This is a genomic window from Acinetobacter sp. RUH 2624, assembly GCF_000162375.2.
GTDB lineage: Bacteria > Pseudomonadota > Gammaproteobacteria > Pseudomonadales > Moraxellaceae > Acinetobacter > Acinetobacter nosocomialis.
The window spans coordinates 2095055-2152725 of sequence record NZ_KI391939.1 but is presented as its reverse complement, the minus strand read 5'-3'; the positions used below and the strand labels follow the sequence as shown (position 1 = coordinate 2152725).

Here is a 57671-nt window from a genome sequence, read left to right as displayed (position 1 = left end):
ATATTGAAAGTTATGACCGCATTCGTGACTCCATTGCCGATGTGTTTGATGAGTTCCATGACTTTAATTTACGTGTTTATAAACCGGGCGGTTTCCACCTAGAGCATCCTGCTAATCAGCACATCTGGAATACCAAGAGTGGTAAAGCGCAATTTCTGATTACGCCACTTGAAGAAGTCTACGCGGATAAAGAAAACCAGTACGCTGCCGCATATACCGAAAGTAAGGTTTATACCTTAATGACTACTCGTTCTCATGACCAATACAACACCACTTTATATGGTCTGGATGACCGTTACCGTGGGGTGTTTGGTCAGCGCCGTGTGTTGTTTATGAACCAAGCCGATATTGATGAAGCGGGCTTTGAAGCAAATCAGTGGGTCGATATTGAAAGTGTTTTCTCGGATGGTGTGAAGCGCATTGTGCACAGTTTCCGTATTGTGCCCTACAACATTCCACGAGGCAGCTTGGCGGCTTACTATCCGGAAACCAATCCTTTGGTGGCCTTAAGCAGTCATGACAAATATGCCAAGATTCCGGCTTCTAAAAGTGTTCCTGTGATTTTACATCCCGGAAATGCACCAGAGCACTTTAACTTGGCAACAGCCGTTGACCCTGAAGATGCCAATAAGAAAGTCAGCAGCATCTAAGTGAACCTGTTTTTTAAAATGAAATCTAAGCAAATGGCGCTCTAAACAAGCGCCATTTTTGAAATAAAGGAAATAATTTTGACACCACATGCTTATGGGGTTGAAACATTACAAGTACAGCGGTTTAACAAAACCGAATCTGAAAATGTTTTAGATCATATTGTGCAAGAGTACCCAATTGCTTTGGTATATAACGGTATTTCACATGCGGTGATGATGGCAACACCGACCGATGTCGAATTATTTGCCAAAGGTTTTAGTCTCTCTGAAGGCATTTTGACCAGTTTAAAAGAGCTATATGTTCTTGATGTGCATCAAAATGAGTTGGGCATTACGGTTGAAATGACCATTTCATCGAGAGCATTTGCTGCATTAAAAGAGCATCGTCGCATGATGGTTGGTCGTACAGGCTGTGGTTTATGTGGCATTGAAAGTTTGGAGCAGTTTCAGTTAGATGTTCCCAAAATTACAACGCATGCATCAAAGCTATGGCTTGAGCAAATTCCGACTGCCATTTCCCATTTAAAAGCCCAGCAAGAAATTACCGCTTTAACAGGTGGGGCACATGCCGCGGCGTGGGTGGTTGATGGTCAAATCGTGGCTTTATTCGAAGATGTTGGCCGCCATAATGCTTTAGACAAATTAATTGGTTATATAGCGCAAGAAAACTACGACACCAGTTTAGGTTTTGTTGTCATGACCAGTCGGGCAAGTTATGAACTGATACGAAAATGTGCTCAGCTGAATATTAGCTTGCTTGCTTCAATTTCTGCACCGACCAGTATGGCCATTCAGTTAGCCAAACAATCTGGCCTGACATTGGCAAGTTTTTGTAGGGGAGACCGGTTTGTTTTATATACGGAAATTTAAAATATATCGTTCAATATGATGGGCTTAAAACCAAGCTCATCTAACATCTCTGTTGCTTTTAAGCTATGGATAGATTTTATAGATTATTATAAAACTCAAAAGGTTCAGAGTCTGTCCAAATGTCTTGGTTACAATCACTAAAAGAATGGGCAAAACGTCTAAAAAAACAAATTATTATGCTTTGGTTTGCCTCAAGGCATCCTCAAATGCCGTGGTTACCCAAAATTATTGCGGTAGTGGCTGTGGCTTATGCTTTTAGTCCTATCGACCTAATTCCAGACTTTATTCCTATATTAGGCTTTATTGATGATGCCATCATTTTACCCATACTCATTTGGTTAGCGCTTCGTTTTACGCCTCAGCAAGTCATTTTCGATGCAGAACAACAAGCCAAAGAATGGTTAGATGAACATGAGAAAGGGCCACGAAATTATTTGGTTGCTGTACTGATTATTTTAATTTGGCTCACACTTGCCGTGATGGCTTACTTTTATTTTGGTGGTGGTTTGTAGTTGAACTGAGTCTTAAAACCTGTGCGAATTTAATACCCTTAACATTGTGCTTTGCTACAACTCAAAGGATAATAACGTTTTTATAAACTATGGGTTGCAGACCATGAAAATCGTCGCAGATGAAAATTTGGCGTTTACCGATTACTTTTTTTCAGAATTTGGCGATATTCAACATCATGCAGGACGCACCTTAACGTACGCAGATGTGAAAGATGCTGAAGCTTTATTGGTCCGCTCAGTTACTGTTGTAAATGAAAGTTTAATTCAAAACACCGCTTTAAAATATGTAGGTAGTGCCACAATTGGTACTGATCATTTAGATATTCAAGCCCTAGAAAAACATAATATTACATGGGCCAATGCCGCAGGTTGTAATGCACAGGCAGTTGCTGAATATGTGATTACCGCTTTACTTCATTTAGATGGTAGCCTTTTAGAACAACAAGAAAAATTTACGCTAGGCATTGTGGGGCTTGGAAACGTGGGGAAACGTTTAGCTTATATGGCTCGGTTGCTTGGCTGGAACGTAATTGGCTTTGACCCATATGTAAAGTTAGATTCAATTGAAAATGTGAACTTTAAAGCCCTATTACAACAAGCGAATGCTATTTCAATTCATGTGCCGCTTACGAAAAACGGTGAACATGCGACATATCATCTTTTCAATGAAGAAACTTTTGCAGCGCTTCAACCAGATACGATTTTAATTAATAGCGCTCGTGGTCCGGTTGTGAAAGAAGCTGCTTTAATCGAAGACATTCAACGTACCAAACGTAAAGTTGTACTTGATGTATTTGAACATGAGCCAGTGATATCAGATGAGCTTTTAAATATGTTGGCTTTGGCGACACCGCATATTGCAGGTTATAGCTTGGAAGGAAAAGCTCGTGGTACACAAATGATTTATGAAGCGTTTTGCCAAAAATTTGGCTACGACATTAATAAGCGTTTCGAAACGCAGTTGCCTGCATGTGAAGATTATTTTTCAGGACATGACTTAAAAGCAGTGTTAAAGCAAAAAATATCTCATATTTATGATATTGCTCAAGATGATGCCAATATTCGTGCCTGTGTTAAAGATGGCAAAGTAGAGCAAAAAGCATTTGATTTATTACGTAAGAATTATCCACTGCGCCGTGAATGGGCAGCACACGGGGGACCGCAAGCATGAGTTTAAGTTATCAACCTACGTGTTCAATTGATGCTTTAAATGCTCGTGCCAAGCTTTATACCCAAATCCGTCAGTTCTTTGCAGAACGTGGGGTCATGGAAGTTGAAACACCCGTAGTTTCACAAGCAGGCGTTACCGATGTACATTTAGCCTCGGTTCAGGCTTTACGCCATATCAATGGCAAATTACAGACTCAGTATTTACAGACTTCTCCTGAGTTTGCCATGAAACGTTTGCTAGCAAGTGGTAGCGGACCGATTTATCAAATATGCAAGGTTTTTCGTGACGATGAACACGGGCGTAAACACAACAGTGAATTTACCATGCTCGAATGGTATCGTCCGGGTTTAGACTTAAAAGCATTAATGCATGAAACAGCCGATTTATTGCAAACCTGTTTACAGCATCGTTTTGGCGAAGTTCGTCCATTTATTTTAAGTTATAAGCATGCCTTTCAGGACCGTTTAGATATTAACCCGTTACAAGCAACTTTAAAGCAACTCAAAGATACTGCAAATCGTGTTGGTTTAAATCTTGATTTAGGTGATGACCGCTTAGCTTATATGGACTTGTTGTTTTCTCATTTTGTTGAGCCAAGTTTAGGTTTTGATGCACCTGTCTTTTTAACTGACTTTCCGCCAGAAATGGCGTCTTTGGCAAAAGTGAAAGTAGATGAAGATGGGGAAGAGGTCGCAGCGCGTTTTGAGGTTTATATCGAAGGTCTGGAACTTGCCAATGCTTACGATGAATTGCTTGATGCAGACGTGTTACGTTCACGCTTTGAAGCAGATAATGCAGAACGGGCTAAGCAAGGGCTTCATGTTGTGCCATTAGATGAGTATTTGTTAGCAGCTTTGCCTCATATGCCAGAATGTTCAGGAATTGCTTTAGGCATAGACCGATTACTCATGGTTGCAACCGAACAACTTAAAATTGAAAAAGTCATCGCATTTCCAGCCGAAATTGCCTGAGTGCGAGCAAATAAAAAAGCCACATATTGTGGCTTTTTTATTTGGAGCTTATTTAAATTAAGCTTGTTGAATCCCTGCAACCACCCAGTCTTGCTGAGAGCCAACAGGTTTTACAAAGTGCCAGATTTCTGTAAATGGCTGTGGCAAGCTATTTAAATCTTCACTTACTGTACCTGTGAAGCGTACGCTCACAATGTATTGACCATTTTCAGTCGCACTGTCTACAACCATTGCATTTAAGTTACTAAACTCAGCAACGTCCTGATCTTGATTCTCCATGATGTCGTTATACATAGAGTTATAAAGTTCAGGTGTTAAGTAGCGACGAATTTCTTCGATGTTACTTGCACTGTTGATTGACTGAATGTGGTTAAAACGCTGACGGGCAACACGTAAGAAAGAAGCAGGTTCACTACCATCTGGTAACTGGTTGCCATTACTTGTTGTTGCACCACCAAACGGTGCTTGAGTTGCTGTACCACCACCAACAGACTGACCAAAAATATTGGTATTGTCGTTTGAGTTAGTTGGTGCAGCTGAACGGCCAAATGTGTTTTGACCGTTGCTGTTTGGAGCGTAAGGATTATTTGCTGCTAATTTTTTTTTCCCGCCCAATTTGCGGAATACAAAAAAGGCAACAGCAGCAGCAAGTAATACCCATAACCAGCCTGGGATACCACCTTTCTTCTCTTGTTGCTGTTGAGCTTGAACCGCTTGTTGCTCGTTATCTGGCTGGGTTACACGTTGTTCAGTTGATGTTGGTTTGTCATCAGCTAAAGCATGTGCTGCAACAGCACCTACGGCAGCACCAGCTACACCAGCTGCAACCATTGAACCAACACCCGGACCAGATCTTTGAGGTGCTGTAGCAGGTTGTTGAACTGGAGTCACTTGACGAGGTTGTTGATATGACTGGCTTGAAGTGGTAGAGCGTGCCATGCCGTGGCTTTTACCACCACCTGCACGTTTTGCTTCAGCAAGAGGAGAAATTGCCAAAGCAGCCATTAAAATACCGGTTATCAAGCCGCGCTGGTGTACTTCCATAGGAAATTCCTGTTTAAAATTAATTTGTAATTGTATTTATGCAGTCATTTACACTAAATTTCAACTATAAAAATATGTTTTTTTATGTCAATTCATCGCTGAGCTGCATCGCTTCGGTAAGGGCTTCATGTAAGCGCGCCACAGCAATTACTTGTACTCCCGGAATCGCTTTTTGTGGTGCGTTGCCTCTAGGTAAAATGACATATTTAAAGCCGTGTTTTGCTGCTTCTTTTAAGCGCTCTTGACCATTCGGTACAGGTCGAATTTCACCTGAAAGACCAACTTCACCAAAAACTGCAAGTTGCTGAGGCAATGCCTTGGTACGTAAACTTGATGCACAAGCTAGTAAAACAGCCAAGTCAGAACCTGTTTCAGTAATTTTTAAACCACCGACAATGTTGACATAAACGTCTTGCCCTGTAGTTTGTACACCACCATGACGGTGCATTACAGCAAGCAACATGTTTAAACGGTTTTGTTCAAGACCAAGAGCGACACGTCTAGGTTGTCCTTGAGCATCATCAACTAAAGCTTGAACTTCAACTAAGAGTGGGCGAGTTCCTTCACGGCTAATCATGACAATTGAACCGGGAATGGCTTCGTCATAACGACTTAAGAAAATAGCAGAAGGGTTAGCCACTTCACGTAAGCCTTTATCGGTCATGCCAAATACACCAAGTTCATTGACTGCACCAAAACGGTTTTTCACCGCACGAATCATACGATAGCGTGAGTCTGATTGGCCTTCAAAATAAAGTACACAGTCCACCATATGTTCTAAAACGCGTGGGCCTGCTAGTGCACCTTCTTTGGTCACGTGACCAACAATAAATAACGCCGTGCCACTATTTTTTGCATAGCGGGTTAATAACGCAGCAGATTCACGAATTTGTGAAACCCCACCAGGTGCAGATTGAAGCGTTTCTGTGTAAAGCGTTTGAATCGAGTCCAAAATTGCTACCACAGGACGTTCTTGCTCTAAAACTTCACAAATGCGTTCGACACAGGTTTCAGCCATGACTTTTAACTGGTCTGTAGGCAAGTCAAGGCGCTGTGCACGCAAGGCCACCTGAGACAATGATTCTTCACCCGTAATATAAAGTGCAGAACTTTTTGCACTTGCCATGTGGGTTGCTGTTTGTAAAAGAATGGTCGATTTACCAATACCCGGGTCACCACCAATCAGGACTACTGAGCCTGTGACCAAGCCACCGCCAAGTACGCGGTCAAACTCGCTAATACCTGTAGGTAAGCGGGTTTCATGAGAAACTGAGACTTTATTTAGTGTTGTTATATTGGCAACTTGGCCTGCGTAGCCCCCAATTTTAGGACGAGCGCGATGGGCTGTAGTAGGTTCGAGTTTAACTTCAGTCAGAGAATTCCATTCACCACACTCTGAACATTGACCAGCCCATTTAGGATGATCCGCACCACATTGTTCGCAACGGTAAACAGTTTTGACTTTGCTCATATTCGACTTCGGTTTGTTAACTTCATAATCAGTAAAAACAGAGTATAGCAAAACGACACCCTGAACGTAGGCAGAACCCGATCATTTTTCAAAGGCTTATTTTTCACGCGTTGTCCAAAAATATTGGAATGTATTTTGCTTTAGCTAAGGTGGGAAATTTTTAGGATATTTACCTATGTCTAATCTTCAGCATCATGATCATGCTGGCGACTTACAGCGTAAGCTGACCAATCGCCATTTACAATTGATCGCTATTGGAGGGGCCATTGGAACAGGCCTGTTTATGGGGTCGGGCAAAACTATTTCATTGGCGGGGCCATCAATTTTATTTATCTATTTAATTATCGGCACCATGATTTTCTTTCTTATGCGTGCTTTGGGAGAGGTTTTACTTTCAAACCTAAATTATAAATCGTTTGTCGATATGGCTTATGACCTGATTGGGCCTTGGGCTGGTTTTTATGTCGGGTGGACCTACTGGGTAAGTTGGGTGCTCGTAGGTATGGCAGATTTAACTGCGGTGACGAGCTATCTGAGCTTTTGGCTCCCCAATGGAGTTAGTTTTAGCCCAATAGAACAGGCAATGATTAGTGCAGGCTGTGTTCTCTTTCTATTGATTTTAAACTTATTGACGGTTCGTTTATTTGGCGAAGTCGAATTTTGGTTTGCGATTATTAAAATTGTTGCCATTATTGCTCTAGTTCTTGCCGGCATCTATATGGTAGTGACCAAGTTCCAATCACCATCTGGCTCTGTTGCGGCTATTTCTAATATTTGGAATCATGGCGGTATGTTTCCTCATGGGGTAAATGGTTTCCTTGCCGGCTTCCAGATTGCGATCTTTGCTTTTATTGGGGTAGAACTGGTCGGGACTACAGCTGCTGAAACTAAAGACCCTCATAAACATTTGCCTAAAGCAATTAACGCAATTCCGATTCGCGTCATTTTATTCTATGTATTGGCATTAATGGTGGTGATGTCTGTAACGCCTTGGGATCAGGTAAAAGCAGACCGTAGTCCATTCGTTGAACTATTCTTAATGGCAGGTATTCCAACTGCTGCAATTATTATGAATCTAGTGGTGTTGTCATCGGTCATGTCATCGATGAATAGCGGTATTTTTTCAACTAGCCGAATGATGTATGGCTTATCGCGTGATGGTCAAGCACCTGAAACATTAGGTCAGTTGACTAAAAGTGCAGTTCCAGCAAATGGTTTAATTTTTTCCTGTGCCTGTATTATGGGTGGTGCTTTATTACAATATTTTGTGCCCAATACGATTGAAGCATTTACCTTGGCAACAACGTTATGCACTATTTTATTTTTAACGGTATGGATTTTGATTTTGATGTGTTATATCCGCTACCGTAAGTTATCTCCTGAACTGCATGAAAAATCGAACTTTAAAATGCCGGGTGGGGTAGCGATGAGTTATGTCGTTATTGTTTTCTTCTTATTTACGATTGCGATTTTAAGCCTTGAAGCAGACACAGCTAAGTCGCTTATGGTCAGTCCAATTTGGTTCCTCGTTCTTGCAATTGGTTACTTTGGTTTTTACAAGTCAAAAATAAAACGTAATTTTGCCCAAGAATAAATAACTTAGAAGCAAAATATAAAAAGGCAATCGATCTGATTGCCTTTTTTAATTGAAAAATCAAAGTGGTTCAAGTCTTAATTTTAGACTGGAAGGTGCGTTGTATTGCTATGTTCTTGTGCGTATTATCGGATTTAATTGTATGTATCTTGAAATTATCAGCCATACAGACAAAAATTGGTTAGCTGAAAAGTTGTCAAAAAATATACATTTAAAAGATACCTGCAAATGGTGCGATATCGTCTTTTTGATTTGAATTTAGCTAACGGACTAAAAAAATTACTGGAGTGTATTCATAAAATGTCGAATCAAAATCTGAGTGATCCTCATGAACAAGGTGAGCTCCATCGTAGTCTTTCCAATCGGCATTTACAGCTGATTGCAATTGGTGGTGCCATTGGTACTGGTTTATTCATGGGGTCAGGTAAAACAATTAGTCTTGCCGGCCCATCTATCTTATTCATTTATTTGATTATTGGTGTAATGGTGTTTTTTGTCATGCGTGCGCTTGGCGAATTACTCCTGTCAAATTTAACCTATAAATCATTTATTGATTTCACCACAGATTTAATTGGCCCATGGGCAGGTTATTTTGTGGGATGGACCTATTGGTTGTGTTGGATCACGATTGGTATTGCCGATCTGTCTGCAATTATCTATTACTTACAATTTTTCAATAACGGCCAGCCTTTCTCACCAGTTGAAGGGGCAATGATTAGTGTGGCTGCTATTGTATTTATTATGGGTTTGAACCTGTTAACTGTACGCCTATTTGGTGAATTAGAGTTCTGGTTTGCGCTTATTAAGATCCTTGCGATTATTATTTTAATTGCAGTGGGTCTATGGATGATCTTTACTGGCTTTACTTCTAGTACGGGCGAGGTGGCTTCATTTACTCATTTATGGGCAAATGGCGGTTTCTTCCCAACAGGGGTGCATGGCTTCTTGGCTGGCTTCCAGATCGCGATCTTTGCTTTCGTGGGTGTAGAACTTGTGGGAACAACAGCTGCTGAAACCAAAGATCCTGAGCGTAACTTACCTAAAGCGATTAACTCAATTCCAGTTCGTATCATTATTTTCTACGTCTTGGCATTGCTTATCGTGATGTCGGTAACTCCGTGGAATAGAATTGATCCGGCGATCAGCCCATTTGTAAACTTGTTTAGCCAAGCTGGTATTGCGGCAGCAGCGATCTTGATGAACTTAGTAGTATTGTCATCAGTTATGTCTTCGATGAACAGCGGTGTATTCTCAACAAGCCGTATGTTGTTTGGTTTATCTCGTGAAGATCAAGGTCCAAAAGCTTTTGGTAAATTGAACAGACGTGCAGTACCTGCAAATGCATTGTATTTTTCTGCTGCATGTTTATTGTTAGGTGCGGCATTACAGTATTTTGTACCAAATACAGTTGAAGCATTCACTCTTGCAACAACGCTTTCAACTATTTTGTTCATTTGCGTGTGGTTACTGATTATCTGGAGTTATATCCGTTACTACACGACACGCCCTGAACTGCATGCTAAATCAACATTTAAATTGCCGGGCGGCCTATTTACCTGTTGGATCACGATTATTTTCTTTGTTGGCATGATTTATGTGCTGTCTTTAGAGCCAGATACTTTTAAAGCACTGAAAGTCAGCCCAATCTGGTTTGTTATCCTGATCATTGGTTATTTCTTCTTCTATAAACCACGTCATAAAAAGTAATGAAATTGATTTACTTATGGCTAAACGCCAGCTGAAAAGCTGGCGTTTTTTATGCATATTGTTTTTCTATTCAAGTTTACTCTTTAGCCGCTTGCATGATCACGGTATACTGCATCGAATTGTTTAAATCAGGTGCTCAGATGCTTCGTGTCATTTGCCTCATCAGTTTATTGAGCAGCAGTATTTTGCTTACAGCTTGCGGTCAGTCAGGAGCATTACAGCTACCTTCTGATCCAAATTATGACCACCGTGCAAAATACTTGCTCTATCGTAATAAAGAATCAAAACAAGTTGTGCAAAAAGATGAAAAGGCTGAACAGCCAGTCGAGTCATCATCAGCTCCAACCCAAACAACTTCACCTTAAGCTTTGAAATAAGGACACATTCATGAGTTTCACCCGCATTAATGGAGTATTGCATGCAGAGCAATGTTCTCTAGAGCAGCTTGCGCAGCAATTTGGCACACCGTTATATGTTTATTCAAAAACAGCTTTTGAAAAACATTATTTAGATATGGACCGTGCCTTTGACTTTATTGATCATCAAATCTGTTTTGCGGTGAAGTCTAACTCAAACTTGGCTGTTCTTAGTGTTTTGGCAAAACTTGGTGCGGGTTTTGATATTGTCTCTGGTGGTGAGTTGGCTCGTGTTTTAAAAGCGGGTGGGGATGCTTCTAAAATCGTATTTTCAGGTTTAGGTAAAACTGAAGTCGATATTGAAACCTCACTCAATGTAGGCATTGCTTGTTTTAATGTTGAGTCTTATGCAGAGCTAGACCGCATTCAAAAAGTAGCTGCTCGCTTAGGTAAAAAAGCGCCTATTTCTTTGCGTGTAAATCCTGATGTCGATGCAAAAACACATCCTTATATTTCAACTGGTTTAAAAGAAAATAAATTTGGTATTCCAAGTGATGCTGTTTATGAAACTTATCAATACGCAGCTTCTTTACCTAACCTTGAAATTGTAGGTATTGACTGTCACATTGGTTCACAGCTCACTGAAACTAAACCATTTGTTGATGCTTTAGACCGTGTCATTGTGATGATTGATGAGTTGAAGAAACTAGGCATCAATCTTAAGCATATCGATATAGGTGGTGGTTTAGGGGTTTGTTATAAAGATGAGACGCCACCAAGTGTTGAAGAATATGCAAACTCTATGAAACCTGCTTTAGAAAAGTTAGGTCTTAAGGTTTATATGGAGCCGGGCCGTAGCATCAGTGCAAATGCGGGCGTACTTTTAACTAAAGTTGATTTGCTTAAACCAACTACACATCGTAACTTCGCTATTATTGATGCAGCAATGAATGATTTAATCCGTCCTGCTTTATATGAAGCTTGGATGGATATTCAGCCTGTTGTGCCACGTACCGATACTGAAGAAAAAGTATGGGACCTCGTTGGTGCGATTTGTGAGACAGGTGACTTTATTGGTAAAGACCGCTCACTTGCATTACAAGAAAATGACTTGTTGGCTGTACTCGGTGCAGGGGCTTATGGCTTTGTGATGAGTTCAAATTACAACACGCGTGGTCGTGCTGCAGAAGTCATGGTATCAGGTGAAAACAGCTATTTAATTCGTGAACGTGAAACGGTTGAGTCGCTTTGGGAAAAAGAACGTTTATTGCCTGAGGAGTAAATGAGATGTTATTAGAATTTACCAAAATGCATGGTTTGGGCAATGATTTCATGGTGGTTGACCTAATTAGCCAAAGAGCTTATTTAGATACTGCAACCATTCAACGTTTGGCAGATCGACACTTTGGTGTTGGCTTTGACCAGCTTTTAATTGTTGAACCACCAGATGTACCAGAAGCTGACTTTAAATACCGTATTTTCAACGCAGATGGTTCTGAGGTTGAACAATGTGGTAATGGCGTACGTTGTTTCGCTCGTTTTGTGCATGAACGTCATTTAACCAATAAAACCAACATTACCGTACAAACCAAAGCAGGTATTGTTAAGCCTGAGCTTGGGCAAAATGGTTGGGTACGCGTAAATATGGGCTACCCAAAGTTTCTACCAAATGAAATTCCATTTGTTGCGGAAGAGCCAGAAGCCTTATATACCCTTGAGCTGGCAAATGACCAAAACATTAGTATTGACGTAGTCAACATGGGGAATCCTCATGCAGTCACTATTGTTCCAGACGTACTCACTGCTGATGTAGCAGGTATTGGTCCACAAGTTGAATCACATAAACGTTTCCCTGAGCGTGTTAATGCCGGCTTTATGCAAGTAATTGATGAAAAACATGTTCGCTTACGTGTATTTGAACGTGGTGTTGGTGAAACATTAGCTTGTGGTACAGGGGCATGTGCTGCTGCGGTAAGTGGTATGCGCCGTGGTTTGCTTGCGAACTCAGTTGAAGTTGAACTTGCTGGTGGTAAGTTGCAAATTGAATGGCAAGAAGGTGACGTGGTCTGGATGACTGGTCCAACAACCCATGTATATGATGGGCGTTTGGATTTACGTTATTTCCAAGGTTAATCGCGTAGCCTAAATAGAAGCCTCTTTTCATCAGTTAAAGCGATAAAAGAGGCTTTCTTTTATATGTACAATAATTTTTTAATTTCATTACCTTATAAAAAAATGAATAATTTAATTTTCTTACCCGGTGCGTCAGGCAGTACTGCATTTTTGTATCCCTTAATTGAAAAATTACCTCAGCAATACCATACAAAAATTATTGGTTACCCCGGTTTCGGTGATACACCAGAATCTCTTGAAGTAAAAAGTTTTGAAGACCTAACAAATTATGTGGTCGACCAAATTAATGAAGAATCTATCATTGTTGCCCAATCTATGGGTGGGATTTTTGCCGTTGCCGCAGCGCTACAAAAACCTCATTTGGTGAAAGGGTTGGTCTTAATTGCAACTTCTGGTGGAATTAACCTTAAACGATTTAATGTGCAAGACTGGCGTGAAGCATATCGCCAAACATTTTTAAAATATCCAGATTGGTTTGTTACCACTAATGCTAACTATGAAGAGTTTTTGTCAGATATAAATGTTGAAACTTTATTAATCTGGGGTGATAAAGATCCGGTAAGTCCAGTTTCGGTGGGCCAATATTTAAATCGAAAGTTTGAAAAGTCGACTTTATATGTTGTGAAAGATGGGGACCATCAATTAGCAGAAAAACATGCCGATGAAGTAGCAGTCAAAATAGAAAGCTATTTAAGAAACCTAATGTAAATCTTTAACTATTATTTAGCGTGCTATGGGTTAGCACGCTTTTTAAAATTTATCTTTTACTTAAAGCTAATTTCAATGCGAACAGAACAAAAATACTGCCCGTAATTCGGTCCATATATTTCACAAATTTAGGTTGTTTTAAATAACGTGAAAGTGGTTGCATAGCCATAATTAATAGACTTGACCATAATACGCCAATCACGACATGAATCATTACAAGTCCCATCACCCAAGTGATAGCAGATGCTTGGGCTGGAATGAATTGTGGAAGAAATGAAATATAAAAAATACCAACTTTGGGATTGAGTAAATTGCCAAAGAAACCTTTAACAAACCAATTCTCTGATGTAGAGCGATTTGGATTATTTTCTTGTATGTCTGCAAGTTGGCTACGTGGTTTTAAAATCATATTTAAACCCAGCCATGCTAAATAAGCTGCACCCATCCATTTCAATAGATTAAAAGCTAAGTCAGATGCCATCAGTAGGGCACCTAGACCGCATGCCACGACAATTCCCCAAGCAATACAGCCAAGACTAATTCCAAGAGCTGCTTGAAATGCTTTAGATTTACCTTCAAGTGTGGCAGTGCGAATAATTAAAGTTGTATCTAAGCCGGGAGTAAGCGTAAGTAGAGTAATTGCAATTAAATAAGGTATGAGTATGGTGGTCATGGCAGTAAGGTCCAATGAATACTTGGTATAAATTGTAATATATAAGTTAGATTCATTATGCTGTGCGATATGAAATTTTTATGTTCAAATAGTTTTTGGTACACTCAAAAAAATGGGCAAATAATGGAGAGCAATTTGGATTTTGCATTACAACTGCTCTCAATGTGGTTAAAAGAAAGAAAAATTCAGAACCAGTCTGAGCATACAATCACGGCTTATGAGCGAGATGTGAAAAGCTTTCTTGAATTCTGTGACTCAAAAAAAATTAATTTAAAAAATGTTGAAGCTTCAGATTTACGTGAATATCTGGCTCAGCGTGTTGAGCAAGACCAGTTAAGCGCAAGTAGCATGCAGCGTCATCTCACTTCTATACGCCAGTTTATGAAGTGGGCTGAACAGGGCAAATACCTAGAAATTAATCCTACTGACGATTTTAAATTGAAACGTCAGCCTAGACCTTTACCGGGCATGATCGACATAGAAACGGTTAATCAAATTTTAGATCAACCCATGCCGGAAAAACCAATTGATCAGCAATTGTGGTTGCGAGATAAAGCCATGTTGGAACTACTGTATTCAAGTGGTTTACGACTCGCTGAACTACAAGGCCTCACAATTAAAGATATCGATTTTAATCGTCATCTTGTTCGTATTACGGGTAAAGGAAATAAAACCCGTATTGTCCCGTTTGGGAAAAAGGCAAAAGAAAGTCTATTGAACTGGCTCAAAGTTTATAAAATCTGGAAAGGGCATTTTGATCAAAATGCTTTTGTTTTTATTTCACAGCATGGTGGTGTGCTCACTCCACGACAAATTGAAAAACGAGTAAAACTTCAGGCACAACGAGCAGGTGTAAATGTCGACTTACATCCACATTTACTTCGACATTGTTTTGCTAGCCATATGTTATCAAGTAGTGGTGATTTGCGTTCAGTCCAAGAAATGTTAGGCCATAGCAACTTATCGACTACCCAAATTTATACGCATATCGATTTTGATCATTTGGCTCAAGTATATGATCAGGCCCATCCACGAGCGACTAAGCATTAAGACATTTAAGATAAATTATCCATCAATAAGCAACTTTGATTGCATTGAATAAGATGAATGTAGAGATCATTTGTACTTTTTTACAAATTTGTTTAAAAGAAATATGTGAAATTACCCAATTGACCATTTTGAACTTTGCACATTTTGTCGGCATATATGGCCTAAAAACGATAAAATTTGACTCATTTATAAGGCGTTTATGTTTCTGGCTGATAAGGTGAATAAGATAAAAAAATAATAAAAATCAATGTATAAAATAGACTTTAAAAAGAATAAAATAAGGGTGAGTCAGGTGTGAAATTTTTTTTATGAACTGATGATTTCATTTTTTTTGTACTGTTCCAGAAAATTGTGACTTGACCGAAATGCCAAACACATTGCAAGATAGGGTACCTAAAAAATTTGAATTGAAGAGTTAATATACTTTTCTCAACATTTACTTTTGCTAGAACAGCCGAGGATTACATGAAGGCTCTTGTTGCTGTAAAACGTGTGGTTGATGCCAACGTTAAAGTTCGTGTTAAGCCGGACAATAGTGGGGTTGACCTTACCAACGTTAAAATGTCAATTAACCCATTTTGTGAAATCGCAGTGGAAGAAGCGGTTCGCTTAAAAGAAAAAGGAACAGTATCAGAAATCGTTGTTGTTTCTATTGGTCCTAAAGAAGCTCAAGAACAAATCCGTTCTGCAATGGCTTTGGGTGCAGACCGCGGTATTTTAGTTGAAACCACTGATGAAATTGGCGCTCTAGAAGTTGCTAAAATCTTAAAAGGTGTTGTTGATGCTGAGAAACCAGAACTTATCCTTCTTGGTAAACAAGCAATTGATGATGACTCAAACCAAGTAGGTCAAATGCTTGGCGCATTATTAGGTGCTGGACAAGGTACGTTTGCTTCTGAAGTGAAAGTGGATGGCGGTAAAGTACAAGTGACTCGTGAAATCGACGGTGGTTTACAAACTGTTGAACTTGCGCTTCCTGCAATTATTACAACTGACTTGCGTTTAAACGAGCCACGTTATGCTGCATTGCCTAACATTATGAAAGCTCGTAAAAAACCGCTTGATACTAAATCTCCTGCTGATTACGGTGTTACAGCTGGTACTAAGCTTAAAACTGTTAAAGTTGAAGCGCCTGCAGAACGTAAAGCTGGCGTACAAGTGAAATCTGTAGATGAGCTTGTTGAAAAATTGAAAAATGAAGCGAAAGTGATCTAATACGGAAGGATAAAATCATGAGTATTTTAGTTATCGCTGATCACAACAACCAGACACTTAACGGTGCTACTTTAAACGTTGTTGCTGCAGCTCAAAAAATCGGTGGTGATATTACTGTATTAGTTGCTGGTTCAGGCGCTCAAGCAGTTGCTGACGCTGCTGCTAAAGTTGCTGGTGTAAGCAAAGTATTACTTGCTGACAACGCTGCTTATGCAAACCAATTAGCTGAAAATGTAGCTGGCTTAGTTGCTGACTTGGCTAAAGGTTACAAATACGTTTTAGCTGCTTCTACAACGACTGGTAAGAACATTCTTCCACGTGTTGCTGCGCTTCTTGATGTAAGCATGATCACAGACATTATTTCTGTTGAATCTGCGAACACATTCAAGCGTCCAATCTACGCTGGTAACGCGATTGCAACTGTTCAATCTGACGAAGCAATCATTGTTGGTACTGTTCGTGGTACAGCATTTGATCCAGTTGCTGCGGAAGGTGGTTCGGCTGCGATTGAGACTGTTGGCGAAGTAAAAGACGCTGGCATTTCTAAATTCGTATCTGAAGAAATCGTTAAACTTGATCGTCCAGAATTAACGGCTGCTCGTATTGTTGTATCTGGTGGTCGTGGTGTAGGTTCTGGTGAGAACTACCACAAAGTACTTGATCCATTAGCTGACAAGCTTGGTGCAGCACAAGGTGCTTCACGTGCAGCAGTTGATGCAGGTTTCGTACCTAACGATTTCCAAGTTGGTCAAACTGGTAAAATCGTTGCACCTGAGCTTTACATTGCTGTAGGTATTTCTGGTGCGATTCAGCACTTGGCTGGTATGAAAGATTCTAAAGTTATTGTTGCAATCAACAAAGACGAAGAAGCGCCAATCAACAGCGTTGCTGACTACTGGTTAGTTGGTGATTTAAATGCTGTAGTACCAGAGTTGGTAAGCAAGTTGTAATTTACAGCTTAATACTTATTCGAAAAACGCCCTTGTGCTATAACTAGCCAAGGGTGTTTTTTATTTCGATCATTATTATGAATATTAACTATTCTGCTTCCATAAAAGCTCATCAATTGCATCAGTCATTGGTGAGATTGGCACGGGCAGATATGGCACGAGATTATTTATGTATTCGATCTAAAAATCAGCATGGACTAGCCAATATTAAAGTTAACCAGTTGCACATGGGATTTATTTTATATGGGCAACAACAATTAAATCTTCAAAAAAAACAATTCAATTTTAATGCCGGTGATCTATACATTATAAAACCCGATACGGTTATCGATGCAGTTAATTTGCCTGACCCTATAACGGGTGAATACCTCACTATTCTTGTGCCTATGTGTGATGAAGTTATTCAAGCTGCACAAATGATTTGGGCAAAGCCAGTTGTAGACAGAACCGACGCAATATTAATGTTTTCAATCGATGATTTCGCTACATCATTAACCGAGTGGCAAAGGGCTTTGTTTAATGATGATGTAGTGAAAGCACGTTTATGTATTACCGCTATACTTGTACAGTTATGCCAACGGCATTGTTCAGATGTATTAATTGTACCGCCACCTAAATTGACAAAAATCATTCACGATTGGGTAATAGAGAATCCACAGCACCATTGGCAGTCTAGTGAGTTTGAAATGCGACTAGGTTTGAGCAGCGCAACACTTCGCCGCAAACTTAGCCATGAAGATACAACCTTAAGAGAAACGATTACGCATGCACGTCTTACATATGCGCTTGAGTTGTTGTATTCGAAAAAGTTACCTATGAAAACGATTGCAGCAAAATCTGGATACCAGTCTGTTGCTATTTTTCGTGATCGCTTTGTAGAGCGTTATGGGGTAGATCCAGCTGTTCTAGCTGCAGAATAAGTCAATTTGAGCGTTTCTTATCGCTTATTGAGCGATTTAAATAGATAAAAACCAATAGAGTTAAAGTATGAAAATACCAAGGACTCTATGATGAAATCATTAAAATCACTTACGATATTATTGCTGCTGAGTGCCAGTACAGTTATACATGCAGAACAAAAGCCAAGTGTACATCAGGTTGATGGATACTTTTTACAACAAGTAGGAAACCTTAAAGTAACGGCTTTATTTGATGGAGAGTTAGGATTGCCTCGTAGTGATTTACTGGGTATTTCTGCTGAAAAAGCCAATCGACTTTTTGCAGAAAACTTTGTTCCTATAGATGAGCATAATCAGATTGTCACGGATTTCTCTGCCTATCTTGTACAAACACCGACTCAAAATATTTTAATTGATGCAGGGACTGCAAAATGTTTTGGTCCTACCTTGGGGCATGTGCCTGAAAATTTAAAGAAAGCAGGTGTACAACCTGAACAAATAGATACGATTTTAATTACACATGCCCATCCTGATCACTTATGCGGTATTACATTCGATGGCAAAATGGTTTATCCAAATGCGAAGGTTTATCTAGCTAAAGAAGATGTAGATTTTTGGACATCATCTGCAAATGAAGCAAAAGCCACTGATTTTTTTAAACCAATATTTAAAATGACGCGTGATGCATTACAGCCATACCAAAAGGCAGGGCAGTTAGTTGCGTTTACCAAATCCTCTTTTAACGTACCGAATGTTCAACTCATCGTGACTCATGGTCATACGGAAGGTCATTCTTCATACTTAGTAGATGGAAAAAACGGACAAAAGTTCTTAGGTCTAGGTGATGTTGTGCACTATGGTGCGGTACAGTTTCCTTATCCTGAAGCAAGCTATAAGCCCGATACTGACTCGAAACTAGCCATAGCTGTCCGTAAAGATATCTTTGAGCAAGCCTATAAAAACCATTGGTGGATAGGGGCGGCACATATCGCTTTTCCTGGCATTGGACACATTGGTAAAAGCTCAACAGGATACCAATGGATACCGGCTCAATATCGCCCTGTAAATTGATTCTTCAAAAAGTGTAATTAGCTTTAAAAATGAACTCGGAATCTTTAACTCAAATATCGCTAAGTTGAGCTAAGACGAAAAGTTAGATTCTTTAAATAGATGAAATGTGTTCTAAAAAGAGCACTTTCATGCTGTTTATATTTTGGTCGAATAATTGAGTTTTAATGAATACATTTAAAAGTAGAAACCTATAATTTTAACTTATTAATTCTAATAGAATTTTTATTGTAAAAAAATGCTATTTTCAGATCGCTAAACTCCCAGTTATCGAGCAATTTATGCTATAGTATACAGCTATATTTTTTTCGATTTTAGTTCACTTTCCGGAACTAAATTTTTTGCAAGATCAAGACATATAAACGGATAGAAATATCTATCTGTAAGAAGGAGTATGCATGAGCGTATCGGAAATCCGACCGATTGCCATTGAGGACGAACTCAAGCATTCATATTTAGATTACGCAATGAGTGTAATCGTATCTCGTGCATTGCCGGATGTGAGAGACGGTCTTAAACCTGTTCACCGTCGTGTGCTTTATGCCATGCACGAATTGGGCAATGACTATAACAAAGCCTACAAGAAATCTGCTCGTGTCGTTGGGGACGTAATCGGTAAATATCACCCGCATGGTGACTCAGCTGTTTATGAAACCATTGTTCGTATGGCTCAAGACTTTAGCTTACGTTATTTATTGGTTGATGGTCAGGGTAACTTCGGTTCGATCGATGGCGATAGCGCCGCGGCGATGCGTTATACCGAAGTCCGTATGACTAAGCTGGCACATGAGCTTCTTGCAGATTTAGAAAAAGACACAGTTGACTGGGAAGATAACTACGACGGTTCGGAACGTATTCCTGAAGTACTTCCGACACGTGTTCCAAACTTGTTAATTAACGGTGCTGCGGGTATTGCTGTAGGTATGGCTACCAACATGGCACCACATAACATGACTGAAGTTGTGAATGCATGTTTGGCTTATGCTGACAATCCGAATATCTCGATTGAAGGATTGATGGAATATATTACCGGTCCTGACTTCCCTACAGGCGGTATTATTTACGGTAAATCAGGTATTGTTGATGCCTACCGTACCGGTAAAGGTCGTTTGCACATTCGTGGTAAATACCATTTCGAAGAAGATGAAAAGACAGGTCGTACAACCATCGTCTTTACTGAAATTCCATATCAAGTAAACAAAGCAAGAGTGATTGAACGTATTGCCGAGTTAGTAAAAGAGAAAAAACTTGAAGGTATTTCAGAACTTCGTGATGAGTCTGACAAAGAAGGTATGCGTATTGCAATTGACTTGAAACGCGGTGAAAACGCAGAAGTCGTTGTAAATAACTTATTCTTAAATACCCAGCTTGAAAACTCATTCAGCATCAACATGGTTTGTCTAGACAATGGACAACCAAAATTGATGAATCTGAAAGATATTATTGCGGCATTTATTCGTCATCGCCAAGAAGTTGTGACACGCCGTACCATGTTCGAATTACGCAAAGCGCGTGAACGTGGTCATATCTTGGAAGGTTTGACAGTTGCCTTAGCTAATATTGATGAAATTATTGAAACCATCAAAACTTCTGCTAACCCTGCTGAAGCGCGTGAGCGTTTACTTGCTGGTGAGTGGGCAGGTGGTGGTGTTGTTTCATTACTTGAAAAAGCAGGTGCTATTTCTGTTCGCCCAGATGAAATTGAAGGTGAAGATCCAAATCGTCCATTTGGTCTAAGCGATTCAATTTACCGCTTATCTCCGACACAAGTAGGCGCAATTTTAGAATTACGTTTACACCGTTTAACAGGTCTGGAACAAGACAAGTTACACGCAGAATATACTGAAATTTTAGGTCAAATTGCTGAACTTACAGCAATTTTAAACGACTTCAACTTGTTGATGGGCGTTATTCGTGAAGAGTTAGCACAAGTATTACAACAATATGGCGATGCACGTCGTACTGAAATTGTTGAATCTCGTGTTGATTTCTGCCGTGAAGATTTGATTCCGGAAGAGCAAGTTGTATTAACTGTTTCACAAACGGGTTATGCAAAAACTCAACCACTTTCAGACTATCAGGCACAGCGTCGCGGTGGACGTGGTAAGTCTGCAACCTCAATGAAAGATGATGACTTTATTCAACATCTGATTGTGGCATCGAATCACGCGACTGTACTTTGCTTTACCAATGTAGGTAAAGTGTACCGTCTAAAAGTATTTGAGGTTCCTCAAGCATCACGTGGGGCAAAAGGTCGTCCAATCGTGAACTTGTTACCTCTAGATGCAACAGAAACAGTAACTGCAATCTTGCCGTTAACAGAGTTCCCAGAAAACCACTATGTGTTTATGGCTACAGCTTCTGGTACGGTTAAGCGTGTTGAGTTAGAACAATTTGCAAACATTCGTTCAAATGGTCTACGTGCTATTGAGCTTAATGAAGAAGATACCTTAATTGGTGTTGCGATTACTGATGGTAATCAGCAAATCATGTTGTTCTCTAACGAAGGTAAAGCAATTCGTTTTGCTGAAACTGACGTACGTGCAATGGGCCGTACAGCGAAAGGTGTACGTGGTATGCGCGTGAGCTTTGCAAGCAGTACTTTAAGCGAAGAAGATGCCGAAGTTGAAAACGATGAATCAGATGATAATGATGATTCAGCAGATTCAAGTCTAGTAAGCCGTATCGTGTCGCTTGTAGTTGTACCTGAGACTGGTGAAGTACTGTGTGCGAGTGCCAACGGTTACGGTAAACGTACTCCTGTAAATGACTTCCCAACCAAGAAACGTGGTGGTAAGGGCGTTATTGCAATTAAGACAAGTGAACGTAATGGTGAGCTAGTTGGTGCAGTTTCTATTGATGAAACTAAAGAATTATTGTTGATTTCTGATGGTGGTACGCTTGTTCGTACACGTGCAGCAGAAGTTGCAATGACAGGCCGTAATGCTCAAGGTGTTCGTCTCATCCGTTTAAGTGAAGAAGAAACCCTCGTTGGTGTAGTTTCAATTGAAGCTGTAGAAGACGAAGAAGAACTTCTTGAAGGCGAAGTAGATACGACTGAAACTGATAGCGAAGAAGTTGTATCTAATAATGAAGATACTTCTGAAGAGTAAAACGTTTTAAAATAAAAAAAAGGAAGCCTAGGCTTCCTTTTTTATTTCTCGTCTATTTATTTTGCTGGATGGAAAATAAATACATCATAGTTTCGGTAATGTAGAGTTTTTACCGATGGGTCTTTAGTCGAAAAATTATTTGGTTGACTTACCACGATTAGATCTTGCTTTTGAGATAAAGCATCTTTGAGCTGCTGTTCGCTCCACAAATACTTTTTAAGTTGGGGCTCAAATAACAAGCCATCTTTAATTTCTAAAGAAGCACTATCGGAATGGACACTATCCCATTCATTTACAATATAGACAGGCTGTTTAAGCTTTAAAAGGAATGGCACATCATAAAAATAGTAATTGTAGAAAACTATTTTTGTAGATGGAGTAATGTACTCAGCAAAATCTGTTTGGCCAACATTATTTTTGGTATCTAAAATACGAACGGCAAAAGGAACAGAGCTACATAAAACAATTAAACTTATAAAAATATAGTTTAAATAGCTCACTTTTTGCTTTTTGTATAACCACACTAAAACCAGTGGGAGCACAATTAACAGCGCACCAATGGTATAAATAAATACAGCTTCGTGTTGGAAAAAAGGTTGATTTGCACGAATAAAACGAGGTGTAGCAGCAATACCAATTCCAAGAAGTATAATAAATACAGGAGTACCCCAAATCTGTAATTTGGTTTTATAACTGCTTTCAAGAACCTTATTCATCACAAGTGCTAAGAAAATAGCAAGAGGTGGCACAGCAGGTAAAATATAGCCTGCTAGCTTGGAAGGCGGAATAGAGAAGAAAACCGTAACAGAAATAAACCACCATACAAGCAGGGCAAATACACCTGATTGCTTATAGTCTTTAAAGATGGTCTTAATAGATTCAAATCTACTCGCAAAAAACCATGGTAAGCAGCTGACAAATAAAATAAGCAGATAGAAACACCATGGTTGTTTATTATTAAATTCTTTTGAACTAAATCGACTAAATTGTTGGTCAATAAAGAAGTAATGTAAAAATTGAGGATATTTACTTTGTACTGCGTAGAGCCATGGACTAATGATGAGCAAAAATAGCAAGATCGCCAATGGATTAAGAAGCGAAGGTATTTTCTTCCATTGTTTTGTGTAGAGTATCCACGGCAACAGGATCATACCTGGAATGAGAACGCCAATGAGACCTTTACTTAGAAAAGCAGCTGCACCAGCGATGTAACCTAAAAATAAAATAGGTTTACGTGCAGAAATGGTGAAATCAGCAAAGCATAAAACACTAATCGTAATCCATGAGGCTACTAGTAAATCATGGTTAATATATTGACTACTGCCAAAAAAAAGCAGGTTGGTCGCTAAAATGATAACCGTAAGCTGTGCTACGCCTTCCGAAATATACTTTTTTACAAATAAGAATAGTCCCACTAACATGAGGGTACCAGCTAAAACTGGTACTAACCGTAACACCCATACATGTACGCCAAAAAGCTCCATAAAAATAGAACTTAACCAGTGTAGTAGAGGGGGTTTATGCATGAATGGCAAACCATCGATTCGTGGAGTTAACCAATCTCCAGACTCGACCATAGCTCGGCTAATATCTCCATAGCGTCCTTCATCAGGTACAGATAGAGGTCTTATCCAAGAAAGAAGAAGTAACCAACACGGTAAAAAAAATAATAAAAATTTGGAATTACGAAGCCATTGCTGCATACACAATCCTTAATGTTGAAATGCAAAAAAACGGTTAAGCAAGAAAGTCACGACAGAAGTCAGAACAATTGCAATACACACTAAGGTTGAAACAGGGACGTTAAAATAGAGGTTCGAGAGTAGAAGAAAACTTTCATTAAATAAAAAACCTAAGCCTGCAACCAATGTGAATTTTGGTAGAGTCTGACGATGATCAAGATGCTGTGCTTTAAAAGTAAAAATACGATGCCCGAAATAGCTCACCCAATAGGCAACTAAAAATGCGAGTAAATTGGCATATTGCAGTGCAACATGCTTCTTAAACAGAAGCATGGCGACACTGTAGTGAGTAAGTGCTGCTGCGGCTCCGGTAGTAGCAAACCGCGTGAGCTGAAGAATATGAGCAAACATGTTAGAAACTAGAGAAAGTATTTTCCGGCTTTGTGATAGATTTTTCTTGTTTAATACGAGAATGTTCGGATGCAACAATATATTTTGGTCTATTTTTTACTTCAGCATAAATACGACTAATATATTCACCAACAATACCTAGGAATAACAGCTGTATACCGCCAAGTAAAGTCATACCTGCTGCAAGTGTTGCCCAACCTGGGACAGAAATTCCTTCGATCAACGTTTTAATGATGATCCATACGCCGTAGCCCATAGCACCTAAAGCCAGAATTGCGCCTAAATAAATACAGATGCGTAAAGGTAAATCTGAAAAACCAGTTAAACCTGACATAGCCAAGTTAAATAGAGATTTTACGTTAAAACTAGAACGGCCGTGCTGACGTTCCTGTTCAGAAAAATTAACGCCTATACTTTTAAAACCAACCCAAGCATATAGGCCTTTCATATAGCGATTTTTTTCTGGCAATTGTTTAATTGCTTCAACAACTTTTGCGTCTAATAGACGAAAGTCTCCAGCACTTTCTGGAATATCGATCGGTGAGCTTAAGTTTAATATACGATAGTAACCTTGAGTTAAAACACGTTTAAGCCAAGATTCAGTGGAGCGATTACGAATGCCATACACCATGTCATAACCATTTTTCCAAAGGTTGATCATGGTTGGAATTGCTTCAAATGGGTGTTGAAAATCCGCATCAATTAGTAAAGTAACTTCGCCTGTCACATGATCTAAACCAGCACTTAAAGCTGCTTCTTTACCAAAGTTGCGTGAAAGTTCAAGCACAACTAAGGGATAGTCATCAATCATTGTTTGCAAAATTGGAATAGTATCGTCTTTACTCCCATCATCGACCACAATAATTTCAAAGCTAAGATTTTGCTGTTTTAGACTATTTGCTAAAGCAGGAATAAAAGTTTTTAAATTTTCTGCTTCGTTATAAGCTGGAACAACGCAGGATAAAAATGGTTTTGTGTTCATTGCATTGCCCCTAGTCTAGTGAGCTGGATACCATATTGCTGACAATCAATTTGAAACTGATCCGAACTAAAATATTCATATTCTTGTATTCGGGCGTGCTGAATCGGATCTTGATCATTTGATTCTGCAAGTGCTGGATGGCACATTATCAGTAAATGATCTTTTGCATGTGCAAGCCAGTATTGATTGAGTTCGCCATAATCAGTTTGCTTAAAATCATAAATACCAGCAAATTGGTCATTCTGATTAAATTGATATGTTTGACATGCTTTTGCCAAAGAGTTAGAACCAAGTGCAGAGAGCACACGAGTCTTAAAACGATAGTGAGGTAAATCAATCGGATGTTGTAAATTTCGAATCCAGCCCGTAAATTTCTTCTCTTTTAACAATTGCAGCAAAATATCGCGTATAAACGGAAATTGATGAATATGTTGATGTCCATCAATAAAGTCTGGCTGTTTTCCCATGACTGAAACAAATAAGTCCCATTGCTCTTCAATACATTTCGTAATTAATTCACGATTCAGGCTTGAAGACCATGCACGTAAAATAAGCATAGGTAAGGAAAAAACAGTATTACCTGAAGCGAATTGATGGGTAAGATTTAAATGCAAACCGATATCAATTTGATCGCTAAAAGGTTTTAATTTGGCAGCAGAAGTTTCCCACAATTCAGATTGGGTCATACATGAGGTTGCCTGTAGGGCACCTTGTTCAATGAGTTGAATAATTGCGTCTGATATTTCTGCATTCATTGCAAAGTCATCTGCGCAATAACACACTTTTGCCATATCCAGATTCCGTCATAGGCAGGATTACAGAATACTCTGCGTAGCTGCTGAAAAACTATACTAATTACTATGGAGAAAATTTCTTAATTTCAACTTAAAGTTTTCTTAAGGTTTCATGACAATTGATACAAATTAATACTTTGAATTTATTTGTTTTTTTAGAATTTTTTGGTCAATTATTTAAGAAATAAGCTTTAACTATAAGATTTTATAGTAAATAAAAATATAATTTATGCACATTTATGAGCCCTTAAATTTATTTGGAATTTTTTAAACGTGAATGAGCAATAATTAAAAAAATGATTCCAATTGTTGCAAGAAAAATCAATTTAGGAATCACCACATTTAAAGGAACACCCATTTGATTAAGCTGTACAAACATTTGTACACCGTGTGTAGAAGGTAAGCACCAAGCAAACCATTCTAGCCATTCAGGCATGGCATGGTGGGGCCATGCGGTACCAGTTAATAAGAAAAGAGGAACTGAACTAAATACGATAATATGTCCGGCACGTTCAGGCATATCTAAAAGTGAACCAACTAACATGCCTAATCCAATCACACAACTAATAAAAATAGGAACCGCGACGAGTAAACCAATAAAGTTTCCACCGTGTGGGTAGTCGTTGAACCACAAGGTAAAACCAAAAAGGTAAAAACTGCTTAAACAACCAGTCGTAAAGAGGCTGGCAAAAATTCCAGCAAAGCGAATGGAGGTAATTTTTTCATGCTTTTCGCGGTAGCTTGCAATCAGCATGGCTAAGCCTAATACAATCGTTTGATGAATAATGAGTGTTGCAACTGCTGGAAAAATATAGCTTCCATAACCTGAAAGAGGGTTAAATAAAGGAACCTGATGAATAGAAAGGGCTGGTTGGAAATGTGTACGCTCTCCAAATTTTTCAACATATTCTTTTAATGTGGCCTCAATAGATGTAGCAAGACCTAACCCAATTTCTTTAGTTTTTAAAAAGTTGGTTGTACTTAAGTATAAGCCAATTCCACCAGTTTCTCCGCGGCGTAGGCTCTGTGTTAAGTTGTTGGGTAAAAGCAAAATACCATCTGCTTTTTGCTCGCGAACCATTTGCTCAGCTTGGAGAAAATTAGCAGTCACATTAACAATTTTAACGTGCGGACTATTGCTTGCTTGTCCAATAATTTGAGAGCTTAAAAGACTCTGTTCTTCATCAACCACGACAATTGGAATTGATTCGGCACGTTCAGCTTTATAAGCAGTTGGATAAAAAAAGCTATAAAGAATGACTGATAAAATCAGTGTCGTGAAAACCGAACTGTTACCAACAATATCTTTAAACGTTTGGGCATAAGCCTTTAAGAACTCTTTCATTGCGCTGCCCCCCGAACTAGTTTTTTAAGCAGCAAGGAACTCAAAATAAAATAAATAAGGCAGTAGCCAATCAGTATTAAAAAGGGCGTCATTGAAATAAAAAGTGGACTTCCAATCACCCATTGTTCGGTTTGGAGCTTTGCATAAGGTGTATATGGAATAATTAAAGACCAAAATTTAGTGAAAATCGGTGCGTTATTTAAAGGTAGGGTAACCCCTGCAAAACTTAAAGAAGACCCGCCGTATACTGCAATAAAACCAAAAGTTTTACTTAAATTTTTGGTAGCTAAAATAACAGTACTACTAATGAGTGCATAAGAAAAATAAAGCAAAAACTGGGCAGCTAATAAAAGACTAAGAGAACCTGCTACAAACCAACCGCGAATCTCAACGAGCCAAAACATCCATAACCAAGTCCAGAGACAAAAAATAAAGCTATAAAGTAAATTTTTAGCCAGTAAGCCGCGAATAAAATTTTCACGGTTGACCCACTGGGTTAATGTGCCGCGTTTAAGCTCTTGTCCAATAGCAAAAGCCACACAACAACAGAGTAATAGATGCAAAACAGCAGGAACCATGAAAGGTTCTAAATAAAATTCATAGCTCATACTTGGGTTATAGAGTGTTGAAATTTTAACGTGCGCTGTAGGGACATCTAAATAAGGAATATTATTTGCAAGATAACTCTGGCCTGCATAGTCTGCTAAAGCATTGAGTGTACTGACTAGCATTGCTGAGGAAATCGTATTTCCTACGCTAAAAAATGACTGATTAAAAGCAATACTGATTTGTGCGTCTTGAGCTTTTACAAAACGTTTTTCAGCGCCGTCAGGAATAAAAACATAGCCCCAAATTTTGGTTTCATTGAGTAGTTTTTCAGCTTCGGTCGAGCTTGTAGTAATTGTTTTAACATCTACTGTATGATTTAACGAAAGATACTTTTCAATATTGCGGCTCAGCTCACTTTGATCCTGATCAATAACCGCGATAGGTAAATGTTCAGCCTTACCTGCATAAAACATGCTGCTAAACAAAAAAATGATAAAAGCAGGGATAAGTGTCACCATACACAAATCCCATTTATTGCTTCTTAGATAGTTTAGTTCACGTAATATACTGGCAAACATGCTTTATTTTTCTTCTTTAATTTTAAATAGAACACTCATGCCAACTTTTAAATCTTTGACAGGACGCTCAGGTACCAAATGCAATTTAAAGCTACGGATATCATAACCGCCGGTTTGACGTGTGGTTTTAATGGTGGCAAATTCACCTTCGGCATCAATATTTTTCACTTTAAACATTACGGTTTGATTCAGCGCAGGAATGAATCCCTCTAGCGTTTTGTTTTTATAAACAGAAGCGTACTGATTTTCACCGACATTTAAACTCACCCACAAATCATCATCTTCTAAAATGCTGACAACCGGTACACCCATCGCAACGAGTTCAGAAGGTTTGCCATAAGTTTTTGAAACTGTACCTGAAATAGGAGCGAGTAGGCGGGTTTCTGCCTCAAGTGCTTGAGCTTCACTGACTGCTGCTTTGGCAATATCAACTTGTGCATCTGCTGTAGATTTCTGCTGACTGGTACTTCCGCGCTTTGCTCGAGCATATTGTTGATAAGCTGCTTCACTTAACTCTTGAGCAGAGGTTTGTGCAGCTAACATCTCATCTCGTCTTTGACGAGAAATAACACCTTGTCTATATAAATTTTCACCACGTTGATAAGTGGTTTTTGCAAGGTTCGCTTGAGCTTTCATACTTTGCCAGTTGGCATAAAGTGTATCAATATTTTCCTGTTGCGAACCACGGTCTACAGTAGACTGAAAAGCTAAAGCTGATTGTAGTGTAGCTAAAGCTTGCTGCTTTTTAGCTTCAATTTCTGGGCTGACTAAACGAACCAGAGGTTGTCCTTTAGAGACTTTTTGGCCTTCTTGCACATAAATTTCTTCAATACGACTTGGAACTTTAGTACTGACGTGAATCGTTTCAGCCTCAACTCTGCCTTGTAACTCAATAGGCTTAGGTTGATAACTTTTCCATAAACCGAAAATGATTAGCCCTAATAGAGCAATAGTGACCACCGCAATAATTAGTTTAATTTTTGAACTTTTAGGCTGTTGAGAACTTTTACTCGTTTTTACTTCTTGCGCATTGTCGGTTTGAATATTTTGTTGATCTTGACCTGTATGCTCTGTATCCGTAACAGGTGAATCTTGCTGAGAAGAAGATGTTTCTTGATTCATGTTATGCCCCCATTAGCGGATATAGTCGGTGTGTGGTTGAGTCACATAAGCTTTAAACTGATCCATAGAACCATGGCTTTGCAATAGCGTTGCGAGCGACATGACATATTTATAAGCATTTAAAGCCATTTCTGTTTTTAAAGCACTTAACGCATTTTGCGCGTCAATGACTTGTGTGGCTGTTCCCATACCTTCACGGAAAGAAAGCTCCTGAATACGTAAGTTTTCTTGAGCTGCATTGATATTTCTTTGAAGTAAGGTATGACTTTGCTGCGCTGAATTGAGCTCGTTATAAGACTTATTCAATAAAGCTTCAATCTCTTGTTTAGTTCGTTCAGTCATGAGTTCTGAGGCATAACGTTTTAACTCGGCAGCATGAATATTCTTATTTTTATCTACGCCAGAAAACAGATTGTATTTTGCCATGACACCTACAATCCAGTTTTCATTTTCATCGAGTGAATATTCACCAAAAGCAAAGAGGCTTGGCTTTTTAGCTGCTTGTTGAGCCTGAATATTCGCATTAGCCAATTGAGTGTCTAACTGCATTTTTTGCACCAGGCTCGATTTTTGAGAATAACTACTTAAAAGAGATTCTAACGATTGGCTACGAACTGTATTTACAAAAAGAGGAGTACTCAAATCAGGATTACTTTGCTGATGAAGAAGATTGTTTAAACTGAATTGGCTGGCATTCAGATTTGCTTGAGCATTTTGTAAAGTTCGTTCGGCATTGTTACGGGCAACTTCAAATTGCATGCGTTGTCCTTTACTAATAAAACCTTGCTGTTCGAGCTTTAGCGCGTTGCTGTAATGCTTTTGCATTGCATTAAAGTTAAATAAGCTACTCGCGACCAGTTGTTGTTGTAATTGCACATTAAAGTAACTTTGTACGACTTCGAAGCGCTGTATATCTTGCTGTTGTTGGCTTGAAAGCTCGGAACGTTGAGCTTGAATATTAGCTATTTTCTTTGCACTAGTCGTCAAGCCTCCTGTATAGATTGGCATCACAACTGAAATAGAGGGGCGGACTACTTGGTCTTCTACAGTCAAATTAGCGTAGTTAGGAAAACGATTGATTCCATCATGGATGATTTGGTTTGAACCTTCTTGAACTTGTCCTAAAACATCTGATGGAATGACATTGTTCCACTGAGACAATTTGTCGTTTAATCCTTGGCTTAAATCATTCTCAAGTTTTTGCTTAAAACCACTAAGTGGCACATCTGTTTCACTATGAAACGCGTATGCTCTAACGTTTAAATCAACTCTGGGTAAGCCTAAACCTTTTACTGCTTCGGCTTCTAATTGAGAGGCTTGTTGTAAAGCTTGGTTGGCTTGAGTGCTATACGAGCTTTTTAAAGCTTGTTGTTCTGCTTCAGCATAACTTAAGCTTTGTGCATAAATAGGCGTTGCAATAAATACTCCCAATACCAACGCAAGGTAATTGGGTTTAAAGAAAAAAGGGCGTATTGACTGTCGATACTGATGTGTTGGCATTTTATATAACAATTTTTGATCATCCCTTATAGTTTAAATTTCTTGTTATTAAATTCAATTATCATTTTGTTTATTATACAATTGTATAAAAGCACAAAATGATTTTGAGTTTATTTTGCTTGACGGAAAATCATACAGCAAACTTTATATATTCCTCACAGTATGGGGAACTCGATTAACAAGTCAAGTTGAACTTTATTTAATAAAACTTATAAAAAAATAAGTGAAAGCAAAGAAATAAATAAAATAGTTATTGAAAAAATAAACCTAAATACGCCCTAGCATTGAAATATTTACTAGAGAAGCTGCTGCAAGCTTAAGCAATCTGTGGTTAAATGCCTTTTTTTATTGTGTTTCACTTTACAAGGGAAAAATCATGCGCGCGTACAATTTCTGTGCTGGTCCTGCTGCATTACCTACTGCCGTTTTAGAAAAAGCTCAAAAAGAGTTGTTGGATTGGCAAGGTAAAGGTCTATCCATCATGGAAATGAGTCACCGTAGTGCTGACTATGTTGCCGTAGCTGAAAAAGCTGAAGCAGATTTGCGTAAGCTTATGAATATTCCTGAAAACTATAAAGTACTGTTTTTACAAGGCGGCGCGTCATTACAATTTTCAGCAATTCCTTTAAACCTGCTTGGTAAAAATAACAAAGCAGATTATATCCATACAGGAATTTGGTCTGAAAAAGCGTTAAAAGAAGCAAAACGCTATGGTGATATTAATACTGTAGAAGCAGGTATTAAAGTAGATGGTAAGTTCGCCATCTCTGATCAAAGCGAATGGAACTTGTCTGACGATGCAGCATATGTTCATTATGCAGATAACGAAACAATTGGCGGATTACAGTTTGCAGGTATTCCTGATGTTAAAGCGCCACTTGTATGCGACTATTCATCAAGTATTTTATCGGCTCCATTAGATGTGACCAAGTTTGGTTTAATTTATGCTGGCGCACAAAAAAATATTGGTCCTGCTGGTTTAACAATCGTTATTGTTCGTGATGATTTACTTGACCAAGCTAAGCCAGAAATTCCAAGCATTTTAAAATATGGTGACCAAGCGAAAAATGGTTCTATGGTAAATACTCCTTCAACTTATGCTTGGTACTTGTCTGGTTTAGTATTCGAATGGTTACTAGAGCAGGGTGGGGTAGACGCTATTCATAAAGTTAACCTTGAAAAAGCTCAGTTACTTTATGGTTATATCGATTCAAGCGATTTTTATAATAACCCGATTGCTATTCCAAACCGTTCAATTATGAATGTACCATTCACTTTGGCAGATGAAGCTTTAGAAAAGCAATTCTTGAAAGAAGCTGAAGAAAATCATTTATTGAACTTGGCCGGTCACCGCTCAGTTGGGGGTATGCGTGCAAGTATTTATAACGCTGTGCCATTAGAAGGCGTGCAAGCACTTATTCGCTTTATGGATGATTTTGCTAAACGTAATGGTTAAGTAAATCAAAAAAATAAAGCCCTCAAAAAGAGGGCTTTATTTTTATATAATTTATTAATTAAAAAGGCATAAAACCAAATTGATGTATCATCATCGCGGCTAAGAACATACCTAAAACGAAAAAGCAAAACGCACCAGTATCGACCCTTATACGTGGGTTACTAGTTTGAATGAGGCTGGTGGTTTGTTCAGGTATAATCTTCATTCAATAGCCTAATTTTTAAAATATTAGTGAAATTCAATTAGTTTCACTATTTTTAGCATAAATATTCGCCTGAATCCAGATATTACCGCGAATATATTCACCAATATTAAAGTTTTTGTACAAATCATTTTGGGTCGCGATGCGCACTAATATGGCAGGAAGATTGTCTTCTAAAACTAAAGTGACATCGTAAAGGGTATATTCTGCACCCATAAATGTCATTGAAGTTTTACCGACAATATTACCTTGGAACCATGCTTCGTCTTCTTGACCAAGATTTTCCCCATATAAATATGCAACCATTTTTGAAAAATCAACCGTCACAGGTTGTTGATCTTCCTCAGTTTTCGGTTGCCATTCATTAATGAGTTCTTGTAGGTTTTCAGGTGCAATACCATTATTTTCAGTTAAAATTGCATTTAACGCACGGTGATGCTTAATTGATGCCGGATCATCTACAACAATTGTTTCGCCGGCAGGGACGGACTCTAATTCATAAGCCCATGCATTAAATTGAACTTGGTAAGTTTGGGTTTTGTCATATTGACAACGATTAACACTAAATAAATTATCAAATGCATAAACAGTCGTATTTTTATTTAATCTTAAACTTAATACTGCCTGAGTTGCTGAATCACAAGTAATGATGCGTTCAATTTGTGCATTATATTGATACGGGCTTTCAAAACTAGGAAATGCTGTTTTTAAAGCACGAGGCTTTTGATTTTCAACTGCAATAATTTGGTTAATGGTGACATTTTGCCCTTGAGGACCTTGAATCAGCCAAAAAGATTGATCCATTTCATCTTCACTTTGGCATAAACCCATTGGCATTACAGGAGCATCAAGCGCCAGTCCAAGCCATTTTGGTACATCTGTCTCTGGATGGGCGGTCAGTAGATTCCAATGCTCGCCATGACTACCAAAATTTTGGTCGTTTACCGTAATAACTTCTGGACTGTTTTGATTTTTCATAAGTACGATTGATGTTGGGTTTATCTCACTTGTTATATTAAATCGAGGGTAATTGCTATTTTTCAAGTCAACATATGTAAATTCTCTTGCAAAAGCACATATTTACTTATTAAAAAGCCTTTCAATAGGCAAAACACGTGCTTTTAAGAGTGAATATAGTCGACTTTTAAGAGATTGTTAAAATTAAATTTAGAAAACAAGTTTTATATTTAGCGCTATTCTCTAATGAAATGCATCTGTTAGACTTATATTTTTAGTGGAAATAGAGAATAACGTGCTGCCATTTAAGTTATGGGTAGACGCAGATGCATTACCTAAAATTCTGCGTGAAGTCATTTTGCGAGCTTCAGATCGTTATCAGTTAGAAGTGATTTTTGTAGCCAATCAAAATGTCGGCATTACCCCATCGGTACGCATTAAATCAATACAGGTTTTAAGTGGGGCTGATCAGGCCGATCAGGAAATTGTTGATCGTATGTCTGAAAATGACATTGTCATTACACAAGATATTCCGCTTGCTGCTCAAGTTATTGAAAAAGGTGGTATCGCGATTCATCCACGTGGTGAGATTTATACCACTGCAAATGTTAAGGCACGATTGCACTTACGTGACTTTATGGACACGCTGCGTGGTGCTGGAGTCCAGACAGGTGGTCCTCCTCCAATTTCAGAACGTGATAAGCGTGAATTTTCCAGTGCACTCGACCAAACAATTTTAAAGCAAAAACGTAAAACTGCTTAGTGAGCTTCTTATGCCATCCCAGACCAACTTGGCTTCAACTTATGTCTTGCTTGTATTTATTTGGGCAACGACACCTTTAGCCATTGTATGGAGCGTGTCTGACTTACATGTCATGTGGGCCTTACTATTACGTTTTTATATTGCTTTACCTCTTTCAGTTATTGTTTTACTTATTCTAAAAACTTCTTTTCCCACTCATAAGCAAGCTCTCCATAGTTATTTTGCAGGGTCTTTTAGTTTAATTGGCTCTCAAATTTTTACTTATGCTGCAACTCAATATTTAAGTTCAGGCATGATCGCACTCATGTTTGGTCTGGCGCCTATCATGGCTGGATTAATTGGCCGTTTTGCTTTTGGTCAGCATCTTTATAAATTGCAGTGGTTTGGTATGGCGATTGCCGTTTGTGGTCTAGCAATCATTTGTTTGAATGGATCTGGTCAGCACGTGCATCCATTTGGCATTGTTTTAATGTTGATCAGTGTTTTTGTTTATTCATTTTCTATTTTTTGGGTAAAAAAAGTGAATGCCCAAATTCAACCTATGGCTCAGGCAACAGGTTCAATCTTGGTCTCATCGCTTTTGGCGAGCTGTCTTATTCCATTTATTTGGCAATATGCTCCGACCCATTTGCCGCAAGCTAAATCCTTATTTGCTCTAATTTATACAGTTCTTATGGCTTCACTCGTTGCTATGTTCTGTTATTTCAAACTTGTACAAAATATCAAAGCAACTACTTTATCGCTTACAACCGTTATTACGCCTATGTTAGCTATGATGATTGGTGCTGTTTTAAACCATGAACATCTTTCAATGATGGTTTTTGTGGGGGCATTTATTATCTTGTTTGGTCTATTCCTGTATTTCTATAAAGACATTCAAGCAAACCGTAATTTTGCCCAACATATTAAATCTAAATAGGAGAAGATGAGGGTAATTTGTTGAGCTTATTCATTAAATTGTTCTAATTCGTAGCTAAATGCATGATCAAATTGATCTCATATCTTAAGTAGTAGAAAATAGCGCAGCAATATAATATTAGGATTGTTAAGGGTAGGTCAGAACTTACTGATTTTTAAACCTTAATACAGCATCTAACGATATGGCTAAATAAGAAGTGTGGATCGCACTTCTCTATTTTCCATCAATGACCTTGGATTTAGAAGGTATGTTTAAACCAATCTCACTGTATATAGGGTTGAGATATACTCGCGCACGACGCAGTAATCATTTTATTTCTTTTATTGCATTGGTTTCGATGGTCGGTTTGACACTTGGTGTCGCTGTACTGATCACGGTACTTTCTGTAATGAACGGTTTTGACCGCGAATTGAAAAATCGTGTTTTGGGAATGGTACCGCAAGCGACAGTTTCTTCAACGCAAATTCTTACGGATTGGCCTGAGCTGATTAAACGAGTTGAAAATCATCCCCATGTGACTGGAGTTGCACCTTTTACTCAATTACAAGGTATGTTAACTGCTCAAGGGCAAGTGGCTGGTATCATGGTGACGGGTATTGATCCGAAATATGAAAAGAATGTGTCTATCATTCAAAATCATATTGTTGCCGGTAGCCTCGACTCACTTAAAAAGGGTGAGTTCGGTATTGTGCTTGGTAAAGACATGGCCGATTCACTTGGTTTACGTCTAAATGACAGTGTGACATTAGTATTACCAGAAGCAACGCCATCTCCAGCAGGTGTTGTGCCTCGTTTTAAGCGCTTTAAAGTGGTGGGTATTTTCAGCGTAGGTGCTGAAGTGGACTCAATGGTCGGATACATTGCTTTATATGATGCATCGACTTTATTGCGTTTACCTGATGGTGCTCAAGGCGTCCGTTTAAAAATGGATGATATTTTTGCAGCACCTCAAGTTGCCGATGATATTGTGAAAAACTTGCCAAGCAATTTCTACGCAACGAACTGGACCTATACACACGGTAATTTGTTTAATGCCATTCAAATGGAAAAAACATTAGTTGGTTTATTACTTGTACTGATTATTGTGGTTGCTGCATTTAACATTGTTTCGTCTTTGGTCATGGTGGTAACTGACAAAAAATCGGACATTGCAATTTTACGTACTTTAGGTGCGTCACCATCCATGATTACTAAAATCTTTATGGTGCAAGGTACAGTGATTGGTGTGATTGGTACAGTTGCGGGCACGGTTTTAGGTGTAATTTTGGCACTTACGATCAGTGATATTATTTCTTGGTTTAATAATGTTCTTGGACTTAATTTGTTCGATGCCTATTTTGTACATTACTTACCTTCGTACTTAAGATGGCAAGACGTGACAATTATCGTGATTGTTTCTTTACTCTTAAGTTTCTTGGCAACTATTTATCCGGCGCTTCGTGCAGCCAAAGTTCAACCTGCCGAGGCATTGCGTTATGAGTAAAGTCGTTCTAGAAGCAAAAGATATTTATAAGCATTTTGATGATGGTAAATCTAAGGTTGAAGTCATTAAAGGTCTTTCTTTACAAGTTGAAGCAGGGCAGTTTGTATCTATTGTTGGTGCAAGTGGTTCAGGTAAAAGTACTTTGTTACATGTACTCGGTGGCTTAGATCAACCAACCCAAGGCCAAGTCTTTTTAAATGGTCAGCGCTTTGATAACTTGGGTGAAGCAGAACGTGGTTTTCAACGTAATCAGTATTTAGGTTTCGTTTACCAGTTTCACCATTTATTGCCTGAATTTAGTGCGCTTGAAAATGTGGCAATGCCTTTGATGCTTCGAGCGGACAGTCAATATAAGTCGGTTAAGGCCCAGGCTGAATATTTGTTAGATCGAGTTGGGTTATCTCATCGTATGGACCATAAACCAGGTGAACTTTCAGGTGGTGAGCGTCAACGTGTTGCGCTTGCTCGTGCATTAGTGACTAAGCCTGCGGTAGTACTAGCTGATGAGCCTACGGGTAACCTAGATCGTAAAACAGCAGTAGGTATTTTCGAGTTGCTCACCGATCTTAAGAAAGAACTAAACATGGCCATGTTAATTGTGACCCATGATGAGCAATTAGCTCAGGCAGCAGATTCAATCTTGCATATGGAAGATGGGCTGTGGGTAAACGGTTCTTAAAAAAATTGTCATTAAATCACATTGTTAAAGCCCACTGAGTTGGGCTTTAATTTTGCCCCTAAAATGATAATGACTAGATTTTTAAATGTTTAAGATTATTCTATTGGGGTGGGTTGGCGGTATTGCATTGATGGGAATAGATTTCCCTTTAATCATGCAATATGAAAAAGTGGGCGAGGCTCTACTGTTACTTGCCTTTATTTTTTATCTTTATAAACGCTCAGTATTCGTTAGCCGACCATTTTTAAAGGCAATGTATTCTTTGTTATGTGCAGCCAGCCTTTTTGTTGTGGGGTATCAATATGCCGAGAATGCGTTGGTCGAACGCTTACAACAAAGAGAAATGGATTCAAAAAATCTCGATATTATTGTTTATATAAATCAACTAAGTGAAGAAAAAGACAATAAAGTTCAACAAAATGCTCAAGTATTAAACCTATCTAAAGATCCGGTAAATTGGCTACTGTATTTAAAAAATGATAATCAAAGTATGTTGAAGAGCAATCAAGAACTTCAATTAGGCCATTACTATCGACTATCTGGAAAAACAAAACCTGCTCATAGTTACGCCACAGCAGGAGCTTTTGATCAGGAAAAGTGGTTTATTCAGCGAAATATAATGTCTGGTTTTATTGTTCAGTATATTGAGCCTTTAAGCCTTGATGAAATTTATCGATTGGGATATCAACAGCATTCAAGAGAACAGCAGTCCTTTTTTAATAGATTTCAAATAAATATAGAAAAGCTGCGCTTAAATTTTAGGCATCTATTGCAAAATTCTTCACTACAACAAAAAGGGCTAATTTTAGCTTTGCTGACTGGTGATGAAAGCCTTTTATCAGATGAGACCCAAATACAATTTAAACAATTGGGAATTGCTCACTTGTTAGCGATTTCAGGGCCACATGTACTTATTTTTGCCATCATGTTGTCTTGGTCCTGTCATCAAGTCATCTGCCGTTATTATCCTCAAATTTACTTATGGAAACTCAAACAAGTTTTGATGGCTATACCATGCTGTTTCGGTGTTTTAATTTATACAGCTTTTGTGGGGTTCGAAATTCCTGCACTACGGACATTGTTGTCAGTCTTTATATTTATTTCTTTTATAGTATTAAAACAACCTCTTAAACCATTTGCATTGCTCGTATACAGCGCAAGTTTATTATTACTCATGGACCCGTTTAGTGTCTTGTCTGCAGGTTTTTGGTTGTCTTATGGGGCATGCTTTATTTTATTAAGAATTTATCAAACTATAGTTCAAATACCTGATCAACATTTTTTAAGCTTACGCTCGAAAATGAATTTTATGACTAAGGTGTTAATTGAGTCTCAAGGCAAAATCTTTATTGCATTGAGTCCTTTAACCTTACTTTTCTTTCAACAAATTTCTTGGATTGCTCCATTAACCAATATTGTTGCGGTGCCTATCGTTGGTGGGATTATTGTTCCTTTAAATATTCTGGCTGCTTGTACATGGTTTATTGTCAAACCATTTGGAAACATGCTTTTTTATTTCAATGATATCTTGCTCAGCATATTGCTAAGTTGTTTGGGCTTATTAGAAAAACTCTCTTTACCATTACAAGGTATAAGCTTGACACCACTGTATTTATTAGCGATTAGTTTTGCCATAATTATTTTATTTTTACCTAAAGGAATTCTGCCCAAAACTTGGGGAATATTATGTTGTTTACCTTTAGTTATTGTGAACAACACGAGTCAGCAAATTCAGCTTAATATTTTAGATGTTGGGCAGGGGCAGGCCATTTTTTTACAACATTTCGAACAAAACTGGTTAATTGACACAGGCGGTTCTTACGATGAAAAAATATTTAGTATTGGACAAAATGTTGTAGTTCCATTCTTACGCCAACAAGGAGTAAAGCGATTAGATCGTGTTGTGCTATCTCATCTTGATCAAGATCATAGTGGGGCTTTTCCTTTCATTCAGCAGGAGATTCCTGTAAAGCAGGTTCTCTCAAATGAGCAATCTTCCACTACTCTAAAGCAGCCATTTCAGTATTGTCATCAAGGTCAACAATGGCAATATCCTGAATTAGATATTCAAATTTTATGGCCTAAAGAAAAAGATTTAGCTTTTGTCCATTCTCAACAGAATCAATATTCCTGTGTGGTATATCTGCATTTTAAAGGAATTAGTGATTACCAAAATTTTCTGATTATGGGAGACGCTGGATGGGAGGCAGAATACGAATTGTTAGAAGACTATCCAAGTTTAAAAGTAGATGTTTTGGTATTAGGCCATCATGGAAGCAAGCACAGTTCGGCTTATGATTTTTTAGCAACCCTAAAACCAAAACTGGCAATTGCATCGGCTGGGTTTGATAACCCTTATGGCCATCCAAGCCAAGAGGTTATCAATCGTTTAAAAGCCCTTCATATCCCGCTTAAAAGTACAGTAGAGCAAGGAACGTTAAGTTTTGTTTTGGAAAACCAAAAAATAGTTTTACACAACCGACGTTTTGAGCGCCTCTGGTTGCGTAGAGTTCCCTAAAGCTTCAGCCTTGAGCCTATTCACGGTTTTAATCGCTTCTGCAGGGTCAATATTATAAACATTGTCTAAAGCTGGGTTTGCTTTAAAGCGTTTATAGCTCCAGTGATAGTGTTCTGGATATTTATGGATGAGTTGCTCAATTGCCTGATGGATGACATAAGTACCATCGTCTGCAGTTCCTTCATAGATCTTCTCATCCATTGGTTCGATATGCATGGTAAAACCATCATTTTCATTACGGATCGCATAAAGGAATAAAGCTTTTGCCTTAGTCTTCTGGATGAGTTTTGCACTTAAATTACTTGAAGCAAGTGGCACACCAAAATAGTTCACCATATCTCCCCCAATGTTCGGAGTATGATCTGGCAAAATTACTGTAGTTTCACCTTGTTTGAGTGCTTTAAAAATTTGTCTTACACCAGTTTCATCGGTTGGGACTAGATTTGCTTGTTCACGACTGCGAGCTTCTCGTACAAAACGGTCAGCATCATCATTTTTGACTGGTTTATATAAAATAGTCATTGCTGTGAACTGAGCACACCATGCATTCATGACTTCCCATGTGCCAAAATGAGGAACAATGAGCACAACACCTTTTTTTGCTGCTAAAGCATCATGAAAGTATTGTTCGCCTTCTATCCGATGGATACGAGCAATATTTTCTTCATTAGATGAACCCCAGATACTTAAAAACTCGAAATATGAGGTTAATTCATTACGTACAGCTTTTTCTGTAATTGCTATACGTTGCTGTGGTGTTAAGTGGGGCAGTGCAATTCTTAAGTTAAGCTCTATACTTTTTGAAGTTTTAGTAATTTTTAAAGTATTTACAAGGCCAGCCAATAGACGAGCAATAGAACGCCCAAATTGAATAGGTAGTCGGCTAAATGTTTTGAGTAATTGATAGTTCATGCTTTTTGAATCTGGTCTGGTCATCTATAGCAGTAAGGAGGAAACAACAAGTAAAAAAAGACAAAAATATTATAAATGAAATCATATTATTTAGACAGTTTTTATCAAATCAACGTATATAATGACATCATTTCGATTGATTTGGATTGGAATTTTATGTCCGATTGGCCACCAAAACCACAAAATGAACCTATAACCCCTAAACAGAACGGACCGGAATGGCAAATCCTTGAGAAAGCTGTACTGGCTTCTGTAGAAGAACAACGCCGTAGTCGTCGCTGGGGTATATTCTTTAAAACACTTACTTTTATTTATCTATTGTTCATTGTTGTGTTAATGGGCAAAGGTTGTTCGACCAGCAAAGAAGGCTCAGCTGCAAGTAGTAGCAGTGCTCATCTGGCTGTGGTTGATATTGTTGGAACCATTGATGCTTCAAGCAATCAATCAGTAAATAGTGAAGATACGAACAAAGCGCTTAAGCGTGCTTTTGAAGCTTCAAATAGCAAAGCAATTGCACTTAATATTAATTCTCCTGGCGGTTCTCCTGTTCAGTCGGATGAAATTTGGCAAGAAATTCGCTATTTGAAAAAAGAACATCCTGACAAGAAAGTCTATGCAGTGATTGGCGATATGGGTGCTTCTGGTGCTTATTATATTGCTTCTGCTGCTGATGAAATTATTGTGAATCCATCAAGTTTGGTAGGCTCAATTGGTGTCATTATGCCGAACTATGGCATTACTGGTTTAGCTCAAAAACTTGGAATTGAAGACCGTACTTTGACAGCGGGCACCAATAAAGACATTTTAAGTATGACAAAACCGATTAATCCTGTACAACGAGAGCATATTCAATCTGTACTCGATAATGTTCACACTCATTTTATTAATGCAGTGAAAGAAGGACGCGGTAAACGCTTAAAATCAAATGATCCTGCTATTTTCTCAGGTCTTTTCTGGACTGGCGAGCAAGCAATCCAGTTAGGTGTCGCTGACCGCTCAGGTAACATTACGAGCTTGATGCGTGAACTGAAGCTTGATAATAAAGTTGACTACACAATTGAACGTAATCCACTGCAATCTATTTTAGGTCGAATGGGAGCAGAAATGGGTAAAGGTTTAAGTGAGTCAGTTGCTCAACGTTTAGAGACGAGCCAAGACGCAAAGCTACAATAATTTAAATCAGGATAACGGTATGTCAGTAAAACCGGTTATACACTTTGCGCATGCCAATGGCGTGCCGTCTAAGGTGTATCAAAAGTTGTTTGATCAATTAAAAGATGAGTATGACGTGATTTATGTTCCACTCATTGGACCTGACAAACGTTATCCGATTACCAATCACTGGCCTTTTTTGGTTGATCAGGTGATTGATAGTATTGTACGCCAAGCGAAGGGGCGCAAGGTGATTGGACTTGGTCATTCGCTCGGTTCAGTTTTAACTTTAATGGCCTCTTTTAAACGTCCTGAGCTTTTCTCACAAGTAATTATGCTAGATCCGCCTCTTATTTTGGGTAGATACTCTTTTGCTTTCCATATGGCAAAATTATTTAAACCTAAAATAGTCGATGACATGACACCTGCGGGTTTATCTGCACGTCGTCGTGAGCATTGGGAGTCTCGTGAGCAAGCCGCGGCATTGTTACGTCCAAAAGGTTTTTATAAAGACTTTGATGAAGACTGCTTTCAAGCCTATATTGACTATGCTTTAAAAGAAGATCCAATTCGTGGCGGTGTAACTTTAACTATTTCTCGTGAAGATGAAGTCGCGATTTTCCGTAAAAATCCTTCTTGGTGGTGGCTACCTATGCCAAAACCGAAAATGCCTGTACATCTAGTCGTGGGTAAAGAGAGTGCTTTCTTAAAAAGAGGTTTTCCTCAAATGGCAAAGCGTAAAATGGGAATTCCATTTAGTGTGGTTGAAGGAGGGCATATGTTCCCTCTAGAGCATCCAATTGATACAGTGAATTATATTAAAAAGCTTATCGATAGTAATTCGCGCTAATAAGACTTTTATAAAAAAAGGACATGCATGCATGTCCTTTTTTTACTTACGTTGAGCAAATCTTTTACCAAGATGCAAAACGAATAGGGTGTTCAAGAATTTGATTACGGAAATAGGCTTGTCCATCTTTCCATGTCAGCTGGCCATTACATAACCATTCTGCAACTTGAGGATAAATAAAATGCTCAAGTTTATGTACACGTTCTGCCAAAGAAGCAACATTGTCATGTTCTTTGACTTCAATTGCAGATTGAGCAATTGCTTGACCAGCATCAAGTTCAGAAGTTACAAAGTGAACTGTACAACCATGCAATCGATCGCCCGTATTTAATACACGCTGATGTGTATTAACACCTTTATAAGCAGGTAATAGCGAAGGATGGATATTGAGCATTTTACCTTGCCATTTATCGACAAAGTTTGCAGTTAAAATACGCATGAAGCCAGCTAAAATAACGATATCAGCTTGCCATGCCATAAGTTGCTGATGCATCGCTTCATCAAAATCGGCACGACTAGGAAAGTCTTTATGCGAAATTACCGCTGTTGCGATATTGGCATTTTGAGCACGCTCTAGGGCATAAGCATCGGCTTTATTGGACAATACACCTACAATTTGCCCTGATAGACGTGCATCTATCAAGGCTTGTAAGTTACTGCCGTTCCCAGAGACTAGAACAGCAATTTTCATCATTCAAAGATCACACGAATTTTTTCGTCTGCACCTTCCACTGATTCAGCATTTTCTTGGATATGTCCGATTTTCCAAGCTTTTTCACCTTGAGCATTAAGCACTTCAATTGCTTTTTCTGCATCATTTGCGTCAACTGCAATCACCATACCTACACCACAGTTAAAGGTACGGTACATTTCAAAACGTTCTACATTACCTTCACGTTGTAGAAGTTTGAATAATTCTGGCCATTCCCAAGAAGCTTCATTAATGACAGCTTGAGCACCATTTGGTAATACACGCGGTAAGTTACCAGGTAAACCGCCACCAGTGATGTGTGCCATAGCATGCACATCAACTTGTTTGCAAAGCTCAAGAACTGGTTTTACATAAATACGTGTTGGTTCCATTGCGACATCTGCAAGAGGACGGCCATCAATCACTTGAGTTAAGTCTACATTCTTAACATCAAGGATTTTACGTAGTAATGAATAACCATTTGAGTGAGCACCACTTGATGCAACACCAATAAGTACATCACCAGATTTTACTTTAGAGCCATCAATAATTTTGCTTTGCTCAACAACACCCACTGCAAAACCAGCAAGATCGTAATCTTCACCTTCATACATACCAGGCATTTCAGCTGTTTCACCACCTACAAGTGCACAACCTGCAAGTTCACAACCTTTACCGATACCAGTAACTACGTTTGCAGCTACGTCTACATTTAAGTGACCAGTTGCATAATAGTCGAGGAAGAATAATGGTTCTGCACCACAAACCAAAAGATCGTTAACACACATAGCGACAAGATCTTGGCCGATTGTGTCATGACGATTAAGGTTAAGTGCTAAACGTAATTTAGTACCTACACCGTCAGTTCCAGAAACCAAAACAGGTTCTTCGTAACCTTTAGGAATTTTGCATAGTGCACCAAAGCCACCAAGTCCGCCCATTACTTCTGGACGAGTTGTACGTTTAGCGACTGACTTGATACGATCGACCAGTGCGTCGCCCGCTTCAATGTCAACACCCGCATCTTTGTAGCTTAAACCGGTATTTGGGGTAGAAGTTGAGTTGCTCATAAATGAAGTCTCCGCATTGGCGGCAGATTATAACCTGAATATACGAAACTCTTATGTTATTTATGCTCGAAAATGCTATCTTTAATAAAAATATTTTTCCATTTATAACGATTAAATCAAAAAAGGCTAGATTTTATGCAAGATCGTATACTGCGCCGTATTTTCTTACTCGCAGGTATTGTATTGCTGGTATGGGTATTATACTTGCTCAAGCCTGTGGTCATTCCATTTCTTGGTGCTTTTTTCCTGGCTTATTTATTCAGTCCACTTGTCGATGTTCTAGTAAAAATTAAGCTCCCTCGTTGGTTGGCAATTAGCATCGTTTTTATCGGTATCGGTGTAACTTTAACTGTTGCATTATGGTATTTGGTTCCACTCATCTGGAAACAACTTGTTTATGCTCGAGATAGTATCCCTGCTGGAATTCATTGGATTAATGCAGAGCTACTGCCTTGGATTTCTTCGACCTTCCATGTACAACAAATGGAAATCGATACCGATCAAATGTCCAAAGCGGTTATGGATTATGTCCAGACCAATTACAGTGCCGATAGCATTCAGGCTGTTTTATTAAAGCTTGCACAATCAGGTCTGAATTTTATTCAGATTGGTGGAACACTCGTTTTAATTCCAATTATCGCTTTTTATTTTTTATTAGACTGGGACCGTATGTTGCAGAACTTACGTCGTCTCATCCCACGACCATATGAAGCCACTACCTTACAAATCGTTCGTGAATGCCATAGTGTTTTAGGAGCATTTGTTAAAGGTCAGTTCCTCGTTATGCTTTTGCTCGGTGTGGTCTATGCGGTAGGTCTACAATTAATTGGGTTAGAGGTTGGACTTATTATTGGTATGGTGGCAGGCCTTGCCAGTATTATTCCTTATTTGGGATTTGCAGTCGGCATTATTGCAGCCATTATTGCAAGTCTATTTCAGTTTGGAATGGACTGGACTCACTTGTTACTCGTTGGTGTGGTTTTTATGATTGGTCAAGCTGTAGAAGGCTATATTCTACAACCATTCCTACTCGGTGATAAAATTGGTCTTTCACCAGTTGCTGTTGTATTTGCTGTTTTGGCAGGCGCGCAACTTGCTGGTTTCTTAGGAATGCTCATCGCATTACCAGTGGCTGCGGTCATTGTTGTACTCTTAAAGCACTTAAGGGATAACTATGAAAAGAGTAGCCTTTATGGTGCGTATTCGGAATTATTTGTGCAAGAGGGTAATATTCAGCAAATTCATGTAGAAACTGAAAATACTAAACTTGATCTTGAAGTTAAAACACAGCAAGATACAGATACACCAAATCTTTCAGATCAGAAATAATTTCAAGGCCAATTCATTATATGCGTCAACTCCAACTGGATATAGAACCTCAACTTGATGCCCGAATCAGTGATTTTTCGGGACCAGGTTGGGGGCATGTAGTCGATGCAGTGCGTCAACTACATGCAGGTCTAGTCAATAGATTTTATATCTATGGTGGAGCTGGAACAGGTAAGAGTCATTTGCTTTCAGCGATTTGTGATTCTTATTTAGAAGTAGGCAAGTCAGCAATAAAAGTTTCACTGTTGGAACTTCTTGATGCTCCGATTGAGGCAATTACTTGTTTAGAGCATTATGATTTAGTTGCTTTAGATGATATTGAATCTATTAGTGGCGTGCCACACTGGCAAAAAGCTGTGTTTCATTTAATGAATAACCATGAAGGACAACTTGTATTTTCTTCACGGGTTGCGCCGATTGAACTAAAACTCGAGTTACCAGACTTGCAATCACGTCTTACCCAAGCGGTCAGTGTAAAAGTGCCAAGTGGAAGTCTATACGCAGACCGTTATGCTTTAGTTACTTCCGTTATGGCTAGACGTGGTATCCATTTCGATCAGCAGATTGTCGACTATTTACTTTTACATGGGCCGCATCAAGCTTCTGTTTTATTACAAACCGTAGCACAGTTAGAAAAACTTCTTAAAGGTGAGAAGACTAAGCTTTCAAATGCAACGTTAAGACAAATTTATGCTTTAATTGATGAGTACCAACAATAAATTGTTTCATACATCTCGTTATTTCTTTGGTTGGGGTGAACTTGGGTTTTTTGCTATAAAAATAATGAACTATTAAATACTTATGCTTTTAACTTTAAAGTGTATTGTTAAATTTTTTCCTAAGAAAATTTTCATATATCAATAGATGCTTAAATAACCAAATATTTATAAAGTTATATGAACAAAATGACCGGATAGACCGATCAAAATATCTTGAGAAATTCTGATTCCTGTGACAAAGTACGCACAAAGGATGCGATTGCAAAAGTGGACACTTTGCAATATTGACAAAGAAAAATGAAAAAAATAGGTAAGGAGAAGGGTATGCTCAAACGGAGCATTGCTTTTGCATTATTGGCTGCTGCTGGGCACGCTTATTCTGCTGATATTCAAGTGACAAGTTTAGCTGATGAAGATAAAGATGATACGGTATGTACGCTTAGGGAAGCTGTACAGTTCCTAAATTATCGTGGCTCATCTAATGCAGCTGACGTTGAAAAATATGCAAATGGGTATCATGGTTGTGGAAATAAAGATGCTTCATCAAATATTATTTTACAGCGCGATCAAGAATATAGCTTAAATAGCAGAATAACGATTACAGCTCCCCTTACAATTAGTACAGTAAAAAATGATTCTACATTAGTTGATACTGATCAGCCTGGTTCTCATAATGCAACTATCAAAATGGTCGGTACAGATCAATTATTTAAAATTGATGATGGTAGCGTTGAAAAAGCTTCTTTTGCTGTGACCTTAAGTGATCTTAACTTACAAGGTGCAGGCGCAAACTCTAATGTTTTAACAGGTGGTTTAATTTTAAACCATGAAAAATTGACTATTCAAAACTCTCGATTGATTGGTGGATATGCCAATCAGGGTGGGGCGATTTACAATCAAGGATTGTTATCGAAAACAGGTCAAACAGCTGGCTTTGTAACTATCATAAATAGTTTGATTCAAAATAATAAAGCAACCCAAGGCGGCGTCATTTACAGCGAACAGCCTTTATATTTAGTGACCCAATCTGTAGTCCGAGATAATGAAGTTTCTTCTGCAGATGGTGCCTTATTTTATGGCGCAACAAAATTTGATGATGAAAGTACTGGTGGATACTTAAATGTACGTGCCATAGGCTTTAGTAATAGTACCTTTTTCCATAATAAAGTTGGTTTTATTGCAAACATTAAAGATGGAATGTTTGTTAATAATATTACAATGATTAAAAATGCAGCAGGTTTATTTTTAGATGCTCCTCAAGGAAATGCTTCTGTTTCTAACAGTATTTTAGTCGGTAATGGGGTTAACTGTACTCCAAATACAAATGATCAAACTGTTGTCCAAAGTAACTTAGTGACCACTGACTGTAATCGGAATGCTTCTGCAAAGCTGCCTAATATACTTTTGCCTACGAGTGAAAAGTTAATTGCGGGTGATAGTGATGAAGGCATATGTGATGTAACCGCTAAAGACGGCTTGTTATGTCCATTTAATACACCAAAAGATAGTTTCCTTGGCTTTTTTAAACCACGATTACTTGAGAGCTATAACACTTTAGCTGACTCCTTAATTATTAATAAAGGACGTTTATATAGTGATGGCTCATCAATTGGTTTAGCGAGTTGTGAGAAACTTGATCAACGTGGAAAAAATCGTAGTGGTTATGATGAGTTATGTGATTTAGGGGCAATTGAATATATTTTAAATAATGAAATCGCAACAGTAGGGCAAGATATTAAATATGGACAAGTTGCAAAATTTAATATTTTAAATTCTTTAAGTGAAGCAGATTTGGTCACACCAGCTACATGTAAGCGTTTATTTGGTGACCGTCCCGATGGAAAAGAATGGCAACCAGGTTGTCTAAAAATAAAACAAAGTACTGATACGCCAGTCTCTAAAGGTAGTGTAACCATAGACCAAAATGGAAACGTGGTTTATACGCCAAATGGAAACTGGCATGGTGCAGACATTTTTAGTATTCAAGTCGTTACGAGTGTATCAAGATTTAATGATGGAACCGATTTCCAATATGTCTCGATTCCAGCAACCGTAGTCCAAGAACCTGTATCTGGTATTGAAGATAAGTCTGTTAGTACCGGTGGTGGGGGAAGTGTCGGTGGTGGATTAATTTTAGGATTATTCGGATTAATTGCATTGCGCCGTTTCAAGTCATAATCAGGGATGAGGACTATGAAAAACTATAAAAAAGCAGTATTAGCATTAGCTGTGCTAGCGGCTATGCCACTTTTTGCTGATACAGCAAATCAAAGAATCGAAGTAACAACTTTTGCAGATGAAGATGGTGAAAACCCTAATGCATGTTCGTTAAGGGAAGCCATAAAAGTTGCTGAAACACGAAGATCTGATTATGGATGTACAGTCTATAACACTTCTAAAAGTCAGGTAATCCAATTAAAAGCAGGAACTTATACATTAAACAAAGAATTGGTTCCAAATGCAGATATTGCGATTTATGGATATGGTGAAAAAGATCAAGATAAAAATTGGGCAGAAAAAAGTGTTTTAACCAATGATTATCCAGCATTACAATCGTTACAGACGAGAATTAATGCTGCTGGTAAGTCACGTATCTTTAATACAGCAGTAAATAAACAACCTTTATTTCTTCAAAATATTATTTTGGAAAATGGTTCAGCAACAGACTTTGGTGGTGCTATTTATGCAGGTGGTAATGTTACCTTATTAAATAGTCAAATCTTGAACTCACAAGCATCTAAAGGTGGTGCTATTTTCCTCGGTGGCGATAATGTTAATTTGTCTGCAACTCACTCTTTGATTCAAGGTAATAATGCAACATCTGGAAGTGTACTTTCAATGAGTTGTTGGAATGGCACAGCCTATACAAAACGGGAAGTAACATTTACCTCTTCTAGTGTTATGAGTAATGGTTCAAATAGTTCTAATAATACTTTTGAGTTTTGCGGAGAGCCGAAAGCAACCTTTACAATTAATACAATAGCTAAAAATATTGCAAATACAGTAAATGGTAGTATTTTGAAATTTACTGGTGATGCTACTCCTAACGGTACTCCTAATCCTTCAACCATACTTAGCGCTAACAGTAGTTTAACCTTAAAAAATAATACTATTGTTGAAAATAATGCTTATACCACGTTTTTATATGACACATTAGGAAGTAAAGAATTAAGATTTAATTTAATCGGTTATAACCCGGGAACCTATGCCTGTCATTATTTTATAGGGCCAGCCACTGATTTAAAAAATGCTGGTTTCATACTATCTTTTAATGCATTAAATTTGACGAATGATGCTGGAAAATGTGATCTACCAACGGAAGCTCTTACGTCTACACATCGAACTGTTGATATAGCAGGCCAGTCTTTTGACTCATTATTAGAACCTTTACATTCAGCTGGGCCAGAGACTGGTTTTTTACCAATTTATTATCCTAAAAATAATATAGGTGGTAAGAATCTAGTAGATGTAGACCCAGAGGGTAAAGACTCATGTACTTCTATCGACCAGCGCGGACTTTCACGCCTTGCCGATAGTAAATTATATTATCAACCAAATGGTCGTAATAGCTGTGATATTGGTTCGATTGAACTAATGAAACTGACCGCTGGAGATATAAAAGGTTTAGGTAATACGTCACTTACAGATCTGCTTGCAAAATATCAATCTCAATATGATACGGTTCAGAAGAATATCTTGAATCCAGATTATGCATATTTATTAAATGTATTAAAAATCGATTCAGCAAATTACAAGAACCTTCTTGATCAAACTAAAGCAAATGCAAAATATCGAGCAATTTATATCGACTTAAAGGCAAATGGTTTACCTTTACCAAATGAAGATAGTAGTCATTTATTAAAGTTCTTTAATACATCTGATTATAATATTAATCTTGAAACTGTCGGTACAGGATTGATCGACGATAAAGTTACAAACATTAAAAAGGATGATGGACTTTTTTGTGAATGGAATGATGCTTTACAGCAAATTATATTCTATCGTTCAGATGATATTATTACCCAAGCAGGCGATTATAACTATTGTAAATATACAATTAGCAGTAAAGATGGCACTACTCAATCATCTGGGTTATTAGAAGCCCGATTTGATAATATCCCACCAGTTGCTGGTGATGGAACTGTAACTTTTAAATATTTAGCAAATGAAGTCATTCCTTTGAATTTATTACAGTATGCGAATGATGATGGAGATGGTCCTACAAGTACACTTAAGACAAAGCCAAATAAACCTAAATTTTGGGTGAATGATCAGGGTGTAGAGTTACCGATTTATATACCAAGTAAAACTTCAAAGGATGGTATTTTCAAGGTAGTCAAAGCAGATCGAGAAGGGCCATGTCCTAAAGATGATAGCGGTAATACTTGCTATGGTGGTAACATCTATATTCAAGCGAGTAACGTATTTAACACCTTCAATGATACATTGACTTACTATGTTTATGATGCAGATGGAACTATTTCAGCTAAAGCAGGAACGATTAATTTAGTAAGTACAGCAACTACAACAGATGATTCTCGAAGTGGAGGTGGAGGAAGTATTGGAATTTTCTCTCTTGCTTCCTTACTAAGTTTAATTGCCTATAGACGTTACCGTAAATAAGCATAAATAAAAAAGCCTCCATAGGAGGCTTTTTTATTACTTGTTATATTTTTGAATAGCACATTATTAAAAAAACAGTTTTTAGTGCTCTAAATATTTGTTGATATATTCTTCACGTATAGCGGTTCTTTCATCAGCACTTGCTTTGAGCATGCGTTGACGTAAATCATTACGTTCTTGTGTACTCATTTTTTGCCAAGCTTCACGCATTTTCTGTTTTTCTGCATCTGGAAGTTGGTTGAACCAATCCATACGTTGTTGCAGATTAGCACTTTGGTTTGCTGGTAATTCTTTCAAGCTTTGATAGCGTTTAATTACTGCTCGTTGTTCTTCTTCAGACAAAGCATTCCAAGTATCATCTACTTGAGTATTGGCATCTTTAGAAAAAATCCAGAAACGTTCAAAACCCGCAAAACTGGTTTGCAGGAAACTTAATGAACAAAGGATAAGTGCTAACTTTTTAGCTACCATGTTGAACTTTATCCTCACCCAACACCATCAGCATTTCTAAATCTTCTACCATTTGTGGTGATAATTTAGGATTTACAACCACTTGATTTTGTGGCTTATCCATCATATCTACCGAATTAGGCAAAATAACAAAACCAGTAATTGCTGCTGCAAGTGCAAAACCAGTCATTTTCCAGACACTATAAAAAGAGGCTGGTTTTTGCTGGATATGGTCAAGCACATGATTCATCACCACTGTTTTATTTTTATGGTGATGGGCCAAACTATCGAGTTTAGACGTCACCTTTTTAGTGAAATCATCATGATTCATTAGAACCTCCCATGGGATTTAAATGCGCTAAGTACTCTCTAAGTCCCTGAATTGCTCGATGATAATGGGTTTTTACACTACCTTCAGTACAGTTCATAATTTGCGCTGTGGTGTGGGTATCGAAACCTTCCCAAGCACGTAACATGAAAGCTTGTTGTTGACGAACAGGTAGTTTTGCAATCGCTTCCTGAATTTCTTCTATGGTCACTGCTTGATCTAGAAAATCTGCTGGATTGATTGCTTTTTCATCGACAATATCAATGATTTCTTCATCATCATTGTCTAGACTAACTTTTTTGAAGAATGATAATGGATTTGCTCGACGAGCTTCTTTGCGGCGCCAATCCTGAAGTTTGTTGTTTAGAATGGTATAAAACAGCGGATACCATTCTTCAGTACTTCGATCGGCGTAAGACTTGTGTAAAGCAATAAATGCTTCTTGAACCAAGTCCATGGCAATGCCCTGTTGACCTTGGGTAGCACTTTCCATCATCACTAAAGCACGTCCAGTAACATCTTGCATAAAAACCTTTAGGCGTTGTTCAGCCGTGCTGGCATGAACACTAGATGCTTCCGATCGAGACTTTTTCGGTGCTAAATCCATGGAGATGGAAAATCCTGTCATTGGACGTACCCACCTTATCTTCAATATATCTCTTATATAACGTTGAAAAGAGGTGGGAGGTTGACAACAATCGGCTATTTTTTAGTAGTGTAAATGATTTTTTTCACAAATATGAGCGATGTAAAATAAATTAACGTTTTATTGGCGTTGGCGAACCATTTCAAAAAAACAAATTGATCCTGCAATTGCTACATTTAACGACTCTTGACCACCTGGTTGCGGTATCGTTACTGATTGTGCATGCTCTAAAGCGTAATCACTTGCGCCTTGTCCTTCGTTGCCTAAAATCCAAACACATGGTTTTGAAAGATCTTTTGAATAAAGACTAGTCGAGCGATGAGAGCTTGTAACGAAAACAGGAATATCGAATTTAGGAAGAATATCTGTCAATTGAAAGTTTTCAAAGCAAGACAGGCTAAAATGAGCCCCCATACCTGCTCTTAAAACACGTGGAGTCCAAAGTGAGGCAGAGCCTTGTGTACAAATAATTTGTTTAATATTCGCTGCTGCTGCAGACCGTAATAATGTACCTACGTTACCTGGGTCTTGTACATTTTCGAGAATTAGAGTGTCTACGTTATAGTCAATCGTTGATGCAGTTTTAGGCAAATCAATAATAGCTAAGCAAGGAAGGGTATTACCTAAGGTACTTAAGTCTTTATATAAAACTTCGCTAATAATAAAGACATGACCTTGGTGAAGTTCAATGATTTTCTTTAAATCGGGATGTTCTAAGGCTTGTTCAGTTGTAAACAAAGAAAAGAGTTTTTTCTGTTGTTGTAACCAAGCTAGGCAAAGGTGAGTACCTTCAAGAACCGTTTGTTGATGCTTTTTTCGGGCGCTATTGAGTTCAATTAAACCACGCAAATGTTTAATTTTTGCATTGTCTTTTGATTCTAAAAAAATAACCGCCATAAGGATATATCCAAAAGGGCGTCATCATACTATATGACGCCCTCTATAATTTAATTATTAATGATAGCTTGTTACGCGTTCAACTTCGTTTTTAGAACCGATAATTACCGGAACACGTTGGTGAAGCTCTGTTGGTTCAATATCTAAAATACGAACACGGCCTGTAGTTGATGAACCACCTGCTTGTTCAATGAGCATACTCATTGGGTTAGCTTCATACATTAGACGTAAACGACCAGCTTTTTTCGGGTCTTTTAAGTCATATGGATAAAGGAAGATACCACCACGGCATAAAATACGGTGAATATCACCCACCATACATGCTACCCAACGCATATTGAAATCTTTTTCACGTACAGATGTTTTACCTGCAAGTAACTCTTCAATATATTGTTTTACTGGTTGTTCCCAATGACGCTGGTTAGATGCGTTAATTGCAAATTCTTGAGTATCTGCTGATACTTGAACATTCTCTGTAGTAAGTAAGAATGTTTGAGTTTCTGGATCTAAAGTAAAGAAAGCTACACCATTTCCAACTGTTAAAGCCATCATTGTTGATGGGCCATATAATACATAACCAGCAGCGACTTGTTGAGTACCTGCTTGCATGAAATCTTGCGCTTGTGTAACTGCATTTTTTGCAGGAAGAATCGAGAAGATTGTTCCTACGCACATGTTGATATCAATGTTACTTGAACCATCTAATGGGTCGAATAGTACCAAGTATTTGCCGTTTTCTTGCGCAGGTGTAAAATCATCAAGTTCTTCAGACGCAAGACCACCTACGTGAGGATGAACTTTTAAAGCATCAATTAAATAGTCATTAGAAATCACATCAAGTTTTTTCTGTGTTTCACCTTGAACATTTTCATTACCTGCACTACCTAAAATTCCAGCCAATGCACCTTTTTGTAGGGCTTGGTCAATGGTTTTACAAGTCGTCGCAATCGTGTCGATAACTTGGGCCAACTCAGGTGTAAGGTTCCCTTTTTCTTGTTGTAAAAATTGGGACAATGTGAGGTTGGACATAAAAAAACGCTCCTGTGCGCAAGCATCAAAATGAGTCAAATAAATACGTGGCATATTCTAGATGAGAATGCCGGAAAATAAAAATTATCTTACTTTATTTGTGTTGCATTTATGCTTACAAGCCCCATTTTACGTGGTATGTTGTTTGCATAGCAAAGGAATGTATATTTAGGAGAATCGAAATGACAACTAAGAAGTTTGATGCGACCCCAACGGCAGGTGAACCAATCAATTTAGAAGAAATTTCGAAAGAAAGTGTTCAGGAGGCTTGGAAAGATTATGAAGCAAAACCTGAATATAAAGCTTTTAATAAGCACGATTTGATTGAGTCAATGCAACATTCAGAAGAAGAGGACAATAAATCTTCTTAAATTAAGAATGCAAAAATAAACGCCCATATTTGGGCGTTTATTTTTTTAGATGTTTTATTTTAATAGGGGAGGAACCGCTTCATAGTTAATTTCAACACGGCGGTTTTCTTTCCATGCTGATTCGTCATGTCCTGGATTAACTGGTGCTTCTTTACCATAACTTACCGCTTCAAGTTGCTGTGGATTTACACCACTTGTAATAAGGTAACTTTGAACGGCTTTTGCACGACGTTCACCTAAAGCCATGTTGTATTCACGCGTACCGCGCTCATCTGTATGACCAGTTAATGCAACTTTTGAGTTTGCATTGGCCATGAGGAATTGAGCATGGGCTTGAAGAGTTTGATAGTCTTCAGCAGATAAATCACTACTGTCGTAATCGAAGTGAACAACACGTTTAGCTAAAGCAGCTTTATTTGCCTCAGTTACACCTTTTGATGAAGCACCTGCCAAATTTTGGGCATTTAATGCAGCATCTTCACTTAAACCTGTGGTGTTTACGGTGCTTGGGTTTGTAGTACCAGCATTTGCAGTCGTTGCTGGTTTACGGCTCGCACAACCTGTCATGACAAGCGCTACACTAAGTAGAGGAAAAGCCAAATATTTGATTGATTTCATCATCATCTCCATCAATGGAAGAAAAAGTTATTTAGGTGCCCAGGCTGGTTCACGTACTTCACCTTGCTCACTCGGTAAATTCATACGGAAACGACCATCAGTGGACATGATAGACAGTAAACCACGGTTTCCTTCACGAGTTGCGTAAACCACCATTTGCCCATTTGGTGAGAAACTTGGTGATTCATCTAAACTGGTTGGGGTAAGAATATTGACAATGCCTGTATTAATATCTTGGATAGCAACTTTATAGTTACTGCCACTTGGTCGATGCACCAGTGCAATTTTTTTACCATCTGCACTTAAAGTGCCACGAGCATTAAACGACCCTTTAAATGTTAAACGTTTTACTGAGCCATCTCCAAAATCATAGCGATAAATTTGAGGAGAGCCTCCACGGTCAGATGTGAAAATAAAAGCTTTTCCATCTGGTGTATAACGTGCTTCTGTATCAATGCCTGAGTCATTTGTCATACGTTTGACTTGGCGAGTTGATAAATCCATTTGATAAATTTCAGGGTTACCATTCATCGATGCTGTAAATAGCATTGATTTGCCATCTGGTGAAAAGCTTGGTGCACCATTTAAGCCTTTAAAACTCGTAAGTACTTCACGTGTTCCAGTAGAGAGATCTTGTAAATAAATGGCTGGACGTTTAGTTTCAAAAGAAACATAAGCAATTTTTTTGGCGTCAGGAGTCCATGCCGGAGACAAAATCGGGTCACGTGAAGAGAGAACAGTTTTTGGTTGTTCACCATCTGTATCGGCGATTTGTAAGGTGTAACGTTCAGCAGGAGTGGCAGGATTACGTAATACATAAGCGATACGACCACTAAAATCACCTGGAATTCCGGTTAAGGCCTGATAAATAGCGTCACTTACCATATGCCCTGCTTGACGTATGCGTGAAGCAGGAACATTTAACAACTCATTCAGAAGATATTGCTGTTTTTGTACATCATAAAGTTGGTAATGGACTTCAAACCCGTCAGCTGTTTGCTTAATTTGTCCAGTAACAACATAAGGGATACCCGCAACTTGCCAATCAGATGCTTGAATCTGGTTAATAGCAGCATTTGCAGGTAAGTTTTTTGATGAACTCGTGAAACGTCCTGAGCGGTTCAAGTCAGTTTCAACAATAGGATAAAGTCCATTGTCGTTATTAAAAGGCACAATAGCGATTTTAGGCGCCTGATCAGGTGCTTTTGCAATCTCTAAATGTAATTGAGCAAAGGCAGCTGTTGGTGCAAGAGGACTTAATGCTGTAAGTAGCGTTAAGGCTAGAAGGTGTTTGCGGCTCGTTTTCATAGGTTTAAAGTCATTGAAGGTATTTTTTGTGACTGGTGATTTTGTAGCATAGTTACATGCTTCAAACTATTTAAAGCATGTAACTCTTACAAAATTATTGTGCTCTGAAAGTAGAGGTAACGCTTCGTGCTTCTCGTCTTGCATCAGGATCCGATGGCATTGGGTAGGGAGCAGATGCCTGAATTGCAGCTTTGATACTTGCATCCAATGCATCATCTCCACTTGACCGTGTAATAACAATCGAGCTAACACTACCTGAGTCAGACAGGGTAAATCTAACGCTAACAGTTTTACCACTGCTTCCTGTAGGAACATCCCAAGCACGACGAATTTTCTGCTCAAAATCACGTTTAGCTGAAGATGCAATTTTTTTAGCTTCACCTTTTTTCTGAGCAGCTTCTTCTTGAGCTTTTTTAGCAGATGCAGCTTTTTCTTCGGCCTCAATTTCGGCTTTACGTCTAGCATCTTCAGCTGCTTTTTGCTGTTTAGCTTTTGCATCAGCCTCAGCTTTGCGCTTAGCATCTTCAGCTGCTTTTTGTTGTTTGGCTTTTGCATCAGCCTCAGCTTTGCGCTTAGCATCTTC

The 57671-nt window shown here is 38.4% G+C and carries 54 protein-coding genes and 1 pseudogene (1 of these 55 cut by a window edge); 30 read left to right on the top strand and 25 right to left on the bottom strand.

Features of this window, described 5'->3' with window-relative positions:
* The 5 genes from HMPREF0014_RS16785 to epmA form a co-directional block, all read left to right on the top strand.
* Nucleotides 1-650, top strand: the 3' portion of a protein-coding gene (locus tag HMPREF0014_RS16785; RefSeq protein WP_004885660.1) for an FdhF/YdeP family oxidoreductase. The gene continues 1759 nt to the left of window position 1, outside the view; the window shows 650 of its 2409 coding nt (coding positions 1760-2409); the start codon falls outside the window, past its left edge; it ends in the stop codon at nt 648-650.
* A 78-nt stretch (nt 651-728) separates the two neighbouring features.
* Nucleotides 729-1520 (top strand): formate dehydrogenase accessory sulfurtransferase FdhD, encoded by a 792-nt coding sequence (gene fdhD, locus HMPREF0014_RS16780; RefSeq protein ID WP_004885663.1) that lies wholly within the window; start codon nt 729-731, stop codon nt 1518-1520.
* A gap of 119 nt (nt 1521-1639) precedes the next feature.
* The gene (locus HMPREF0014_RS16775) at nt 1640-2032 is read left to right on the top strand and encodes a YkvA family protein (protein ID WP_004885664.1); all 393 of its coding nucleotides are present in this window, start codon (nt 1640-1642) and stop codon (nt 2030-2032) included.
* Between the two features lie 103 nt (nt 2033-2135).
* Nucleotides 2136-3203: a 4-phosphoerythronate dehydrogenase gene (locus HMPREF0014_RS16770; protein ID WP_004885667.1), complete on the top strand. Its 1068-nt coding sequence runs from the start codon at nt 2136-2138 to the stop codon at nt 3201-3203.
* Entirely contained in the window at nt 3200-4174 is a 975-nt protein-coding gene (epmA, locus tag HMPREF0014_RS16765; RefSeq protein ID WP_004885668.1) for an EF-P lysine aminoacylase EpmA, read from the top strand. Before HMPREF0014_RS16770 ends, epmA begins: the two co-directional genes overlap by 4 nt.
* Before the next feature lie 57 nt (nt 4175-4231).
* Here epmA and HMPREF0014_RS16760 read toward each other — a convergent pair whose 3' ends face one another.
* Both HMPREF0014_RS16760 and radA read right to left on the bottom strand, forming a co-directional pair.
* On the bottom strand, nt 4232-5218 hold the full coding sequence (locus HMPREF0014_RS16760) for a Tim44-like domain-containing protein (protein ID WP_002048497.1): 987 nt from the start codon (nt 5216-5218) through the stop codon (nt 4232-4234).
* 82 nt (nt 5219-5300) lie between these two features.
* Nucleotides 5301-6689, bottom strand: a complete 1389-nt coding sequence (gene radA / locus HMPREF0014_RS16755; protein ID WP_004707421.1) for a DNA repair protein RadA — start codon at nt 6687-6689, stop codon at nt 5301-5303.
* A 175-nt stretch (nt 6690-6864) separates the two neighbouring features.
* Between radA and HMPREF0014_RS16750 the strand changes: the two genes are divergently transcribed.
* The 6 genes from HMPREF0014_RS16750 to HMPREF0014_RS16725 all read left to right on the top strand — a co-directional run bounded on the left by HMPREF0014_RS16750 (nt 6865) and on the right by HMPREF0014_RS16725 (nt 13187).
* On the top strand, nt 6865-8283 hold the full coding sequence (locus HMPREF0014_RS16750; protein ID WP_004885671.1) for an amino acid permease: 1419 nt from the start codon (nt 6865-6867) through the stop codon (nt 8281-8283).
* Between the two features lie 300 nt (nt 8284-8583).
* The gene (locus tag HMPREF0014_RS16745; RefSeq protein WP_004885673.1) at nt 8584-9990 is read left to right on the top strand and encodes an amino acid permease; all 1407 of its coding nucleotides are present in this window, start codon (nt 8584-8586) and stop codon (nt 9988-9990) included.
* Between the two features lie 140 nt (nt 9991-10130).
* Nucleotides 10131-10355 (top strand): lipoprotein, encoded by a 225-nt coding sequence (locus tag HMPREF0014_RS16740; protein ID WP_002048546.1) that lies wholly within the window; start codon nt 10131-10133, stop codon nt 10353-10355.
* 22 nt (nt 10356-10377) lie between these two features.
* On the top strand, nt 10378-11628 hold the full coding sequence (gene lysA, locus HMPREF0014_RS16735; protein ID WP_004885675.1) for a diaminopimelate decarboxylase: 1251 nt from the start codon (nt 10378-10380) through the stop codon (nt 11626-11628).
* Between the two features lie 5 nt (nt 11629-11633).
* Nucleotides 11634-12479, top strand: a complete 846-nt coding sequence (gene dapF / locus HMPREF0014_RS16730) for a diaminopimelate epimerase (protein WP_002048521.1) — start codon at nt 11634-11636, stop codon at nt 12477-12479.
* 102 nt (nt 12480-12581) lie between these two features.
* Entirely contained in the window at nt 12582-13187 is a 606-nt protein-coding gene (locus tag HMPREF0014_RS16725; protein ID WP_025467341.1) for an alpha/beta fold hydrolase, read from the top strand.
* A 49-nt stretch (nt 13188-13236) separates the two neighbouring features.
* On the opposite strand, the gene HMPREF0014_RS16720 is transcribed toward HMPREF0014_RS16725, so the two are convergent.
* Complete coding sequence (locus tag HMPREF0014_RS16720; RefSeq protein WP_004885680.1) at nt 13237-13860, bottom strand: LysE family translocator; 624 nt, start codon at nt 13858-13860, stop codon at nt 13237-13239.
* A 162-nt stretch (nt 13861-14022) separates the two neighbouring features.
* On the opposite strand from HMPREF0014_RS16720, the gene xerA reads away from it, so the two are divergent.
* The 6 genes from xerA to gyrA all read left to right on the top strand — a co-directional run bounded on the left by xerA (nt 14023) and on the right by gyrA (nt 22155).
* Nucleotides 14023-14910 (top strand): site-specific tyrosine recombinase/integron integrase, encoded by an 888-nt coding sequence (gene xerA, locus HMPREF0014_RS16715; protein WP_079377049.1) that lies wholly within the window; start codon nt 14023-14025, stop codon nt 14908-14910.
* Nucleotides 14911-15375: 465 nt separating this feature from the next.
* Nucleotides 15376-16125 carry an electron transfer flavoprotein subunit beta/FixA family protein gene (locus HMPREF0014_RS16710; protein ID WP_000646180.1) on the top strand — a complete coding sequence of 250 codons (750 nt, stop codon included), beginning with the start codon at nt 15376-15378 and terminating at the stop codon, nt 16123-16125.
* A 17-nt stretch (nt 16126-16142) separates the two neighbouring features.
* Nucleotides 16143-17075 carry an FAD-binding protein gene (locus HMPREF0014_RS16705; RefSeq protein WP_004699815.1) on the top strand — a complete coding sequence of 311 codons (933 nt, stop codon included), beginning with the start codon at nt 16143-16145 and terminating at the stop codon, nt 17073-17075.
* Nucleotides 17076-17152: 77 nt separating this feature from the next.
* Nucleotides 17153-17995 carry an AraC family transcriptional regulator gene (locus HMPREF0014_RS16700; RefSeq protein ID WP_004885686.1) on the top strand — a complete coding sequence of 281 codons (843 nt, stop codon included), beginning with the start codon at nt 17153-17155 and terminating at the stop codon, nt 17993-17995.
* A 90-nt stretch (nt 17996-18085) separates the two neighbouring features.
* Nucleotides 18086-19045 (top strand): MBL fold metallo-hydrolase, encoded by a 960-nt coding sequence (locus HMPREF0014_RS16695; protein WP_004885690.1) that lies wholly within the window; start codon nt 18086-18088, stop codon nt 19043-19045.
* Nucleotides 19046-19440: 395 nt separating this feature from the next.
* Entirely contained in the window at nt 19441-22155 is a 2715-nt protein-coding gene (gene gyrA, locus HMPREF0014_RS16690; protein WP_004885693.1) for a DNA gyrase subunit A, read from the top strand.
* A gap of 56 nt (nt 22156-22211) precedes the next feature.
* On the opposite strand, the gene HMPREF0014_RS16685 is transcribed toward gyrA, so the two are convergent.
* The 8 genes from HMPREF0014_RS16685 to HMPREF0014_RS16650 all read right to left on the bottom strand — a co-directional run bounded on the left by HMPREF0014_RS16685 (nt 22212) and on the right by HMPREF0014_RS16650 (nt 31118).
* Nucleotides 22212-23858: a glycosyltransferase family 39 protein gene (locus tag HMPREF0014_RS16685; protein WP_004885695.1), complete on the bottom strand. Its 1647-nt coding sequence runs from the start codon at nt 23856-23858 to the stop codon at nt 22212-22214.
* 9 nt (nt 23859-23867) lie between these two features.
* Nucleotides 23868-24248, bottom strand: a complete 381-nt coding sequence (locus tag HMPREF0014_RS16680) for a GtrA family protein (protein ID WP_004707438.1) — start codon at nt 24246-24248, stop codon at nt 23868-23870.
* Nucleotide 24249: 1 nt separating this feature from the next.
* Nucleotides 24250-25230, bottom strand: coding sequence for a glycosyltransferase family 2 protein (locus tag HMPREF0014_RS16675; protein WP_004707439.1), 981 nt, complete (start codon nt 25228-25230; stop codon nt 24250-24252).
* Entirely contained in the window at nt 25227-26021 is a 795-nt protein-coding gene (locus tag HMPREF0014_RS16670; protein ID WP_004885709.1) for a ChbG/HpnK family deacetylase, read from the bottom strand. The genes HMPREF0014_RS16675 and HMPREF0014_RS16670 overlap by 4 nt, the downstream gene beginning before the upstream one ends.
* A 256-nt stretch (nt 26022-26277) precedes the next feature.
* Nucleotides 26278-27369: an ABC transporter permease gene (locus HMPREF0014_RS16665; protein ID WP_004885713.1), complete on the bottom strand. Its 1092-nt coding sequence runs from the start codon at nt 27367-27369 to the stop codon at nt 26278-26280.
* Nucleotides 27366-28496 carry an ABC transporter permease gene (locus HMPREF0014_RS16660; RefSeq protein WP_006580551.1) on the bottom strand — a complete coding sequence of 377 codons (1131 nt, stop codon included), beginning with the start codon at nt 28494-28496 and terminating at the stop codon, nt 27366-27368. The genes HMPREF0014_RS16665 and HMPREF0014_RS16660 overlap by 4 nt, the downstream gene beginning before the upstream one ends.
* 3 nt (nt 28497-28499) lie before the next feature.
* Nucleotides 28500-29618 (bottom strand): efflux RND transporter periplasmic adaptor subunit, encoded by a 1119-nt coding sequence (locus tag HMPREF0014_RS16655; RefSeq protein ID WP_004885716.1) that lies wholly within the window; start codon nt 29616-29618, stop codon nt 28500-28502.
* A gap of 12 nt (nt 29619-29630) precedes the next feature.
* Nucleotides 29631-31118 (bottom strand): TolC family protein, encoded by a 1488-nt coding sequence (locus HMPREF0014_RS16650; protein ID WP_004885717.1) that lies wholly within the window; start codon nt 31116-31118, stop codon nt 29631-29633.
* 376 nt (nt 31119-31494) lie between these two features.
* On the opposite strand from HMPREF0014_RS16650, the gene serC reads away from it, so the two are divergent.
* Nucleotides 31495-32574 carry a 3-phosphoserine/phosphohydroxythreonine transaminase gene (gene serC, locus HMPREF0014_RS16645; RefSeq protein WP_001203175.1) on the top strand — a complete coding sequence of 360 codons (1080 nt, stop codon included), beginning with the start codon at nt 31495-31497 and terminating at the stop codon, nt 32572-32574.
* Between the two features lie 58 nt (nt 32575-32632).
* Here serC and HMPREF0014_RS26100 read toward each other — a convergent pair whose 3' ends face one another.
* Together HMPREF0014_RS26100 and HMPREF0014_RS16640 are read right to left on the bottom strand one after the other, a co-directional pair.
* Nucleotides 32633-32779 carry a hypothetical protein gene (locus tag HMPREF0014_RS26100; RefSeq protein ID WP_000691795.1) on the bottom strand — a complete coding sequence of 49 codons (147 nt, stop codon included), beginning with the start codon at nt 32777-32779 and terminating at the stop codon, nt 32633-32635.
* A 33-nt stretch (nt 32780-32812) separates the two neighbouring features.
* Nucleotides 32813-33754, bottom strand: coding sequence for a hypothetical protein (locus tag HMPREF0014_RS16640; RefSeq protein ID WP_004707450.1), 942 nt, complete (start codon nt 33752-33754; stop codon nt 32813-32815).
* Nucleotides 33755-34010: 256 nt separating this feature from the next.
* Between HMPREF0014_RS16640 and HMPREF0014_RS16635 the strand changes: the two genes are divergently transcribed.
* The gene (locus HMPREF0014_RS16635; protein ID WP_079377047.1) at nt 34011-34496 is read left to right on the top strand and encodes a YaiI/YqxD family protein; all 486 of its coding nucleotides are present in this window, start codon (nt 34011-34013) and stop codon (nt 34494-34496) included.
* A 10-nt stretch (nt 34497-34506) separates the two neighbouring features.
* On the top strand, nt 34507-35415 hold the full coding sequence (locus tag HMPREF0014_RS16630) for an EamA family transporter (RefSeq protein WP_004885721.1): 909 nt from the start codon (nt 34507-34509) through the stop codon (nt 35413-35415).
* Between the two features lie 29 nt (nt 35416-35444).
* On the opposite strand, the pseudogene HMPREF0014_RS26470 reads toward HMPREF0014_RS16630, so the two are convergent.
* A pseudogene (locus HMPREF0014_RS26470) lies at nt 35445-35546 on the bottom strand (PilZ domain-containing protein); the annotation flags it as partial.
* A gap of 116 nt (nt 35547-35662) precedes the next feature.
* Between HMPREF0014_RS26470 and HMPREF0014_RS16625 the strand changes: the two are divergent.
* The 3 genes from HMPREF0014_RS16625 to HMPREF0014_RS16615 all read left to right on the top strand — a co-directional run bounded on the left by HMPREF0014_RS16625 (nt 35663) and on the right by HMPREF0014_RS16615 (nt 40095).
* The gene (locus HMPREF0014_RS16625) at nt 35663-36898 is read left to right on the top strand and encodes a lipoprotein-releasing ABC transporter permease subunit (RefSeq protein ID WP_004707458.1); all 1236 of its coding nucleotides are present in this window, start codon (nt 35663-35665) and stop codon (nt 36896-36898) included.
* The gene (lolD, locus tag HMPREF0014_RS16620) at nt 36891-37577 is read left to right on the top strand and encodes a lipoprotein-releasing ABC transporter ATP-binding protein LolD (RefSeq protein WP_004885722.1); all 687 of its coding nucleotides are present in this window, start codon (nt 36891-36893) and stop codon (nt 37575-37577) included. Before HMPREF0014_RS16625 ends, lolD begins: the two co-directional genes overlap by 8 nt.
* 85 nt (nt 37578-37662) lie before the next feature.
* The gene (locus tag HMPREF0014_RS16615; protein WP_004885725.1) at nt 37663-40095 is read left to right on the top strand and encodes a DNA internalization-related competence protein ComEC/Rec2; all 2433 of its coding nucleotides are present in this window, start codon (nt 37663-37665) and stop codon (nt 40093-40095) included.
* Here the strand turns inward: HMPREF0014_RS16615 and HMPREF0014_RS16610 are convergent.
* Nucleotides 40048-41031, bottom strand: a complete 984-nt coding sequence (locus HMPREF0014_RS16610; protein ID WP_004707465.1) for a lysophospholipid acyltransferase family protein — start codon at nt 41029-41031, stop codon at nt 40048-40050. The two genes, HMPREF0014_RS16615 and HMPREF0014_RS16610, sit on opposite strands and share 48 nt — an antisense overlap.
* A 132-nt stretch (nt 41032-41163) precedes the next feature.
* Here HMPREF0014_RS16610 and sppA point away from each other — a divergent pair, with 132 nt between their 5' ends.
* Together sppA and HMPREF0014_RS16600 are read left to right on the top strand one after the other, a co-directional pair.
* On the top strand, nt 41164-42180 hold the full coding sequence (gene sppA / locus HMPREF0014_RS16605; protein ID WP_009500454.1) for a signal peptide peptidase SppA: 1017 nt from the start codon (nt 41164-41166) through the stop codon (nt 42178-42180).
* 19 nt (nt 42181-42199) lie between these two features.
* On the top strand, nt 42200-43009 hold the full coding sequence (locus HMPREF0014_RS16600; protein ID WP_004885735.1) for an alpha/beta hydrolase: 810 nt from the start codon (nt 42200-42202) through the stop codon (nt 43007-43009).
* A gap of 64 nt (nt 43010-43073) precedes the next feature.
* Here HMPREF0014_RS16600 and purN read toward each other — a convergent pair whose 3' ends face one another.
* Complete coding sequence (gene purN / locus HMPREF0014_RS16595) at nt 43074-43703, bottom strand: phosphoribosylglycinamide formyltransferase (protein ID WP_002052470.1); 630 nt, start codon at nt 43701-43703, stop codon at nt 43074-43076.
* Nucleotides 43700-44770, bottom strand: coding sequence for a phosphoribosylformylglycinamidine cyclo-ligase (purM, locus tag HMPREF0014_RS16590; protein WP_000071984.1), 1071 nt, complete (start codon nt 44768-44770; stop codon nt 43700-43702). Before purM ends, purN begins: the two co-directional genes overlap by 4 nt.
* Nucleotides 44771-44905: 135 nt before the next feature.
* Here purM and cxpE point away from each other — a divergent pair, with 135 nt between their 5' ends.
* The 4 genes from cxpE to HMPREF0014_RS16570 all read left to right on the top strand — a co-directional run bounded on the left by cxpE (nt 44906) and on the right by HMPREF0014_RS16570 (nt 51441).
* Entirely contained in the window at nt 44906-46099 is a 1194-nt protein-coding gene (gene cxpE, locus HMPREF0014_RS16585; protein ID WP_002052735.1) for a chloramphenicol efflux transporter CxpE, read from the top strand.
* Nucleotides 46100-46119: 20 nt separating this feature from the next.
* Nucleotides 46120-46818 (top strand): DnaA regulatory inactivator Hda, encoded by a 699-nt coding sequence (gene hda / locus HMPREF0014_RS16580; RefSeq protein ID WP_001249536.1) that lies wholly within the window; start codon nt 46120-46122, stop codon nt 46816-46818.
* Nucleotides 46819-47142: 324 nt separating this feature from the next.
* Entirely contained in the window at nt 47143-48996 is a 1854-nt protein-coding gene (rbtA, locus tag HMPREF0014_RS16575) for a rhombotarget A (protein WP_006581839.1), read from the top strand.
* Nucleotides 48997-49011: 15 nt separating this feature from the next.
* Nucleotides 49012-51441, top strand: a complete 2430-nt coding sequence (locus HMPREF0014_RS16570; protein WP_004885749.1) for a CSLREA domain-containing protein — start codon at nt 49012-49014, stop codon at nt 51439-51441.
* A gap of 81 nt (nt 51442-51522) precedes the next feature.
* Here HMPREF0014_RS16570 and HMPREF0014_RS16565 read toward each other — a convergent pair whose 3' ends face one another.
* The 5 genes from HMPREF0014_RS16565 to HMPREF0014_RS16545 form a co-directional block, all read right to left on the bottom strand.
* Nucleotides 51523-51912, bottom strand: a complete 390-nt coding sequence (locus HMPREF0014_RS16565) for a DUF3106 domain-containing protein (protein WP_002052406.1) — start codon at nt 51910-51912, stop codon at nt 51523-51525.
* Nucleotides 51902-52222, bottom strand: coding sequence for a hypothetical protein (locus HMPREF0014_RS16560; RefSeq protein ID WP_002052599.1), 321 nt, complete (start codon nt 52220-52222; stop codon nt 51902-51904). The genes HMPREF0014_RS16565 and HMPREF0014_RS16560 overlap by 11 nt, the downstream gene beginning before the upstream one ends.
* Nucleotides 52212-52826 carry an RNA polymerase sigma factor gene (locus HMPREF0014_RS16555; RefSeq protein ID WP_004885751.1) on the bottom strand — a complete coding sequence of 205 codons (615 nt, stop codon included), beginning with the start codon at nt 52824-52826 and terminating at the stop codon, nt 52212-52214. Before HMPREF0014_RS16555 ends, HMPREF0014_RS16560 begins: the two co-directional genes overlap by 11 nt.
* 159 nt (nt 52827-52985) lie before the next feature.
* Entirely contained in the window at nt 52986-53762 is a 777-nt protein-coding gene (locus tag HMPREF0014_RS16550; protein WP_004885756.1) for an RNA methyltransferase, read from the bottom strand.
* Between the two features lie 57 nt (nt 53763-53819).
* Nucleotides 53820-54791 (bottom strand): class 1 fructose-bisphosphatase, encoded by a 972-nt coding sequence (locus HMPREF0014_RS16545; protein ID WP_004707484.1) that lies wholly within the window; start codon nt 54789-54791, stop codon nt 53820-53822.
* A 182-nt stretch (nt 54792-54973) separates the two neighbouring features.
* Here HMPREF0014_RS16545 and HMPREF0014_RS16540 point away from each other — a divergent pair, with 182 nt between their 5' ends.
* Nucleotides 54974-55162, top strand: coding sequence for an NF038105 family protein (locus tag HMPREF0014_RS16540; protein ID WP_004707487.1), 189 nt, complete (start codon nt 54974-54976; stop codon nt 55160-55162).
* A gap of 54 nt (nt 55163-55216) precedes the next feature.
* On the opposite strand, the gene pal is transcribed toward HMPREF0014_RS16540, so the two are convergent.
* From pal to HMPREF0014_RS26310, 3 genes are all read right to left on the bottom strand, one after another.
* Nucleotides 55217-55780: a peptidoglycan-associated lipoprotein Pal gene (gene pal, locus HMPREF0014_RS16535; RefSeq protein ID WP_002052670.1), complete on the bottom strand. Its 564-nt coding sequence runs from the start codon at nt 55778-55780 to the stop codon at nt 55217-55219.
* A gap of 27 nt (nt 55781-55807) precedes the next feature.
* A complete protein-coding gene (tolB, locus tag HMPREF0014_RS16530) occupies nt 55808-57088 on the bottom strand; it encodes a Tol-Pal system beta propeller repeat protein TolB (protein ID WP_004885760.1) in 1281 nt (426 codons plus the stop codon).
* Between the two features lie 94 nt (nt 57089-57182).
* On the bottom strand, nt 57183-57671 hold a 489-nt coding region (locus HMPREF0014_RS26310; RefSeq protein WP_020992258.1), incomplete at its 5' end, for a cell envelope integrity protein TolA.

Excerpts from the sequence above, each read along its gene's own strand:
- tolB (WP_004885760.1), bottom strand. The coding sequence starts at position 57,088 with ATGAAAACGAGCCGCAAACACCTTCTAGCCTTAACGCTACTTACAGCA.
- HMPREF0014_RS16750 (WP_004885671.1), top strand. The coding sequence starts at position 6,865 with ATGTCTAATCTTCAGCATCATGATCATGCTGGCGACTTACAGCGTAAG.
- HMPREF0014_RS16770 (WP_004885667.1), top strand. The coding sequence starts at position 2,136 with ATGAAAATCGTCGCAGATGAAAATTTGGCGTTTACCGATTACTTTTTT.
- HMPREF0014_RS16570 (WP_004885749.1), top strand. The coding sequence starts at position 49,012 with ATGAAAAACTATAAAAAAGCAGTATTAGCATTAGCTGTGCTAGCGGCT.
- HMPREF0014_RS16640 (WP_004707450.1), bottom strand. The coding sequence starts at position 33,754 with ATGAAAAATCAAAACAGTCCAGAAGTTATTACGGTAAACGACCAAAAT.
- HMPREF0014_RS26100 (WP_000691795.1), bottom strand. The coding sequence starts at position 32,779 with ATGAAGATTATACCTGAACAAACCACCAGCCTCATTCAAACTAGTAAC.
- HMPREF0014_RS16760 (WP_002048497.1), bottom strand. The coding sequence starts at position 5,218 with ATGGAAGTACACCAGCGCGGCTTGATAACCGGTATTTTAATGGCTGCT.
- HMPREF0014_RS16710 (WP_000646180.1), top strand. The coding sequence starts at position 15,376 with ATGAAGGCTCTTGTTGCTGTAAAACGTGTGGTTGATGCCAACGTTAAA.
- epmA (WP_004885668.1), top strand. The coding sequence starts at position 3,200 with ATGAGTTTAAGTTATCAACCTACGTGTTCAATTGATGCTTTAAATGCT.
- HMPREF0014_RS16775 (WP_004885664.1), top strand. The coding sequence starts at position 1,640 with ATGTCTTGGTTACAATCACTAAAAGAATGGGCAAAACGTCTAAAAAAA.
- sppA (WP_009500454.1), top strand. The coding sequence starts at position 41,164 with ATGTCCGATTGGCCACCAAAACCACAAAATGAACCTATAACCCCTAAA.
- pal (WP_002052670.1), bottom strand. The coding sequence starts at position 55,780 with ATGAAATCAATCAAATATTTGGCTTTTCCTCTACTTAGTGTAGCGCTT.
- radA (WP_004707421.1), bottom strand. The coding sequence starts at position 6,689 with ATGAGCAAAGTCAAAACTGTTTACCGTTGCGAACAATGTGGTGCGGAT.
- HMPREF0014_RS16540 (WP_004707487.1), top strand. The coding sequence starts at position 54,974 with ATGACAACTAAGAAGTTTGATGCGACCCCAACGGCAGGTGAACCAATC.
- purM (WP_000071984.1), bottom strand. The coding sequence starts at position 44,770 with ATGAGCAACTCAACTTCTACCCCAAATACCGGTTTAAGCTACAAAGAT.
- HMPREF0014_RS16665 (WP_004885713.1), bottom strand. The coding sequence starts at position 27,369 with ATGAAAGAGTTCTTAAAGGCTTATGCCCAAACGTTTAAAGATATTGTT.
- HMPREF0014_RS16615 (WP_004885725.1), top strand. The coding sequence starts at position 37,663 with ATGTTTAAGATTATTCTATTGGGGTGGGTTGGCGGTATTGCATTGATG.
- HMPREF0014_RS16740 (WP_002048546.1), top strand. The coding sequence starts at position 10,131 with ATGCTTCGTGTCATTTGCCTCATCAGTTTATTGAGCAGCAGTATTTTG.
- HMPREF0014_RS16555 (WP_004885751.1), bottom strand. The coding sequence starts at position 52,826 with ATGGATTTAGCACCGAAAAAGTCTCGATCGGAAGCATCTAGTGTTCAT.
- gyrA (WP_004885693.1), top strand. The coding sequence starts at position 19,441 with ATGAGCGTATCGGAAATCCGACCGATTGCCATTGAGGACGAACTCAAG.
- lolD (WP_004885722.1), top strand. The coding sequence starts at position 36,891 with ATGAGTAAAGTCGTTCTAGAAGCAAAAGATATTTATAAGCATTTTGAT.
- HMPREF0014_RS16695 (WP_004885690.1), top strand. The coding sequence starts at position 18,086 with ATGAAATCATTAAAATCACTTACGATATTATTGCTGCTGAGTGCCAGT.
- HMPREF0014_RS16675 (WP_004707439.1), bottom strand. The coding sequence starts at position 25,230 with ATGAACACAAAACCATTTTTATCCTGCGTTGTTCCAGCTTATAACGAA.
- purN (WP_002052470.1), bottom strand. The coding sequence starts at position 43,703 with ATGATGAAAATTGCTGTTCTAGTCTCTGGGAACGGCAGTAACTTACAA.
- HMPREF0014_RS16560 (WP_002052599.1), bottom strand. The coding sequence starts at position 52,222 with ATGAATCATGATGATTTCACTAAAAAGGTGACGTCTAAACTCGATAGT.
- HMPREF0014_RS16705 (WP_004699815.1), top strand. The coding sequence starts at position 16,143 with ATGAGTATTTTAGTTATCGCTGATCACAACAACCAGACACTTAACGGT.
- HMPREF0014_RS16625 (WP_004707458.1), top strand. The coding sequence starts at position 35,663 with ATGTTTAAACCAATCTCACTGTATATAGGGTTGAGATATACTCGCGCA.
- hda (WP_001249536.1), top strand. The coding sequence starts at position 46,120 with ATGCGTCAACTCCAACTGGATATAGAACCTCAACTTGATGCCCGAATC.
- HMPREF0014_RS16550 (WP_004885756.1), bottom strand. The coding sequence starts at position 53,762 with ATGGCGGTTATTTTTTTAGAATCAAAAGACAATGCAAAAATTAAACAT.
- HMPREF0014_RS16565 (WP_002052406.1), bottom strand. The coding sequence starts at position 51,912 with ATGGTAGCTAAAAAGTTAGCACTTATCCTTTGTTCATTAAGTTTCCTG.
- HMPREF0014_RS16600 (WP_004885735.1), top strand. The coding sequence starts at position 42,200 with ATGTCAGTAAAACCGGTTATACACTTTGCGCATGCCAATGGCGTGCCG.
- HMPREF0014_RS16660 (WP_006580551.1), bottom strand. The coding sequence starts at position 28,496 with ATGTTTGCCAGTATATTACGTGAACTAAACTATCTAAGAAGCAATAAA.
- HMPREF0014_RS16700 (WP_004885686.1), top strand. The coding sequence starts at position 17,153 with ATGAATATTAACTATTCTGCTTCCATAAAAGCTCATCAATTGCATCAG.
- HMPREF0014_RS16655 (WP_004885716.1), bottom strand. The coding sequence starts at position 29,618 with ATGAATCAAGAAACATCTTCTTCTCAGCAAGATTCACCTGTTACGGAT.
- HMPREF0014_RS16745 (WP_004885673.1), top strand. The coding sequence starts at position 8,584 with ATGTCGAATCAAAATCTGAGTGATCCTCATGAACAAGGTGAGCTCCAT.
- HMPREF0014_RS16725 (WP_025467341.1), top strand. The coding sequence starts at position 12,582 with ATGAATAATTTAATTTTCTTACCCGGTGCGTCAGGCAGTACTGCATTT.
- cxpE (WP_002052735.1), top strand. The coding sequence starts at position 44,906 with ATGCAAGATCGTATACTGCGCCGTATTTTCTTACTCGCAGGTATTGTA.
- HMPREF0014_RS16685 (WP_004885695.1), bottom strand. The coding sequence starts at position 23,858 with ATGCAGCAATGGCTTCGTAATTCCAAATTTTTATTATTTTTTTTACCG.
- rbtA (WP_006581839.1), top strand. The coding sequence starts at position 47,143 with ATGCTCAAACGGAGCATTGCTTTTGCATTATTGGCTGCTGCTGGGCAC.
- lysA (WP_004885675.1), top strand. The coding sequence starts at position 10,378 with ATGAGTTTCACCCGCATTAATGGAGTATTGCATGCAGAGCAATGTTCT.
- HMPREF0014_RS16680 (WP_004707438.1), bottom strand. The coding sequence starts at position 24,248 with ATGTTTGCTCATATTCTTCAGCTCACGCGGTTTGCTACTACCGGAGCC.
- HMPREF0014_RS16670 (WP_004885709.1), bottom strand. The coding sequence starts at position 26,021 with ATGGCAAAAGTGTGTTATTGCGCAGATGACTTTGCAATGAATGCAGAA.
- HMPREF0014_RS16630 (WP_004885721.1), top strand. The coding sequence starts at position 34,507 with ATGCCATCCCAGACCAACTTGGCTTCAACTTATGTCTTGCTTGTATTT.
- xerA (WP_079377049.1), top strand. The coding sequence starts at position 14,023 with ATGTGGTTAAAAGAAAGAAAAATTCAGAACCAGTCTGAGCATACAATC.
- HMPREF0014_RS16545 (WP_004707484.1), bottom strand. The coding sequence starts at position 54,791 with ATGTCCAACCTCACATTGTCCCAATTTTTACAACAAGAAAAAGGGAAC.
- serC (WP_001203175.1), top strand. The coding sequence starts at position 31,495 with ATGCGCGCGTACAATTTCTGTGCTGGTCCTGCTGCATTACCTACTGCC.
- HMPREF0014_RS16610 (WP_004707465.1), bottom strand. The coding sequence starts at position 41,031 with ATGACCAGACCAGATTCAAAAAGCATGAACTATCAATTACTCAAAACA.
- HMPREF0014_RS16720 (WP_004885680.1), bottom strand. The coding sequence starts at position 13,860 with ATGACCACCATACTCATACCTTATTTAATTGCAATTACTCTACTTACG.
- HMPREF0014_RS16650 (WP_004885717.1), bottom strand. The coding sequence starts at position 31,118 with ATGCCAACACATCAGTATCGACAGTCAATACGCCCTTTTTTCTTTAAA.
- dapF (WP_002048521.1), top strand. The coding sequence starts at position 11,634 with ATGTTATTAGAATTTACCAAAATGCATGGTTTGGGCAATGATTTCATG.